The 57,499-nt window shown below is 62.2% G+C and carries 51 protein-coding genes (1 of these 51 cut by a window edge); 20 read left to right on the top strand and 31 right to left on the bottom strand.

Annotated features, from left to right (window positions below; translation table 11 throughout):
• Positions 1-89 precede the first annotated feature (89 nt).
• From EDF71_RS12335 to EDF71_RS12345, 3 genes are all read right to left on the bottom strand, one after another.
• The gene (locus tag EDF71_RS12335; RefSeq protein ID WP_133857024.1) at positions 90-842 is read right to left on the bottom strand and encodes an amino acid ABC transporter ATP-binding protein; all 753 of its coding nucleotides are present in this window, start codon (positions 840-842) and stop codon (positions 90-92) included.
• Positions 843-935: 93 nt separating this feature from the next.
• Positions 936-1,589, bottom strand: a complete 654-nt coding sequence (locus EDF71_RS12340; protein ID WP_021026088.1) for an amino acid ABC transporter permease — start codon at positions 1,587-1,589, stop codon at positions 936-938.
• Positions 1,590-1,780: 191 nt separating this feature from the next.
• On the bottom strand, positions 1,781-2,593 hold the full coding sequence (locus tag EDF71_RS12345) for an amino acid ABC transporter substrate-binding protein (RefSeq protein ID WP_133856884.1): 813 nt from the start codon (positions 2,591-2,593) through the stop codon (positions 1,781-1,783).
• Between the two features lie 257 nt (positions 2,594-2,850).
• Here EDF71_RS12345 and EDF71_RS12350 point away from each other — a divergent pair, with 257 nt between their 5' ends.
• The 3 genes from EDF71_RS12350 to EDF71_RS12360 are packed head-to-tail and all read left to right on the top strand — an operon-like array spanning position 2,851 to position 4,311.
• Entirely contained in the window at positions 2,851-3,288 is a 438-nt protein-coding gene (locus EDF71_RS12350; RefSeq protein WP_166656525.1) for a DUF3293 domain-containing protein, read from the top strand.
• Between the two features lie 30 nt (positions 3,289-3,318).
• Positions 3,319-3,618, top strand: a complete 300-nt coding sequence (locus EDF71_RS12355) for a putative quinol monooxygenase (RefSeq protein WP_133856886.1) — start codon at positions 3,319-3,321, stop codon at positions 3,616-3,618.
• Between the two features lie 60 nt (positions 3,619-3,678).
• Complete coding sequence (locus EDF71_RS12360; protein ID WP_133856887.1) at positions 3,679-4,311, top strand: LysE family translocator; 633 nt, start codon at positions 3,679-3,681, stop codon at positions 4,309-4,311.
• Positions 4,312-4,374: 63 nt separating this feature from the next.
• Here the strand turns inward: EDF71_RS12360 and fghA are convergent, their stop codons facing one another.
• The 8 genes from fghA to EDF71_RS12400 all read right to left on the bottom strand — a co-directional run bounded on the left by fghA (position 4,375) and on the right by EDF71_RS12400 (position 17,880).
• On the bottom strand, positions 4,375-5,241 hold the full coding sequence (gene fghA / locus EDF71_RS12365) for an S-formylglutathione hydrolase (RefSeq protein WP_133856888.1): 867 nt from the start codon (positions 5,239-5,241) through the stop codon (positions 4,375-4,377).
• On the bottom strand, positions 5,234-6,535 hold the full coding sequence (locus EDF71_RS12370; protein WP_133856889.1) for a DEAD/DEAH box helicase: 1,302 nt from the start codon (positions 6,533-6,535) through the stop codon (positions 5,234-5,236). The genes fghA and EDF71_RS12370 overlap by 8 nt, the downstream gene beginning before the upstream one ends.
• 135 nt (positions 6,536-6,670) lie before the next feature.
• On the bottom strand, positions 6,671-7,786 hold the full coding sequence (locus EDF71_RS12375; protein WP_133856890.1) for an S-(hydroxymethyl)glutathione dehydrogenase/class III alcohol dehydrogenase: 1,116 nt from the start codon (positions 7,784-7,786) through the stop codon (positions 6,671-6,673).
• A 60-nt stretch (positions 7,787-7,846) separates the two neighbouring features.
• Positions 7,847-8,113, bottom strand: coding sequence for a metal/formaldehyde-sensitive transcriptional repressor (locus EDF71_RS12380; RefSeq protein ID WP_021026096.1), 267 nt, complete (start codon positions 8,111-8,113; stop codon positions 7,847-7,849).
• Positions 8,114-8,329: 216 nt separating this feature from the next.
• A complete protein-coding gene (locus EDF71_RS12385) occupies positions 8,330-9,805 on the bottom strand; it encodes a glutamate synthase subunit beta (RefSeq protein WP_133856891.1) in 1,476 nt (491 codons plus the stop codon).
• 104 nt (positions 9,806-9,909) lie between these two features.
• Positions 9,910-14,691: a glutamate synthase-related protein gene (locus EDF71_RS12390; protein WP_133856892.1), complete on the bottom strand. Its 4,782-nt coding sequence runs from the start codon at positions 14,689-14,691 to the stop codon at positions 9,910-9,912.
• A 178-nt stretch (positions 14,692-14,869) separates the two neighbouring features.
• Positions 14,870-15,571 (bottom strand): transposase, encoded by a 702-nt coding sequence (locus EDF71_RS12395; protein ID WP_133856893.1) that lies wholly within the window; start codon positions 15,569-15,571, stop codon positions 14,870-14,872.
• A 206-nt stretch (positions 15,572-15,777) separates the two neighbouring features.
• The gene (locus EDF71_RS12400) at positions 15,778-17,880 is read right to left on the bottom strand and encodes a TonB-dependent siderophore receptor (protein WP_133856894.1); all 2,103 of its coding nucleotides are present in this window, start codon (positions 17,878-17,880) and stop codon (positions 15,778-15,780) included.
• On the opposite strand from EDF71_RS12400, the gene EDF71_RS12405 reads away from it, so the two are divergent.
• Positions 17,870-18,094, top strand: a complete 225-nt coding sequence (locus EDF71_RS12405; RefSeq protein WP_133856895.1) for a hypothetical protein — start codon at positions 17,870-17,872, stop codon at positions 18,092-18,094. The genes EDF71_RS12400 and EDF71_RS12405 overlap by 11 nt on opposite strands.
• Before the next feature lie 173 nt (positions 18,095-18,267).
• Here the strand turns inward: EDF71_RS12405 and EDF71_RS12410 are convergent, their stop codons facing one another.
• Entirely contained in the window at positions 18,268-19,089 is an 822-nt protein-coding gene (locus tag EDF71_RS12410; RefSeq protein ID WP_133856896.1) for an IclR family transcriptional regulator C-terminal domain-containing protein, read from the bottom strand.
• A gap of 470 nt (positions 19,090-19,559) precedes the next feature.
• Between EDF71_RS12410 and EDF71_RS12415 the strand changes: the two genes are divergently transcribed.
• The 9 genes from EDF71_RS12415 to EDF71_RS12455 all read left to right on the top strand — a co-directional run bounded on the left by EDF71_RS12415 (position 19,560) and on the right by EDF71_RS12455 (position 27,898).
• Positions 19,560-20,261 carry a 3-oxoacid CoA-transferase subunit A gene (locus tag EDF71_RS12415; protein WP_133856897.1) on the top strand — a complete coding sequence of 234 codons (702 nt, stop codon included), beginning with the start codon at positions 19,560-19,562 and terminating at the stop codon, positions 20,259-20,261.
• Between the two features lie 16 nt (positions 20,262-20,277).
• On the top strand, positions 20,278-20,919 hold the full coding sequence (locus EDF71_RS12420; protein WP_133856898.1) for a 3-oxoacid CoA-transferase subunit B: 642 nt from the start codon (positions 20,278-20,280) through the stop codon (positions 20,917-20,919).
• A 37-nt stretch (positions 20,920-20,956) separates the two neighbouring features.
• Entirely contained in the window at positions 20,957-22,159 is a 1,203-nt protein-coding gene (gene pcaF, locus EDF71_RS12425; protein WP_133856899.1) for a 3-oxoadipyl-CoA thiolase, read from the top strand.
• 161 nt (positions 22,160-22,320) lie between these two features.
• Entirely contained in the window at positions 22,321-23,118 is a 798-nt protein-coding gene (pcaD, locus tag EDF71_RS12430) for a 3-oxoadipate enol-lactonase (protein ID WP_133856900.1), read from the top strand.
• An 81-nt stretch (positions 23,119-23,199) separates the two neighbouring features.
• On the top strand, positions 23,200-24,258 hold the full coding sequence (locus EDF71_RS12435) for a cyclase family protein (RefSeq protein ID WP_133856901.1): 1,059 nt from the start codon (positions 23,200-23,202) through the stop codon (positions 24,256-24,258).
• Positions 24,259-24,332: 74 nt separating this feature from the next.
• A complete protein-coding gene (locus tag EDF71_RS12440) occupies positions 24,333-24,629 on the top strand; it encodes a YciI family protein (RefSeq protein ID WP_133856902.1) in 297 nt (98 codons plus the stop codon).
• 20 nt (positions 24,630-24,649) lie between these two features.
• On the top strand, positions 24,650-25,399 hold the full coding sequence (locus EDF71_RS12445) for an SDR family oxidoreductase (protein ID WP_133856903.1): 750 nt from the start codon (positions 24,650-24,652) through the stop codon (positions 25,397-25,399).
• Positions 25,400-25,466: 67 nt separating this feature from the next.
• Positions 25,467-26,801, top strand: a complete 1,335-nt coding sequence (locus tag EDF71_RS12450; RefSeq protein WP_133856904.1) for a TIGR00366 family protein — start codon at positions 25,467-25,469, stop codon at positions 26,799-26,801.
• Positions 26,802-26,899: 98 nt separating this feature from the next.
• Positions 26,900-27,898, top strand: coding sequence for a tripartite tricarboxylate transporter substrate binding protein (locus tag EDF71_RS12455; protein ID WP_133856905.1), 999 nt, complete (start codon positions 26,900-26,902; stop codon positions 27,896-27,898).
• A gap of 81 nt (positions 27,899-27,979) precedes the next feature.
• Here the strand turns inward: EDF71_RS12455 and EDF71_RS12460 are convergent, their stop codons facing one another.
• From EDF71_RS12460 to EDF71_RS12515, 12 genes are all read right to left on the bottom strand, one after another.
• Positions 27,980-30,013, bottom strand: coding sequence for a PhoX family phosphatase (locus EDF71_RS12460; protein ID WP_133856906.1), 2,034 nt, complete (start codon positions 30,011-30,013; stop codon positions 27,980-27,982).
• 452 nt (positions 30,014-30,465) lie between these two features.
• Complete coding sequence (locus EDF71_RS12465; protein ID WP_133856907.1) at positions 30,466-31,347, bottom strand: SAM-dependent methyltransferase; 882 nt, start codon at positions 31,345-31,347, stop codon at positions 30,466-30,468.
• 5 nt (positions 31,348-31,352) lie between these two features.
• Entirely contained in the window at positions 31,353-31,982 is a 630-nt protein-coding gene (locus tag EDF71_RS12470; protein WP_133856908.1) for a DUF1415 domain-containing protein, read from the bottom strand.
• A gap of 199 nt (positions 31,983-32,181) precedes the next feature.
• Positions 32,182-33,381: a deoxyguanosinetriphosphate triphosphohydrolase gene (locus EDF71_RS12475; protein ID WP_166656528.1), complete on the bottom strand. Its 1,200-nt coding sequence runs from the start codon at positions 33,379-33,381 to the stop codon at positions 32,182-32,184.
• Positions 33,382-33,406: 25 nt separating this feature from the next.
• Positions 33,407-34,516 (bottom strand): 3-dehydroquinate synthase, encoded by a 1,110-nt coding sequence (gene aroB / locus EDF71_RS12480; protein WP_133856909.1) that lies wholly within the window; start codon positions 34,514-34,516, stop codon positions 33,407-33,409.
• 40 nt (positions 34,517-34,556) lie between these two features.
• Positions 34,557-35,114, bottom strand: a complete 558-nt coding sequence (locus tag EDF71_RS25290) for a shikimate kinase (RefSeq protein ID WP_133856910.1) — start codon at positions 35,112-35,114, stop codon at positions 34,557-34,559.
• Positions 35,115-35,231: 117 nt separating this feature from the next.
• Complete coding sequence (locus EDF71_RS12490; protein WP_133856911.1) at positions 35,232-36,800, bottom strand: Ig domain-containing protein; 1,569 nt, start codon at positions 36,798-36,800, stop codon at positions 35,232-35,234.
• Between the two features lie 21 nt (positions 36,801-36,821).
• Positions 36,822-38,945, bottom strand: coding sequence for a type IV pilus secretin PilQ (locus EDF71_RS12495; RefSeq protein WP_133856912.1), 2,124 nt, complete (start codon positions 38,943-38,945; stop codon positions 36,822-36,824).
• Positions 38,942-39,487, bottom strand: a complete 546-nt coding sequence (locus EDF71_RS12500; protein WP_133856913.1) for a pilus assembly protein PilP — start codon at positions 39,485-39,487, stop codon at positions 38,942-38,944. The genes EDF71_RS12495 and EDF71_RS12500 overlap by 4 nt, the downstream gene beginning before the upstream one ends.
• Before the next feature lie 8 nt (positions 39,488-39,495).
• Complete coding sequence (locus EDF71_RS12505) at positions 39,496-40,167, bottom strand: type 4a pilus biogenesis protein PilO (RefSeq protein WP_133856914.1); 672 nt, start codon at positions 40,165-40,167, stop codon at positions 39,496-39,498.
• Between the two features lie 8 nt (positions 40,168-40,175).
• Complete coding sequence (locus EDF71_RS12510; RefSeq protein WP_133856915.1) at positions 40,176-40,778, bottom strand: PilN domain-containing protein; 603 nt, start codon at positions 40,776-40,778, stop codon at positions 40,176-40,178.
• Positions 40,775-41,854: a pilus assembly protein PilM gene (locus EDF71_RS12515; RefSeq protein ID WP_133856916.1), complete on the bottom strand. Its 1,080-nt coding sequence runs from the start codon at positions 41,852-41,854 to the stop codon at positions 40,775-40,777. Before EDF71_RS12515 ends, EDF71_RS12510 begins: the two co-directional genes overlap by 4 nt.
• Before the next feature lie 261 nt (positions 41,855-42,115).
• Here EDF71_RS12515 and EDF71_RS12520 point away from each other — a divergent pair, with 261 nt between their 5' ends.
• Entirely contained in the window at positions 42,116-44,512 is a 2,397-nt protein-coding gene (locus tag EDF71_RS12520) for a penicillin-binding protein 1A (RefSeq protein ID WP_133856917.1), read from the top strand.
• A gap of 72 nt (positions 44,513-44,584) precedes the next feature.
• Here EDF71_RS12520 and cyaY read toward each other — a convergent pair whose 3' ends face one another.
• Positions 44,585-44,914 carry an iron donor protein CyaY gene (gene cyaY, locus EDF71_RS12525; protein WP_133856918.1) on the bottom strand — a complete coding sequence of 110 codons (330 nt, stop codon included), beginning with the start codon at positions 44,912-44,914 and terminating at the stop codon, positions 44,585-44,587.
• Positions 44,915-44,926: 12 nt separating this feature from the next.
• Between cyaY and EDF71_RS12530 the strand changes: the two genes are divergently transcribed.
• Positions 44,927-45,145 carry a lipoprotein gene (locus EDF71_RS12530; RefSeq protein WP_133856919.1) on the top strand — a complete coding sequence of 73 codons (219 nt, stop codon included), beginning with the start codon at positions 44,927-44,929 and terminating at the stop codon, positions 45,143-45,145.
• Positions 45,146-45,262: 117 nt separating this feature from the next.
• Positions 45,263-46,072, top strand: coding sequence for an MBL fold metallo-hydrolase (locus tag EDF71_RS12535; RefSeq protein ID WP_133856920.1), 810 nt, complete (start codon positions 45,263-45,265; stop codon positions 46,070-46,072).
• 16 nt (positions 46,073-46,088) lie between these two features.
• Here the strand turns inward: EDF71_RS12535 and ccsB are convergent, their stop codons facing one another.
• The 3 genes from ccsB to EDF71_RS12550 form a co-directional block, all read right to left on the bottom strand.
• Positions 46,089-47,462, bottom strand: a complete 1,374-nt coding sequence (gene ccsB, locus EDF71_RS12540) for a c-type cytochrome biogenesis protein CcsB (RefSeq protein ID WP_133856921.1) — start codon at positions 47,460-47,462, stop codon at positions 46,089-46,091.
• A complete protein-coding gene (locus tag EDF71_RS12545) occupies positions 47,459-49,594 on the bottom strand; it encodes a cytochrome c biogenesis protein ResB (protein WP_243854282.1) in 2,136 nt (711 codons plus the stop codon). The genes ccsB and EDF71_RS12545 overlap by 4 nt, the downstream gene beginning before the upstream one ends.
• 221 nt (positions 49,595-49,815) lie before the next feature.
• On the bottom strand, positions 49,816-50,448 hold the full coding sequence (locus EDF71_RS12550) for a c-type cytochrome (RefSeq protein ID WP_133856922.1): 633 nt from the start codon (positions 50,446-50,448) through the stop codon (positions 49,816-49,818).
• 83 nt (positions 50,449-50,531) lie between these two features.
• Here EDF71_RS12550 and yihA point away from each other — a divergent pair, with 83 nt between their 5' ends.
• The gene (gene yihA, locus EDF71_RS12555; protein WP_133856923.1) at positions 50,532-51,266 is read left to right on the top strand and encodes a ribosome biogenesis GTP-binding protein YihA/YsxC; all 735 of its coding nucleotides are present in this window, start codon (positions 50,532-50,534) and stop codon (positions 51,264-51,266) included.
• Positions 51,267-51,320: 54 nt separating this feature from the next.
• Here yihA and EDF71_RS12560 read toward each other — a convergent pair whose 3' ends face one another.
• Positions 51,321-52,190: a lipid A biosynthesis acyltransferase gene (locus EDF71_RS12560; protein ID WP_133856924.1), complete on the bottom strand. Its 870-nt coding sequence runs from the start codon at positions 52,188-52,190 to the stop codon at positions 51,321-51,323.
• Positions 52,183-53,043: a lysophospholipid acyltransferase family protein gene (locus EDF71_RS12565; RefSeq protein WP_133856925.1), complete on the bottom strand. Its 861-nt coding sequence runs from the start codon at positions 53,041-53,043 to the stop codon at positions 52,183-52,185. Before EDF71_RS12565 ends, EDF71_RS12560 begins: the two co-directional genes overlap by 8 nt.
• A 132-nt stretch (positions 53,044-53,175) precedes the next feature.
• Here EDF71_RS12565 and metK point away from each other — a divergent pair, with 132 nt between their 5' ends.
• Positions 53,176-54,360: a methionine adenosyltransferase gene (metK, locus tag EDF71_RS12570; protein ID WP_133856926.1), complete on the top strand. Its 1,185-nt coding sequence runs from the start codon at positions 53,176-53,178 to the stop codon at positions 54,358-54,360.
• 218 nt (positions 54,361-54,578) lie between these two features.
• On the opposite strand, the gene EDF71_RS12575 is transcribed toward metK, so the two are convergent.
• Positions 54,579-55,259, bottom strand: a complete 681-nt coding sequence (locus EDF71_RS12575; protein ID WP_243854283.1) for an NUDIX domain-containing protein — start codon at positions 55,257-55,259, stop codon at positions 54,579-54,581.
• 167 nt (positions 55,260-55,426) lie between these two features.
• Between EDF71_RS12575 and EDF71_RS12580 the strand changes: the two genes are divergently transcribed.
• Complete coding sequence (locus tag EDF71_RS12580) at positions 55,427-56,284, top strand: cysteine hydrolase (RefSeq protein WP_133856928.1); 858 nt, start codon at positions 55,427-55,429, stop codon at positions 56,282-56,284.
• A gap of 68 nt (positions 56,285-56,352) precedes the next feature.
• Positions 56,353-57,499, top strand: partial view of a nicotinate phosphoribosyltransferase gene (pncB, locus tag EDF71_RS12585; protein ID WP_133856929.1) — the 5' portion only. The gene runs 41 nt beyond the window's last position; only the first 1,147 of its 1,188 coding nucleotides appear in the window; its start codon is at positions 56,353-56,355; the stop codon falls past the right edge of the window.

Raw genomic sequence — 57,499 nt, forward strand, 5'->3', positions numbered from 1 at the left:
CTGGCGCGATCGGGCAAGCCTGGAGCATCGCACAGGTGGCTTCTCAGACCGTTGACTACAGCGTCAACAAGGGTGAGAAGCGCCCGTGATTAAAGCATATTGTCCAAAAAGGAACGAATGCGCGGATGGCTGCAGTCTTCAAAAAAGGCACGCGCTGGCTTGGCCTCGATCAGGGCGCCCTGGTCCATGAACACCACGGTATTGGCCACCTCACGGGCAAAGCCCATTTCATGGGTGACCACCAGCATGGTCATGTGCTCTTCGGCCAGCTGGCGCATGGTGCGCAGCACTTCGCCGGTCAGCTCCGGGTCCAGCGCCGAGGTGGGCTCGTCAAACAGCATGATGTCCGGCTCCATCGCCAGCGCCCGGGCAATGGCCACGCGCTGCTTTTGGCCGCCTGACAGCCGCGCCGGATAGGCATCGGCCTTCTCCAGCAGGCCCACCTTGCGCAGCAGTTCCTGGGCCTTGGGCATGATCTGCTCGCGCGTCAGACCCTTGACGACCATCGGCGCCTCGGTGATGTTGTCGATCACCGACAGATGCGGGAACAGGTTAAAGCCCTGGAACACCATGCCCATGCGGCGCAGAATGGCGCGCATCTGGGCATCTGGTGCGTACTGGGCCTGGCCCTGTGCATTGGTGCTGACGAGGGTCTGGCCCTCGACCACCACCGAGCCCGAATCGATCACTTCGAGGTGGTTCAAGCAGCGCAGAAAGGTGCTCTTGCCCGAGCCAGACGGGCCGATCACCGCCATCACCTCGCCCTTGTGGATATCCAGCGAGACGCGCTTGAGCACCTCGTTGCCGTTGAAGGCCTTGCAGATATCGCGCGCCTGCACCATCACCGGGGGGGTGCCCATGTCATTGCCTGTCATTGCCATACTCCTGCGCTCTTCGCTGCTACTGCTTCTTGCCGATTCATCGTTGCGCACTGTTTAGGCGTCATATTTGGCATAGCGCTTTTCCAGGCGGTTGAAGCCCCAGGTCAGCACCAGGGTCATCAGCAGGTAGAAGGCGGCCGCCACCACAAAGGGCGTGGTGGTGAAGTCGCGCTGCACAATGCCGCGCGCGGCGCGCAGCAGGTCGTTGAGGGCGAGCACATAGATCAGCGAGGTGTCCTTGACCAGGGTGATGGTCTCGTTGCTCACCGGCGGCAAGATGGTGCGCACCATCTGCGGCAGCACAATGCGGCGCATGGTCTGGCTGTAGGACAGGCCCAGCACCTTGGCGCCTTCGTACTGGCCCCGGTCCACGCTCTGGATACCGGCGCGGAAGATCTCCGCAAAATAGGCCGCGTAGTTGAGCGCGAAGGCCACCACGGCCGATGGGAAATCGGGCAGGCGCACGCCGATCACCGGCACAAAGGGCAGCGCGAAGTAGATGAACAGCAGCTGCAGCATCAGCGGCGTGCCGCGCATCAGCCAGATATAGGCCTCGACAAAGCGCGCCAGCGCCTTGAAGCGAGAAATACGCGCCAAGGCCAAGGCCAGACCCAGTGGCACCGACAGCGCCAGGGTAATGAAGAACAGCTTGAGAGTCACCAGGGCGCCGTTGGACAGCGGCCCCAGCATTGAAATTACATAGTCCATCGATGGCCTTCAGGGTGGCAGCGGCACCGGGTGCCGAGCCGCCACAGGCACGAGCGCCAGTCGTCTGGCACCCCTGTCATAAAAATCCGTTCTGGCCGCCGCACAACGCCCAGCGCTGCGGCGGCCATGGGCTGCGCCCAAAAGCACAAGACCGGCACAGCGTGCCGGCCCGGTGCATGCTTACGCAAAGATCAGTGCTTGATCACGTCGGCGCCAAACCACTTCTTGGCGATTTCTTCAGCCTTGCCGTCCTTCTTCATCTCTGCCAGCACGTCGTTGATCTTGTTGCGGGTGGCTTCGTCGTCCTTGCGGAAGCCCACGCCATAGTCTTCGGTGCCAAAGTCTTCGGCCAGCACGACGTAGTTGTCAGGCTTCTTGGAGACCAGGTAACGGCCCACCACTTCGTCCACCACCACCACGTCCAGGCGGCCGGCTTCCACATCCATCAGTGCAGCGATGTTGTCGCCAAACAGCTTGGTTTCCTTGAACTTGGAGGACAGTTCCTTGTCCTTTTCCATCGCGGTCACGGCGCTGGAGCCTTCCTGGGCGCCAACGATCTTGCCAGCCATGTCGGCCTTGGTCTTGATCGGCGAGCCGGCCTTCACGATGATGATCTGCTTGTTGACCATGTAGGGGTCGGTGAAGAGGATCTTTTCCTTGCGCTCTTCCAGAATGGTCAGGCCATTCCACAGTGCATCGACGCGCTTGCCCAGCAGCTCGGCTTCCTTGGCGTTCCAGTCGATCGGCTTGAATTCCACTTCGATGCCAGCGCGCTTGGCCGCTTCGCGGGCCATGTCGATGTCAAAACCCACGATTTCGTTCTTCTCGTCACGGAAACCCATGGGCGGGAAGTTGTCGTCCAAACCTACCACCAGCTTGGTGGCAGCTGCTGCCACAGGCGCAGGCGCGGGTGCTTCAGCCGCAGGCTTGGGCGCATCATTCTTGCCACAAGCGGTGAGCAAGGCAGTCAGCGCCAGGGTGGCAACGAAAGAACGTTTTTTCATGTGTCTCAACCAAAGAGAAAGACAAAATAGGAGCACCTGGCTTGATTTTTACAAGCATCAGCGTGCAGGCGAATCGCGTATTGTCTCCGATCACACGAAATTCGTGTCATTTGTGTGGAAAACTCTGCCGACCTAGTCGGACGTCAGCAAGCCGCTACGATGGCTGCCCCGGTGGCCATGCCGCTATCGGGGCATATCGCATCCACGGCTTTTACAACCACGCGTGCATGACCGACAACACTCGCGGCCCCTTATCTATGACCACCCTCTCGCCCGAACTGCGCAAGGCCTTTGAAGAAACCCAGTACCACGTGCTGAACCAGGCCCCCTTCATCCTGCAGCTGGGCCAAGCCCAGGCGGCACTCGGCGCCCTCTACCAGCAGCACCAGACCGATTGCAGCTGCTTCATCACCGCCTTCAACCCCATGGGCGAGCTGCTGGACAAGGACGAGAACATCGAGCGCCATGCCCAACTGGGCCGCGCACTGGGCCAAGCCGGCTTTGCCGCGCTGCCCGCCGTTGCCCAGCACCCCGCCAATGGCTGGCCGGCCGAGCCGGGTTTTCTGGTCATTGGCCTGGGCCGCGACGATGCCCAGCGCTGGGCGGCGCAGTGGGAGCAGCTGGCAGTGGTATGGACCAACGCCGACATGGTGCCCCAACTGCTCGAAACCCGGGTGCCCGGCTGGATGCGCTGAGGCCCCATTGACCTATCGAAAGGAAAACCCATGCTGTTGATCGTTGGAACCGTCCGCCTGCCCGCCACCAACCTGAAACGCGCCCTGCCCGCCATGCGGGCCATGGTCGAAGCCTCACGCGCGGAGGTCGGCTGCCTGGAATACGGCTATGCCCAGGATGTGCTGGTGCCCGGGCTGATCCACGTCAAAGAGCTGTGGAGCGACCAGGCCGCGCTGGATGCGCACTTTGCCTCCAGCCATATCCAGGCTTGGCGCGCTGCCTGGCCTGCGCTGGAGATTGGCGACCGCGATCTGCGCGTCTATGATGTGGGCGCGCCGCGCAGCACCTGATGGTCAGCGGGCGCCGCCCTGTCCAACCACCCTCTTGCACCGCCATGTGTGCCCGCGCCCATGCCTGAACTTCACAACTGGCTCGCCTTCGCTCTCATTTCCCTGGGCATGGTCCTGACCCCAGGGCCCAACATGGTCTATCTGATCTCCCGCTCGATATGCCAAGGGCGCGGCGCAGGCTTGATCTCGCTAGGCGGTGTGGCCCTGGGCTTTGTGTTCTACATGCTGTGCGCCGCGCTGGGCATCACCGCGCTGGTGATGGCCATCCCCTACGCCTACGACGCACTGCGCATTGGCGGCGCGTTGTACCTGCTGTACCTGGCCTGGCAGGCGGTCAAGCCCGGAGGACGCTCCCCGTTCGAGCTGCGCCAGTTGCCGCAGGACAGCCCACGCAAACTGTTTGCGATGGGTTTTCTGACCAACCTGCTCAACCCCAAGATTGCCGTGATGTACCTGTCACTGCTGCCGCAGTTCATCGATCCCGCCCACGGCAGCGTTTTTTCACAGTCCCTGGTGCTGGGTTTCACACAGATTGTGGTCAGCGTCAGCGTGAATGCCGCCATTGCGATGCTGGCCGGCTCGATCGCCGTTTTTCTGGCCAGCCGCCCCAGCTGGGTACAGATGCAGCGCTGGCTGATGGGCACCGTGCTCGCGGGCCTGGCGCTGCGCATGTTGACCGAGGCGCGCAAATAAAACAGGCGCCACCGCCCGGGGTGGGCGGCAGCGCCTGGCAGCAATCCGCGTAGCGGGTTCTGTTTACAGCTGGCTCACGTGAAAGCGCAGGTGCTCGTCGATAAAGCTCTGGATGAAGTAGTAGCCGTGGTCATAGCCGCCATGGCGGCGCAGGGTCAGTGGCTGGCCGACCTGGGCGCAGGCGGCTTCAAAGGCTTCGGGCAGCAGCTGCTTTTCCAGCAAGAACTTGTCGGCCAGGCCCTGGTCGACCAGGATGCCGGCCGGGTATGGCGCCTGCTTTTGCGCGGCCATAAGGGCGCTGGCATCGTGCCGCGCCCATTCGGCCTGGTTGTCGCCCAGGTAGCCGGCAAAGGCTTTCTGGCCCCAAGGGCAGTTAATGGGGTTGGCAATCGGCGCAAAGGCCGAGACCGACTTGAACACGCCGGGGTGGCGCAGCGCCAGGGTCAGCGCGCCATGGCCACCCATGCTGTGGCCAAAGATGCCCAGGCGCTGCAGGTCGATCGGCAGCTTGGCGCCCAGCAGAGGCAGCAGGTCTTCGAGGATGTAGCTTTCCATGCGCCAGTGCAGCGCCCAGGGCTTGGCCGTGGCATCCAGGTAAAAACCGGCACCCACGCCAAAATCCCAGCTCTCCGCTTCGCCGGCCAGGCCCGCGCCGCGCGGGCTGGTGTCGCAGCTGACCAGGGCCACGTTCAGCGAAGCCGCCAGGCGCTGGGCGCCGGCCTTGGTCATGAAGGTCTCTTCGGTACAGGTCAGGCCCGACAGGTACAGCAGCGCGGGCACTTTCTCGCCTTCCACTGCCTTGGGCGGCAGAAACACCGAGAACTTCATCGCCAGGCCGATCTGGCTGGAGAAATGCTCATAAAAACGCTGGGCGCCGCCAAAGCAGGCATGGGCCGCCTGCAGCTTGAGGCTGGCTTGGGCATCAGACATCGGAATTTCCTTCGCTAGCGGGTGGCTGTGTGCCGGCCTGTGCGGCCGCTGCACGCAGCTTGTCTTTCTTGCTCATGCGCTTGCCCTTGATGCCGCCATTGCCCGACTCGTCGACCGAGCCCTGCGCCGGCACCGGCTCGGTCACGGGGTACTGCGCAGGGGTCTGCAGCTCCATCTCCAGCGCATTGCGCTTGGCGATCACCTTCCAATGCGCCAGGCTGGCGGGGGTGACCAGGCTGATGGCCAGGCCGCTGGTCCCTGCCCGGCCGGTGCGGCCGATGCGGTGGGTGTAGTCGGTGGGCGAGCGCGGCAGGTCGTAGTTGATGACCAGGGGCAGTGCCTCGACATGGATGCCACGCGCGGCCAGATCGGTGGTGACCAGCACCTGCCACTGGCTGCTGCGGAACTCCTGCAGCACCTGCTGGCGCGCGCCCTGGCTCAGCTCGCCATGGAAGGCGGTGGCGCTGATGCCCTTGTCATAAAGCTTGTTGGCCACATGCTCGGCGCTGTAGCGGCTGGCCACAAACACCAGCATGCGCTGTCCGGTGTACTGGGTGACCAGCTCACGCAGCCAGGCCGTGCGCTTGGCGGCATCGAGGTAGTAGGCCTCCTGCACGATGGTGGCATCCTGCAGGTGGGTCGAGGCGATCTCCACCTTGTCATGCGTGGCACGCAGCAAGCTGGGCACCAGCGCCTGCACCGCCGGTGCAAAGGTGGCCGACAGCAGCAGGGTCTGGCGCTGCTCGCGCGGCGGCACCAAGGCCAGCACGCTTTGCAGCTCCTCGGCAAAGCCCAGGTCCATCAAGCGGTCGGCCTCGTCCAGCACCAGGGTGCTGATGGTGTCCAGCCGCAGCTTGCTGTGCGCCACCACATCGAGCAGGCGCCCGGGCGTGGCAATCACCAGATCCACACCACCGCGCAGGGCCAGCAGCTGGGGATTGATGGAGACACCGCCGGTGAGCACGGCCACCTTGGGGCGGCGGCCCAGGGCCTCGCCGACAAAGTAGACCAGCTCGGCCACCTGGGTGGCCAGCTCGCGCGTGGGCACCAGGATCAAGGCCTGCGTCTCATGGCGGCCCGCCTGGCCTGCTGCATCACTGAGCATCCAGGCCTGCATCAGCGGCAGCACATAGGCCGCCGTCTTGCCCGAGCCGGTCGGCGCGCAGCCCAGCAGGTCACGCCCGTCCAGAATGGCCGGAATGGCTTGGGTCTGGATGGCCGTGGGTGCAATCAGGCCATGGGCCTGGGCAGCGTGGGCCAGCGACGGAGCAAGGCCAAGAGAGGTAAAAGACATGGATTTCAATGGTGCGGGCCGGGCCGCAGGGACAACAAGCCTCGCATTGTCGCCCCTGGCACCGCTGCCAGCGCTGCGCAGGACTATTGCATCGCGTGCTGGCAGCCGGCGCTGGCCAAGTTCGGCCAGCAGCGCTTAGCTGGCGTAATTGACCACCGAGCGGATCGACTTGCCTTCATGCATCAGGTCGAAAGCCTCGTTGATCTTGGCCAGACCCATGGTGTGGGTGACAAAGGGCTCAAGCTTGATCTTGCCGGCCATCGCGTCTTCCACCATGCCGGGCAGCTCGCTGCGGCCCTTGACGCCACCAAAGGCGGTGCCCAGCCATTTGCGGCCGGTCACCAGCTGGAAAGGACGGGTGGAGATTTCCTGGCCCGCGCCCGCCACGCCGATGATCACGCTCTGGCCCCAGCCACGGTGCGCGCATTCCAGCGCTGCACGCATCACCTGGGTGCTGCCAATGCATTCAAAGCTGTGGTCCACGCCCCAGCCGGTCATCTCGACGATCACTTGCTGGATCGGCTTGTCGAAATCCTTGGGGTTGATGCAGTCGGTCGCGCCAAAGGTCTGGGCCAGCTCGAACTTGCCAGGGTTGGTATCGACGGCGATGATGCGGCCGGCCTTGGCCAGCTGCGCGCCCTGGATCACCGCCAGGCCGATGCCGCCCAGACCGAACACGGCCACGGTATCGCCCTCTTGCACCTTGGCGGTGTTCTTGACAGCGCCCAGGCCGGTGGTCACGCCGCAGCCCAGCAGGCAGACCTGCTCGGGGTTGGCATCGGGGTTGACCTTGGCCAGCGACACCGCTGCTACCACGGTGTACTCGGAGAAGGTGGAACAGCCCATGTAGTGGTAGATCGGCTCGCCGTTGTAGCTGAAGCGCGTGGTGCCATCGGGCATCACACCCTTGCCCTGGGTAGCGCGCACCGCCACGCAGAGGTTGGTCTTGCCGCTCTTGCAGAACAGGCATTCGCCGCATTCTGCCGTGTACAGCGGGATCACATGGTCGCCCGGCTTGACGCTGGTAACGCCCTCGCCCACTTCCACCACGATGCCGGCGCCTTCATGGCCCAGCACCGCCGGGAAGATGCCTTCGGGGTCATCACCGCTCAGGGTGAAGGCATCCGTGTGGCACACGCCCGTGTGGGTGATCTTGACCAGCACTTCGCCCTTCTGGGGTGGCGCAACGTCGATCTCGACAATCTGCAAAGGCTCTCCGGCTTTGAAGGCAACAGCGGCGCGGGATTTCATGGGTGGACTCCTTGGGTCAAAAACGGGGGAAAACAGTCAGGCGCGGTCACGACCACAGGCCTATTTGAGGTACGAACGCAGCAGCGACAACATTTCGTCAATGTCCGCCTGCGACGGCGCCGGCTGCTTGGCCATGGTCTCGCGCATATGGCCGTCAAGCAAGTCGGCCATCAGGCCGTGTACGGCCCCGCGCATGGCGGCGAGCTGCTGCAGGATGGGGGCGCAATCACTGCCGGCCTCCACCGCCCGCTCCAGGGCCTCCGCCTGGCCCTTGATGCGGCGCAGGCGGGTGATGGCGCGGTGCTTGTCTTCGGCGTTATGGGGCATGGCAGGCGGTGTTCGCAACGGCGTAAAAGCACGCCAAACTCAGGTACTGGGCCAGAGTATAAATGCAATTTATAAAAATTACATATGAAAAATAGATGAAAACACTAGGTACCCCCTGGGGGTATGCCGGATATCTAGGATGCTCTCAGGCCGAGCAGGCACAAAAAAAGACCGCAGCCTCGGCTGCGGTCTTGGGTCGGTGAGTGGCTACCGGTTTTAGCGCGGCAGATCGCTCCAGCCCATCAGGTACTCGTCGATGGAACGGGCAGCCTGGCGGCCTTCGCGGATGGCCCAGACCACCAGCGACTGGCCACGGCGCATGTCGCCGGCGGCAAACACCTTGTCCACATTGGTGGCGTAGCCGCCGGTGAAGTCGGTGGTGGCACGGGCGTTGCCACGGGCGTCCTTGTCGACGCCAAAGGCTTCCAGCACGGGCGAGACCGGGTTCACAAAGCCCATGGCCAGCAGCACCAGGTCGGCAGGCCATTCCTTTTCGGTACCCTTAACTTCGCTCAGCTTGCCGTCCTTGAACTCGACCTGCACGGTGGTCAGGCTCTTGACCTTACCCTTGTCGCCATTGAAGGTCTTGGTCGAGATCGCGAACTCACGCACAGCACCTTCTTCGTGGCTGGAGCTGGTGCGCAGCTTGATCGGCCAGTAAGGCCAGACCAGGGGCTTGTTTTCCTCTTCGGGCGGCATGGGCATCACCTCGAACTGGGTGACGCTCTTGGCGCCGTGGCGGTTGCTGGTGCCCACGCAGTCGCTGCCGGTGTCGCCACCGCCGATGACGATGACGTCCTTGCCATCCGCACGGATCTGGCCCTTGATCTTGTCGCCGGCATTGATTTTGTTCTGCTGGGGCAGGAACTCCATCGCGTAGTGCACGCCGTCCAGCTCACGGCCGGGCACGGGCAGATCGCGCGACTGCTCGGAGCCACCGGTCAACAGCACCGCGTCAAACTCGGACTTGAGCTGCTCGGGCGAGACCGTTTCCTTGGCCCAGTTGGTGACCTTGCTGTCCTTGCCCAGGCCGTCCTTGCCGGCCACCAGCACGCCGGTGCGGATGGTTACGCCTTCGGCTTCCAGCTGGGCAGCGCGGCGGTCAATGTGCAGCTTGTCGAGCTTGAAGTCAGGGATGCCGTAGCGCAGCAGGCCACCAATGCGGTCGTTCTTTTCGAACAGGGTCACCGCATGGCCTGCACGGGCCAGCTGCTGGGCAGCGGCCATGCCGGCAGGGCCGGAGCCGACCACGGCCACTTTCTTGCCGCTCTGGTGCTTGGCGGGGCGCGCCTGCACCCAGCCTTCTTCCCAGGCGCGGTCAATGATGGCGTGCTCGATGGACTTGATGCCCACCGGGTCGTTGTTGATGTTCAGCACGCAAGCTGCTTCGCAAGGCGCGGGGCAGATGCGGCCGGTGAACTCGGGGAAGTTGTTGGTCGAGTCCAGCACATGAAAGGCTGCCGCCCAATCGGCGCGGTACACCAGATCGTTGAAATCCGGAATGATGTTGTTGACCGGGCAGCCGCTGTTGCAGAACGGCGTGCCGCAGTCCATGCAACGCGCGCCTTGCTGCTTGGCCTGCTGCGAGTTCAGGCCAACAACAAATTCCTTGTAGTGCTTGAGGCGATCTTCAACGGGTGCATAACCCTCGTCGATACGCGCAAATTCCATAAAGCCTGTGACTTTTCCCATGATCGGATCTCTTGCTTGGCTGCTGCCCGCGCCGCGTTGGCGGGGACAGCAATCGTGGTCATTAATAAGGGGCTGGGTGCTTGGCGGCCAGGCCGCCAGGGGCCTCACTTTGCGGCGGCGTCCACACTCTTCTTGGCCGAGGTCTTGGCCTTGGCGACCTGCGCCTTGGCTTCGGCGCGGGCATGGATTTCACCCAGCGCGCGCTTGTACTCGGTTGGGAAGACCTTGACGAACTTGCTGCGCACTTCCGCCCAGTTGTCCAGCAGATCACGGGCACGCTTGCTGCCGGTCCAGCGCAGGTGGTCGGCGAGCAGGCGCTTGAGCTGCGCTTCGTCGGTCTGGCCGTTGTGCCAGATGCCCTTGTCGATGCTGGCCTCTTGCTCGGACTGGCTCAGCACCTTGTCCATGGTCACCATCGTCGTGTTGCAGCGGCTGGCGAACTGGCCGTCCTCGTCATAGACGTAGGCCACGCCACCGCTCATGCCGGCTGCAAAGTTGCGGCCGGTCTTGCCCAGCACCAGCACGGTGCCGCCGGTCATGTATTCGCAACCATGGTCACCCGTGCCTTCGACCACGGCCGTGGCACCCGACAGGCGCACCGCAAAGCGCTCGCCAGCCACGCCGCTCAGGAAGGCCTCACCGGTGGTCGCGCCGTACATCACGGTGTTGCCCACGATGATGTTCTTGTGCGCTTCGCCACGGAAATCCAGGCTCGGACGCACTACCACGCGGCCGCCGGACAGGCCCTTGCCGGTGTAGTCGTTCGCGTCGCCGACCAGGTACAGGGTGATACCGTTGCACAGGAAGGCGCCAAAGGACTGGCCGCCCGTGCCTTCGACACGGATGTGGATGGTGTCGTCAGGCAGGCCTTCGGCATGCACCTTGGTCACCGCGCCCGAGAGCATGGCGCCCACGGTGCGGTTCACATTGCGCACGGTCTCCAGGATCTTGACCCGCTCGCCCTTGTCGATGGCGGGGCGCGACTTCTCGATCAGGATGTTGTCGAAGGCCTTTTCCAGACCATGGTCCTGGTTTTGCGTGTGGTACAGCGGCACATCGTCCGCCACTTCGGCACGGGCCAGCAGACGGTTGAAGTCCAGACCCTTGGCCTTCCAGTGGGTGATACCGGCCTTCATGTCCAGCAGGTCAGCACGGCCCACCAGGTCGTCGAACTTGGAGATACCCAGCTGGGCCATGATCTGGCGCGCTTCTTCGGCGATGAAGAAGAAGAAGTTCACGACATGCTCGGGCTTGCCGCTGAATTTCTTGCGCAGCTCGGGGTCTTGCGTGGCCACGCCCACCGGGCAGGTGTTGAGGTGGCATTTGCGCATCATGATGCAGCCCTCGACCACCAGCGGTGCGGTGGCAAAGCCGAACTCATCAGCGCCCAGCAGCGCACCAATCACCACGTCGCGGCCGGTCTTCATCTGGCCGTCTGCCTGCACACGGATACGGCTGCGCAGGCCGTTGAGCACCAGGGTCTGCTGGGTTTCGGCCAGACCGATTTCCCAAGGCGAGCCTGCATGCTTGATCGACGACCAGGGCGATGCGCCCGTGCCGCCGTCATGGCCGGCGATCACCACATGGTCGGCCTTGCACTTGGCAACGCCGGCGGCAATCGTGCCCACACCCACTTCGGACACCAGCTTGACACTGATGGTCGAATGCGTGGCGACGTTCTTCAGGTCGTGGATCAGCTGGGCCAAGTCCTCGATCGAGTAGATGTCGTGGTGCGGTGGGGGCGAGATCAGGCCCACACCAGGCACCGAGTATCGCTGCTTGCCGATGTACTCGGTCACCTTGCCGCCTGGCAGCTGACCGCCTTCACCGGGCTTGGCACCCTGCGCCATCTTGATCTGGATCTGGTCCGCAGAGGCCAGGTACTCAGCCGTCACACCAAAGCGGCCCGATGCCACTTGCTTGATGCGCGAGCGCAGGCTGTCGCCGTCTTGCAGCACGTAGTCGGATTCGATCTGGTCCTTGCCGATGATCGATGCCAGCGACTCGCCCTGCTTGATTGGGATGCCCTTGAGCTCGTTGCGGTAACGGGCGGGGTCTTCACCGCCTTCGCCGGTGTTGCTCTTGCCGCCAATACGGTTCATCGCCACGGCCAGGGTCACGTGGGCTTCGGTACTGATCGAGCCCAGCGACATGGCGCCGGTGGCAAAGCGCTTGACGATCTCGGCTGCCGATTCGACCTGCTCGACCGGGATGGCCTTGGCAGGGTCGATCTTGAACTCGAACAGGCCACGCAAGGTCATGTGGCGCTTGCTCTGGTCGTTGATCAGCTGCGCGTATTCCTTGTAAGTGTTGAAGCTGTTGGCGCGGGTCGAGTGCTGCAGCTTGGCAATCGCATCGGGGCTCCACATATGCTCTTCACCACGGGCACGCCAGGCGTATTCGCCACCGGTGTCCAGCATGGTGGCCAGCACCGGGTCGTTGCCAAAGGCTGCCTTGTGGCGGCGGATGGCTTCTTCACCGATTTCGAACACGCCCAGGCCTTCGACGCGGCTGGAGGTGCCGGTGAAGTACTTGTCGATGGTTTCGCTGTTGATGCCGACGGCCTCGAACAGCTGCGCACCGCAGTAGGACATATAGGTGGACACACCCATCTTCGACATGATCTTGGACAGACCCTTGCCGATGGCCTTGATGTAGTTGTAGATCGCCTTGTCTGCCGACAGATCGCCAGGCAGGTGCTTGTGGATCGAGGTGATCGTTTCCAGCGCCAGGTAGGGGTGCACGGCTTCGGCACCGTAGCCGGCCAGCACGCCGAAGTGGTGCACTTCGCGGGCGGTGCCGGTTTCCACCACCAGGCCGCAGGCCGTACGCAGGCCTTCGCGGATCAGGTGCTGGTGGATGGCAGACAGCGCCAGCAGTGCCTGGATGGCCACGCGGTCCTTGCTGACACCCTTGTCGCTGATGATCAGGATGTTGTTGCCGGTCTTGATCGCATCAACCGCTTGTGCGCACAGCGATGCCAGGCGCGCTTCCACGCCTTCACTGCCCCATTCCAGCGGGTAGGTGATGTCAAGCACGGCCGAGCTAAATTTGCCAGCGGTGTGCGAGCGGATGTTGCGCAGCTTCACCATGTCGGTGAAGTCCAGCACCGGCTGGGTCACTTCCAGACGCAGCGGCGGGTTCACCTGGTTGATGTCCAGCAGGTTGGGCTTGGGGCCGATGAAGGACACCAGGCTCATCACGATCGCTTCACGGATCGGATCGATCGGCGGGTTGGTCACCTGCGCGAACATCTGGCGGAAGTAGTTGTAGAGCGGCTTGTTCTTGTCCGACAGCACGGCCAGCGGGCTGTCATTGCCCATCGAGCCAATGCCTTCTTCGCCGTTGGCCGCCATCGGGCTCATCAGGAACTTGATGTCTTCCTGGGTGTAGCCAAAGGCTTGCTGCAGGTCCAGCAGCTCAGGCGACTTTTGCTCATCGGCAATCGCGCCGAACTCTTGCGAAGCCTTGGCCTGCTGGTCCACCTGCGATTCGCCAGCCACGGGCTTGACCACATCGTCCAGGCGGATGCGCAGGTCTTCGATCCAGCGCATGTAGGGCTTGGCATTGGTCAGCGAAGACTTGACTTCTTCGTCGTCGATCAGACGGCCCTGGTCCAGATCGATCAGGAACATCTTGCCGGGCTGCAGGCGCCACTTGCGCACGATCTTGTGCTCAGGCACAGGCAGCACGCCCGATTCGGAACCCATGATGACGAAGTCATCGTCGGTCACGCAGTAACGCGCAGGGCGCAGGCCGTTGCGGTCCAGGGTGGCGCCGATCTGGCGGCCATCGGTGAACACGATCGATGCAGGGCCATCCCAGGGCTCGATCATCGCGGCATGGTATTCATAGAATGCGCGGCGGCGCGAATCCATCGTGGCGTGCTGTTCCCATGGCTCGGGAATCATCATCATCACGGCCTGGGCCAGCGGGTAGCCCGCCATGGTCAGCAGCTCCAGGCAGTTGTCGAAGGTGGCCGTGTCGGACTGGTGCGCAAAGCTGATCGGGTAGAGCTTTTGCAGGTCGTTGCCCAGCACCGGCGAGCTCATCACGCCTTCGCGGGCGCGCATCCAGTTGTAGTTGCCCTTGACGGTGTTGATTTCACCGTTGTGCGCCACATAGCGGTAAGGGTGGGCCAGTGGCCACTCGGGGAAGGTGTTGGTCGAGAAGCGCTGGTGCACCAGGCCCAGCGCCGAGACGCAGCGCTCATCTTCCAGATCACGGAAGTAGGTGCCCACCTGGTCGGCCAGCAGCAGACCCTTGTAGATCACGGTGCGGCTGCTCATGCTGGGCACGTAGTACTCTTTGCTGTACTTGAGCTGCAGGTTCTGAATGGCGGCACTGGCGGTCTTGCGGATCACATACAGCTTGCGCTCCAGCGCATCCTGCACAATCACATCGGCGCCACGGCCGATGAACACCTGGCGGATGACCGGCTCTTTCTCGCGCACGGTGGGCGACATCGGCATTTCGCGGTTGACCGGCACATCGCGCCAGCCCAACAGCACCTGGCCTTCGGCCTTGATGGCGCGCTCCAGCTCTTCCTCGCAAGCCAGACGCGATGCATGTTCCTTGGGCAGGAACACCATGCCCACGCCGTATTCGCCAAACGGCGGCAGCTTGACGCCCTGGGCGGCCATCTCGTCGCGGTAGAGCGCGTCAGGCAGCTGGATCAGGATACCGGCGCCATCCCCCATCAGCTTGTCGGCACCCACCGCACCCCGGTGGTCCAGGTTCTCCAGAATCTTCAGAGCCTGGGTCACGATGGCATGGCTCTTCTGGCCCTTGATGTGGGCCACAAAACCGACGCCGCAGGCATCGTGTTCCAGAGTCGGGTCATACAGACCCTGAGCTTGCATGTGCTCGCGTGCAGAAGCCGACATGGCGCAATCCTTCAAATAATCTATCGCGGGAAGGTCAATGTAGAGCAGCTGGCAATACCCGAGCAAGATTTTTATTTAGGGTCAGATACTAATTATTTTCAAATGATTTTTCTCAACAATTAATTAGGGTCATATTTAAATCAGCAAAATTATCGTTGATTTATATGACATTTTTAATTCATTCGTCGGAGGGAGCTACCAAACGAGGACGACCCGCACTCTTTTTGTGCAACCTGCGCACCGTTTTGGACTGCAGGGATTGCACGAAGTCCTCACTACCCATCGCCCAACCGCCTTGCACGGCATCGGTCAGCGCGCCAGACTCGCGCTGCGACAGGCCATAGGCCAGCATTTGGGCGTAGCGGGCCTCCCGCGCAAAGGGGGTGTTGCCCAAGGCCCAGAAAGCGGCCGGATCGCGCAACCAGGCCAGCGGTCTTGCACCCAAATGGTGCGCACAGCTGGACCAGGGGTAGTCTTCCGCCTTGGCAACCAGGCCTGCGCGCTGCGGGTTGGAATCGATATAGATGATGCATTGCAGCAACGGCTCGGCCGGTTCAAGCACCGTCGAGCGGTAGCGCCCTTCCCACAAAGTGCCGCTGCGCCCGTGCCGGGCATTGAAATAACGCACATAGGCCCGGCCCAGCGCCTGCATCAGCAACGGCAGGCCCTGCTCGGTCTGAGGTGTTATCAGCAGGTGAAAGTGGTTGGGCATCAGCACAAAGGCATGCACTGCCACCAGATGGGTCTGCGCCAGCTGGCGCAGAAAATCGCTGAAATGCTGGAAATCCTCGTCATCGACAAAAACCGTCTGCCGGTTGTTGCCCCGGTGCAGCACATGGTGCGGCATGTCAGGAAGACTGAGTCGGGGAAGGCGGGCCATGGTGAAAACGTCGGCAAAGGACGGCAGAGGAGAAGCCGCTCCATTATCAACGCTCTGCCCTCTGCAGCACCCAATCGCAGCACGGAGCCCTCGATTCGCAAGCACCTTGCGCATACAGACTGCCCCAACGCTTCTCAGCACCAACATCAACGACAAAAGGCCATCCGCGCACGGCAGATGGCCTTTTTCCATAACGGCTTTGCAGCTTAGAAGCGGTAACGCGCCACCAGTTGCACTGAGCGCGGCGCGCCCGGCAGGTTCAGGTTGGGCGAGGAGCCGTGGCCGGCCACGATGTAGCGCTTGTCCAGAAGGTTGTTGAGCTTGAGCTGCAGGTCCACGTTGTTCAGGCGGTAGTAGGCCATGGCATCCAGGGTGACGTAGCCTGGCAGCACGACGGTATTGCCGGGGTTGGCAAAACGCGCGCCGACATAGTTGATGCCGCCACCGGCGCCAAAGCCATGGCCCAGGGCCTTGGTTACCCAGATATTGGCGCTGTGCTTGGGCGTCAGGGTGGCGCGCTTGCCTTCCACCGCCTGGCCGGCATCCACCGCTGGCGACGAGGTCATCTCGCTCAGCAGGTAGGCATAGCCCGACCAGATCTGCCAGCCCTGGGACAGGTCACCGGCAAAGCTCAGCTCCAGGCCTCGGGTGCGCTGCACGCCCAGCGGCACCAGGGTGTTGCTGACGGGGTCCACGCTCTTGATATTGGTGCGCTCGATCTCGAACAGCGCAGCATTGGCGCTGGCCTTGCCGTCGAGCAGATCCCACTTCACACCAACCTCGCGGCTGGTGGTCTTCTCAGGCGCCAGCTGGGCATTGTTGGCCGCCAGTGCAAAGGTCTCACCCGAGGGCTGGAACGACTTGCTGAACGACACGTAGTACGACAGTGCATTGCTGGGCTGGTAGACCAGACCGACGCGCGGGCTCCAGGCCACATCGGTGCGGCCCAGGTTGACGCTGCCTGGCGTGTAGTTGTCGGTTTCCTGGCGGAAGCGGTCATAGCGCACGCCGGCCAGCAGCTTCCATTCCGGGGCCAGGGTCACCATGTCCTGCACATAGGCGCTGGCCACGCTGAAGACGCTGTCGTTGTTGGCCGAAGGTGCAGCCGTCAGCACCGGCGAGACGACCGGCAGCACCGGGTTGAACAGCGACACCGTACCCACATTGTTCTGGTTGATGCTCAGCAGGCCCTTGTTCTGGCGGCCCAGCTCCAGCCCGTACAGCACCTGGTGCTGCATGCCCGCCAGGTCCAGCTTCTGCGTCAGTTCCAGCTGGTTGAAAAAGCCATGCTCGTCGCGCTCCAGATGGCCACGGTTGAGGGTCGCCGTCTGCGCCTTCTCATTGACCGAGCCGACCAGGGTGTTGCTGCGGTCCAGCGTGTAATCGTAGTAACGCAGCACATTGCGCAGGCTCAGGCTGTCGTTGAAGCGGTGGCTCAAGGTGGCCGAAGCCGAGTACACCTCCGAGGTGCTCACATCGGTATCACGGGCATTGGCCGCGCCATAGTAGGTGCGGGGCGACACATTCACCGGGCGGCCCTGGAAGGCGGGGATACCAAAGTCGGTCAGGCGGCTGTCCTTGAGGTAGTCGGCCTGCAGCAGCAGCTGCGTGTCCGCGCTGAACTTGAACTGCACCGAGCCAGCCAGCGCCTTGCGGTCCAGAAACTGCTGGTCGCGGTAGCTGTCGGCACGCTCGATGGCGCCGGTCAGGCGGTAGGAGACGATGCTGTCCTGTGGCGCACGTGCCAGGTCAAACTCGCCCCGGCGCTGGTTCCAGCTACCCAGGGTCAGGCCCACTTCGCTGCGGTCAATGCCGGGCTTCTTGGTGATGCGGTTGATCAAACCACCCGAAGAGCCCCGGCCGTACAGCACCGATGCCGGGCCCTTGAGCACTTCGACCTGCTCGACATTGGACAGATCGCGGAAGTACAGCGCGTCATCGCGCACGCCATCGACAAACTGGTCGGCAATGGCAGAGAAGCCACGGATCGTCACCTGGTCGCGCTGGCCATCGCCATGCGACAGGCCAATGCCGGGCACAGCCTTGAGCACGTCCTGCATCGACTGCACTGCCTGGTCGCGCATCAGCTGCTGGGGCACCACGTTCACGGTTTGCGGAATATCGCGCAAAGGCGCTTCAATCTTGGTAGCGCTCTTGGCCGTGGGCGCTGCATAGCCCACATCCGCTGCGGTATCGCCCTGCACGCGCACTTCCTGCAAGGTCGTCTCAGCCGGCGCTTGCTGCGCCGCTGCATAGCCCGCGCACAGCAGCGCCACTGCTGCCACCACGGGTTGGGTTTTGAAAGCCATTCCAGTTCCTTTATTGCCTTGGTATGTGTTCGGTCTGGCTGTACCGCATGGGAAATCCGCACTCTGGTTGGCTACCACCGTGAAAAAGCTCGCACATCTTAAAGAGGAAAATGGTTCTCATTTACATATCTTTAAGAATGGGATACACAGAGGCGACAAAGCCACAGCAAGCGGTTTCTTAAGACTTCTTCAGGTTTTCTTAAGAAATGGCTGAAGTGCAGTACGGATGCAGGCTGCGCGCGATCGCAGCCCGTGCATGGCGCGGCGCAAGGCCATCGAATCCCGCCCTCAGCCAAGGGCTACCCGGGTTGCGACAGGGCGCAGCTCAGCCGGCACCCGGCGGCGCCATGAAGCAAAGAAGAGGAAATAAGGAGCCGCGCCTGCGGCTCAGCGGGGCGCCAGCTTGCCGCCAATGCCCCGGCCCGCCTGGTAGCCCAGCAGGCCCGAGACGCGCCCGGCCGCCTGCAACAGCTGGGGCAGCAGCTCGCCCTGCATGATCTCGGGCGTGGTGCGGTTGGCCTGGCCGCTGATGTTCATCGCAGCAACGACTTGGCCGCTGGCATTGCGGATGGGGGCAGCGACCGAGGTGAGGCCCTCTTCCAGCTCCTGGTTGAGCAGGCACCAGCCTTCCGCGCGCACCTGCGCCAGCTCAGTCAGCAACTGGGCATCGTCCTGAATGGTGAAACGGGTGAACATCGTGCGGTCACGACCATCGAGCAAGGGCTGCAGCTCTTGCTCCGGAAGCTCGGCCAGCAGCACCCGGCCCAGCGACGTCCAGAAACTCGGCAGGCGCGAGCCCATGCCCAGGTTGGTGCTCATGATCTTGTGCGTGTGCACGCGCAACACGTAGACAACGTCCTGGCCATCGAGCACCGCGATGGAGCAGGACTCATGCGTCTGCTCGACCAGTGCATCCATCACCGGCTGGGCCAGGTTCCAGACCGGCATCGACGACAGATAGGCAAAGCCCAGATCCAGGATGCGCGGCGTGAGCGCAAACAAACGGCCCTCCACCCGCACATAGCCCAGGGTCTGCAAGGTCAGCAGAATGCGGCGCGCCCCGGCCCGCGTCATGCCGGTGGCCTCGGCCACTTCCGTCAAGGTCTGGCGCGGCGCTGCCGCGCCAAAGCTGCGGATGACCTCCAGCCCGCGCGCGAAGGACTGCACATAGCTGTCACTGGGGCGGAGGGTCGGGTCTTCTTCTTTCATAGGCCGCAATCGTGGTCGTTGGCGTGGAGCGGATCCCTGGCAATACAAAAGCAAATCGCAGGGACATCGGGTAGCGGATTATCCGGCAGTCTATAATTCTTTTAGCGAACTAATGTTCTATATACGAACATTTCTATTAAGAGCCTCTGGGAGGTTCTGCAAAACCCTCGCCAAGCGGGATGGACGCGGATCGGGATGAGATGCAAGGCGTCTTTTGCAGTCAATAGCCAGCTATTGACAAGAAAGACAACGCAGCAGATCGCCCGAGCCCGCGTGCAGACCACGGCAGGGAGTTTTGCAGGAACGCCCTAAGGGCCGCCGATCCTCTCAAATGCATTCCCAAGTCTCGCGCAGGCAGCCTTGGCATTGCATTTGTCGCACGCGGTACAGGCACTGCCACAGCGCAGCGCGACCATGCCGCAGCGGGATCAGCAGCCTGTTGCGACCCGTGTTCAGAACCAGGAGACAAGATGATCAACAAGATTTCGGACTCGATTGCCGAGTCCCTCAGCCGCGTCCAGGACGGCTCGACCGTGCTCATCGGCGGCTTTGGCACCGCCGGCATTCCGGCGGCCCTGATTGATGGCCTGATTGCACAGGGTGCGCGCGACCTCACGGTGGTCAACAACAACGCCGGCAATGGCGACACGGGCCTGGCGGCCCTGCTCAAGACCGGCGCCGTGCGCAAGATCATTTGCAGCTTTCCGCGCCAGGTCGACAGCTATGTGTTTGACGAGCTCTACCGCAGCGGCAAGATCGAGCTCGAAGTGGTGCCCCAGGGCAATCTGGCCGAGCGCATGCGCGCTGCCGGTGCCGGCATCGGCGCCTTCTTCTGCCCCACCGCCTACGGCACCGAGCTGGCCGCCGGCAAGGAAACGCGTGAGATCAATGGCAAGCACTATGTGCTGGAGTACCCCATCTATGGCGATGTGGCGCTGATCAAGGCCGAGCAAGGCGACCGCTGGGGCAACCTGACCTACCGCAAGTCGGCACGCAACTTTGGCCCGGTGATGGCCACCGCTGCGAAGTACACCATTGCCACCGTGCATGAGATCGTGGAGCTGGGCCAGCTCGACCCCGAGGCCGTGGTCACCCCTGGCATCTATGTCAACCAGGTCATCAAGATCGAGCGCGTTGCCACGCAAGCCGGTGGCTTCAAAAAAACAGCCTGAAGCAGGAGACAAGACCATGAGCAGCTACCAAAAACGCACGAAAGACGAACTGGCCGCCCGCGTGGCGCAGGACATCAATGACGGCGCCTACGTGAACCTGGGCATTGGCCAGCCGACGGCCGTGGCCAACCACATCCCCAAGGACCGCGAAGTCATCCTGCAGTCGGAAAACGGCATCCTGGGCATGGGCCCGGCACCCGCCGCTGGCGAGGAAGACTATGACCTCACCAACGCCGGCAAGCAGCCCGTCACCTTGCTGGCAGGCGGCAGCTTTTTCCACCATGCCGACAGCTTTGCGATGATGCGCGGCGGTCACCTCGACATCTGCGTGCTCGGCGCTTTCCAGGTGGCAGAGAACGGCGACCTGGCCAACTGGAGCACCGGTGAAGCCGGTGCCATTCCCGCCGTGGGCGGCGCGATGGACCTGGCCATTGGTGCCAAGCAGACCTGGGTGATGATGGACCTGCTGACCAAGAAGGGCGAGAGCAAGATCGTCAAGCAATGCAGCTACCCGCTGACCGGCATTGGCTGCGTCAAGCGCATCTACACCGATGTGGCCACCATCGAGGTCACCGACCAGGGCCTCAAGCTCATCGACACCGTTGTAGGTCTGGACAAGGCCGAACTCGAAAAAATGATTGGCCTGCGCCTGCTGTAAGCGCAGCGCCGATCTGTATTCATCCAAGGAGACCAAGATGACCAACGCCTATATCTGCGACGCCGTGCGCACCCCCTTTGGCCGCTACGGCGGCGCACTTGCCGGTGTGCGCACCGATGACCTGGGCGCCGTGCCCATCAAGGCGCTGATGGAGCGCAACCCCGGTGTGGACTGGACGGCAGTGACCGATGTGATCTACGGCTGCGCCAACCAGGCCGGCGAAGACAACCGCAATGTGGCCCGCATGTCCAGTCTGCTCGCGGGCCTGCCCATCGACGTGCCCGGCGCCACCGTCAACCGTCTCTGCGGCTCGGGCCTGGATGCCGTGGGCTCCGCTGCCCGCGCCATCAAGTCCGGCGAAGCACGCCTGATGATCGCCGGTGGTGTGGAATCGATGAGCCGCGCACCCTTTGTGATGCCCAAGGCCGAATCCGCCTTCAGCCGCAACAATGCCGTCTACGACACCACCATTGGCTGGCGCTTTGTCAACAAGCAGATGAAGGCGCTGTACGGCGTGGACTCCATGCCCGAGACGGCTGAGAACGTGGCCGACGACTTCAAGATCGAGCGCGAAGCCCAGGACCGCATGGCTTTAGCCTCGCAGCAAAAGGCCGCAGCGGCCATCGCTGCTGGCCACCTGGCCCGCGAGATCGTGGCCGTGACCATTCCGCAGAAAAAGGGCGATGCACTGGTGATCAGCCAGGACGAGCACCCCCGCGCCACCACGATCGAAGCGCTGGCCAAGCTCAAGGGCGTGGTGCGCGAAGGCGGTACCGTGACGGCCGGCAATGCCTCGGGCGTGAACGACGGCGCCTGCGCCCTGCTGCTGGCCAATGAAGAAGCTGCCCAGCAATACGGCCTGACCCCTCGCGCCCGTGTGGTGGCCATGGCGACTGCCGGTGTGGCACCGCGCATCATGGGCTTTGGCCCGGCACCTGCCGTGCGCAAGGTGCTGGCACTGGCCGGCCTGACCTTGGCCGACATGGATGTCATCGAGCTGAACGAAGCCTTTGCCGCCCAAGGCCTGGCCGTGCTGCGCGACCTGGGCATTGCGGATGACGACCAACGCGTCAACCAATGGGGCGGCGCGATTGCGCTGGGCCACCCGCTAGGCGCATCGGGCGCACGCCTCGCTACCACCGCCGTCAACCAGCTGCATGCACTGGGTGGCCGCTACGCGCTGTGCACCATGTGCATCGGCGTCGGCCAGGGCATTGCCGTGGTTCTCGAAAAAGTCTGACGCTCCACTGCGGCGGCAAGCGCAGGCCTGCAAAGGCCGCGCCTTGCCCCGCATCTCCCGACACCCTCCCCCCTAAAAACACCAGCGCTGCTGCCTAGCCCGCCTTGGCGCAGCCACGCCCGCGCAGCGATGCAGGGGCACTTTTTGAAGGACAGAACGCCATGGCAACACAACAAATCACCACTGCGACCGGCATGTTCAACATCGATCTGCAAGGCCCCGAGGGCGCGCCGGTGCTGGTTTTCTCCAACTCGCTGGGCACCACCTTGGACATGTGGGACGCCCAGGCACGCACCTTCAGCAGCCAGTACCGCGTGCTGCGCTATGACACCCGTGGCCACGGTGCCAGCGTCGTGAGCCCTGGCCCCTACCAGTTCGCCCAACTGGGCGGCGATGTGCTGGCCATTCTCGACAGCCTGGGCATCGACCAGGCCCATTTCTGCGGTATCTCGATGGGCGGCCTCACCGGACTGTGGCTGGGCGTGCATGCCGGCGCACGCATGCGCAGCATCACCGTGGCCAACAGCGCCGCCAAGATTGGCGCCGAAGCCGGCTGGCGCGACCGCGCTGCCCTGGTGCGTGCCAATGGCGCAGCAGCCATGCAGACCCTGGCCGATTCATCGCCCAGCCGCTGGTTCACCGAAGGCTTTATCGCCAGCCAGCCCCAGGTGGTGCAGACCGCCCAGGCCTGGATTGCCGGCATTGCCCCCGAAGGCTATGCCAGCTGCTGCGAGGCCCTGGCCGTGGAAGACCTGCGTGCCGATATCGCCCGCATCCAGACCCCCACCCTGCTGATTGGCGGCAGCGCCGACCCGGTCACCACGGTGGCCGATGCCGAGGCCATGCATGCCGCCATTGCCGGCTCGGAGCTGGCGACGGTGCCGGCCTCGCACCTGTCCAACCTCGAAGTGCCCCAGGCCTTTGACCTGGCACTGGGCAGCTTTTTGCAAAAACACTGAGGCAGCCGCCTTGAACCATGCAGACGGGTACCAAGAACAACAATCGCCCGCTGCAGCCCTTCCTCAACCAAGGAGACAAGCATGTCCGATGCCAATCCACGCTGGAAGCAGCGCCCTGCAGGATCGACCTGGGGCGACTTCGGCCCCGATGACCAACTGGGCCGCCTCAACCTGCTGACGGCCGCCAAGGTGCGCCAAGGCGTTGCCGAGGTGCAGGAAGGCCTGCGCTTTTCGCTCAGCCTGCCGCTCGACTACCCCGGCGGCAGCGCGCTCAACCCCAACCGCAAGCCGCCTGTGCTGCGCCCCTTGCAGCGCAATGGCCTGGTCAATTTCAACTGCCTGCTTGGCGACCTGGAGCCCGGCCGCACCGATGTGCTGTCCGACGACATGGCCGTGCTGTCGCTGCAGTACTCCACCCAGTGGGATGGCCTGGCCCATGCCGGCCAGCTGTTCGATGCCAATGGCGACGGCGTTCCCGAGCCGCTCTACTACAACGGTTTTGCCGCTGGCCGTGATGTGCTGGGGCCGCTGCTGGTCAGCGACACCGGCATGCCCACGGCCGAGAGCAGCGGCAGCACCAGCTGCGCCAAGGCGCTGGGCATTGAGGGCATGGCGCAGAACGGCGTGCAAGGCCGAGGCGTGATGATGGACCTGCATGCGCACTACGGCGATGCCCGCAGCCTGATCGGCTACGACGAGTGGATGCGTGTGATCGAGGCCGACCGCCTGGAGATCGAGCCCGGCGACATGCTCTGCCTGCACACCGGTTTTGCCCAGGCCGTGCTGGCGATGCAGAAGAACCCCGACCCGGTGGTGCTGAACAACAGCTGCGCGGTGCTCAATGGCCGCGACGAGAAGCTGCTGCAGTGGATCAGCGACAGCCAGATCGCCGTGATTGCGGCCGACAACTATGCCGTCGAAGCGCACCCGGCGCAGCCCGGTGCCGATTGCTGCGCGGCGCTGCCGCTGCATGAGCACTGCCTGTTCAAACTGGGCCTACATCTGGGCGAGCTCTGGCACCTGACGCCGCTGGCGCAGTGGCTACGTGCCCATGGCCGCAGCCGCTTTCTGCTGACCGCCCCACCGCTGAACCTGCCCGGCGCCATTGCCTCGCCCGTGACCCCGATTGCCACGGTCTGAGACCGGCCTTCAGAGAACCGCTTTACCGCGGCAGCAGCCCAGGCTCGCCTGCCACACCCTACCCCGGAGCCACCATGCCCTACATCATTGAGACTTTCGACAAGCCCGAACACCAGGCCGTGCGCCAGGCCCACCGCCCGGCGCACCTGGACTTTCTGGCACGCAACGCGGAGCTGCTGCTGGCCTGCGGCGCCAAGCTGCAGGACGACGGCAGCGACATGGGCGGTGGCCTCTATGTGGTGGACCTGGACACGCGCGAAGCCGCCCAGGCCTTTATCGAATCCGATCCCTTCTACCAGGCTGCACTGTTTGCCCAGGTGCGCATCACGCGCTGGCGCAAGGCCTATGTGGCCGGCCAGTGCTGCCTGTGACGCCTTTCTTGGAAACCTCTATGTCCACTCCAACGACTCCATCGACCTCCGCACGCCCCCGCGTGCTCATTACCGGCGGCGGCGCTGGCATTGGTGCAGCCGCTGCGCTGCGCTGCCATGCCGATGGCTATGACCCGGTCATCATCGACCGCCAGATTGACCAGGTGCCGGCCGGCTTTGTCGCGATCCAGGCCGACCTCAGCAGTGCCGAAGACACGGCACGTGCGCTGAACGAAGCGCTCGCTGGCGGCCCCATCACCCGCCTGGTGAACAACGTTGGCATCGTGGTGCCCAACGACGCCGCCAGCCAGACCCTGGCCGAGTTCGACCTCGCCGTATCGCTGAACCTGCGCTGCGCCTTCCAGTGCATGCAGGCCTTGCTGCCGGGCATGCAGGAGGCGCGCTTTGGCCGCATCGTCAACATGTCCTCGCGCGCGGCGCTGGGCAAGGACCTGCGCACGGCTTACGCCGCCACCAAGGCCGGCCTGATCGGCATGACCCGCGTCTGGGCGCTGGAGCTGGGCCAATGGGGCATCACCGCCAATGCGATCGGCCCCGGCCCCATCCGTACCGAGCTGTTCGACAAGGCCAACCCGCCAGGCGCCGAGCGCACGCAAAAGATCATCCAGTCCGTGCCCGTCAAGCGCGTGGGCACGCCCGACGACGTGGCCCATGCCGTGGCCTACATGCTCGACGAGCGCAGCGGTTTTGTCACCGGCCAGGCGCTCTATGTCTGCGGCGGCATGACCGTGGGCGTGGCACCGGTCTAGCCCTTTTGGCCGGGCCTGTCTGTTGCGGGCCCGGCTTTGCTCCTTCCATCGATAACAAGAGACATTGATGTCAAAAATCACCGCTTTTTTCACCGAGCTGATGCGCAAGTATCTGCCCGACCCCTTTGTGTTCGCGATTTTGCTGACCTTGCTGACCATGGTGCTGGCCTTTGCCGTGGAGAGCCGGCCCATCAACCTGGTGGTGCAGGACTGGGGCAAGGGCTTTTGGAGCCTGCTGGCTTTCACCACCCAGATGGCGGTGATCCTGGTGATGGGCTATGTGCTGGCCGCTGCGCCGGTGGTGGACCGCTTCCTCAACCGCATTGCCGGCATGGTGCACACGCCGCGTGGCGCCATCATCATGGCCACCATCGTGGGCTGCGTGGGCAGCTACCTGAACTGGGGTTTTGGTCTGGTGATTGGCGGCATCATGGCCAAGAAGCTGGCCGTGCGCGTCAAGGGTGTGCACTACCCGCTGATCATCGCCTCGGCCTACACCGGCTTCACGATGTACAGCCTGGGGCTGTCGGCCACCATTCCGGTGCTGATCTCCACCAAGGGCCACAGCTTTGAAAAGCAGATGGGCATCATCCCGCTGAGCGAAACCATCTTCTCGCCCCACATCCTGCTGACCGCGTTGGTCGTGCTGATTGTGCTGCCGCTGATCAATGCCGCGATGCACCCCAAAGCCGGTGAAAAAGTCACCGAAATCAGCCCCGAGCTGGCCAGCAACGAAGAAGCCAAGGGCCCATCGGCCGCCAACCTGCTGGGCGATGAAAAGACCTTTGCCGGCCGCCTGAACAACAGCCGCATCCTGAGCTGGCTGATTGGCCTGACCGGCATGGCCTTTGTGGTCATGCACTTTGTGCAGAACGGCAGCCTCGATCTGAACATGATCAATTTCTTCATCCTGTTCCTGGGCATCTTGCTGCTGGGCACGCCGATGAAGTATGTGGAAAAGGTCAATGAAGGCGTCAAGACCATTGGCGGCATCATTCTGCAGTTCCCGTTCTACGCCGGCATCATGGCCATCATGCATGCCTCGGGCCTGGTCGAATCGATCGCCCATGTGTTCGTGAGCTTCTCGACCGCCTACACCCTGCCGCTGTGGGGCCTGGTGAGCTCCTTCTTCATCAACTTCTTTGCGCCCTCGGGCGGCGGCCACTGGGTGCTGCAAGGCCCCTTCATGATCGAAGCGGCCAAGACCCTGGGCGCATCGCAGGCCCATACCGCCATGTCGGTGATGCTGGGCAATGGCTGGAACGACCTGGTGCAGCCTTTCTGGATCCTGCCTGCACTGGCGCTGTCCAAGCTCAAGCTCAAGGACATCATGGGCTACACCGTGGTCTCGATGTTCGTCGTGGGGGCCATCTATATCGGCTCCTCCCTCTTCTGGCCATAAAACACGCCAGACCGTCCCTTCCTCCGGCTGTCACGCGAGACCCAACAAGCATTGACAAAACAAGTGGCAGCCTTTTTCACCTTGCTTTGGAGATACCCATGAACACCATCCGTTTCAACGCCCGCCGCACCGTGCTGCAAGCCATTGCCGCTGCCAGCCTGGGCGCCGCCCTGCAGCCAGCAGCCTTTGCGGCCGAGGCCTTCCCGAACAAGCCCATCACGCTGATCGTGCCCTTTGTGGCTGGTGGCACCACCGACATCCTGGCCCGCATCGTTGGCCAGTCGCTGGGCGAAGAACTGGGCCAGCCGGTGATCATCGACAACCGCGCCGGTGCCGGTGGCAATATCGGCGGCCAGTTTGCTGCACGTGCGCCGGCCGATGGCTACACCATCTTCATGGGCACCGTGGGTACCCATGCGATCAATGAATGGCTCTACAAGAAGATGCCCTTCAACCCCAACAAGGACTTTGTGCCGCTGACCCGCGTGGCCAATGTGCCCAACCTGCTGGTGGCCAACCCTGCGCAGCCTTTCAAGAACGTTAAGGAGCTGATCAGCTATGCCCAGGCCCACCCCGGCCAGGTGAACTTTGGCTCCTCGGGCAGCGGCAGCTCCATCCACCTGTCGGGCGAGCTGTTCAAGATGATGGCCAAGGTCGACATGATCCACATCCCCTACAAGGGCAGCGCACCGGCCGTGACCGACCTGCTGGGCAACCAGATTGCGATCATGTTTGACAACATGCCCTCTGCGATCCAGCACGTGCGTTCTGGCAAGCTGCGCCCCCTGGCGGTGACCACCGCCAAGCGCTCGCCCGAGCTGCCCGATGTGCCAACCGTTGCTGAAGCAGGCGTGCCCGGCTACGAAGCCACCTCCTGGTTTGGCCTGTTCGCCCCCACCAAGACGCCCGCCGATGTGCAGGCCAAGTTGCATGCCGCCATCATCAAGGTGTTGCAAAAGCCTGACGTGATCAAAAAAATTGGCGACCAGGGCGGCGAAGTGGTGACCGAATCGCAGGCCGAATTTGGCAAGTTTATCGCTGCTGAAAACGAAAAGTGGAAGCAAGTGGTGAAGACCTCGGGCGCGACCGCAGGCTAATCCACCCAAGCGTACACAGCAAAGCCGCCGATCCTGGACGCCCAGGGTCGGCGGCTTTTTCTATGCAGCGCGGCTAGCGGATCACACGCCGATCGGGCCGCCGTCCACCTTCTGGATCACCACCGTCGACGAGCGCGGGCGCACCGTGCCCTCAGGCGCGCGGGTGGCATCGGCCGTGCCATAGGCGGGCCAGTTCACCGGGTGCTGGATGTTGAGGAAGATGCTGGTGTGGTCGGGCGTATAGGCAAAGCCGGTGATCTCGGCCTCGTTCGGGCCGACAAAGAAGCGGCGCAGCTCGGCCTGGTTGGCGGCGTTGATGACCGGGCCTGTGCCCTTGGCATCCTTCAGCGCGCCCGGCACCACGGCCAGCATCTGGTCGTTGGTGGCCTTGGCAACCGCATTGTTGCGGCCACCATCGATGCCGTTGTCGGTCTGGATCCACAGAATGCCGCGGTCATCGAAAGCAATGCCATCGGGGCTGGCGAGCTGGTTCAGCTCGGTCAGACCCGAGCGGTTGGTGTCGGCGTTGGAGGCGGCATCAGAGCCAAAGACAAAGATGTCCCAGCGGAAGGTGTTGGCACCGGCGTCGTCGTGCCAGCGCACGATATGGCCGTTCACATTGTTCAGGCGCGGGTTGGCGGCATTGGTGCCGCGCTCGGCATTGCGGCTGGTGTTGTTGGTCAGGGTCAGGTAGACATCGCCATTGCTGGGGTGCACGGCTGTCCACTCGGGGCGGTCCATCGGTGTGGCACCGACAAAGTCTGCCGCGCCACGGGTGTTGATCAGGATGGCATCGATATTGCCAAAGGCCTCGCCCAGGCTGCGGCCGTCCTTGCCCTTGGTGGCAGGGGTCAGCGCCAGCCATTCGCCCTTGCCTTCGGCATCAAAGCGCGCCACGTACAGGGTGCCCTTGTCCAGGTACTTGTTGCCCACGGCAATGCGGTCGCTGCGCGCGGCATCCTTGGGGTCCCACAGCGCTTCGGACACAAAGCGGTAGATGTACTCAAAGCGCGAATCATCGCCGCTGTAGAAGGCCAGCGGCTTGCCGGCTACCGGGATACCGTAGGCAGCGCCTTCGTGAGCAAAGCGGCCCATCGCGGTGCGCTTGGTGGCCGTGCTGCCGGGGTCATAGGGATCAATCTCGACCAGGTAGCCAAAACCGTTGACCTCGTTGCGCCAGTCCTGCAGGCCATCCGCGCCAGTAGCGGTGATGTTGAAGCGGGCAAATTCGCCTTGCTGCTCCGTCGCATCGCCGGCGGCTGTTTCCCACTGGTAGCGGCCCAGCTTGGCCTGCACGCCCACCCGCTTTTGCGCGGCGGTTTGCTCGCCGGTGTTGACAAAGCAGGCGGCCCAGTTTTCTTCGGCGGTGATGTAGGTTCCCCAAGGGGTGGTGCCATTGCCGCAGTTGTTGTTGGTGCCGCGCACCTGGGTGCCTGCGGTGGAAAACGGCGTCTTGACCCAGTCCGTGCCCGCCACAGGGCCGGACAGGTTCATCGGCGTGGCCGAAGTGAAGCGGCGGTTGTAGCGCGAGTTCTGGATGATCTCCCACTGGCTGCCCTGCTTGCGCACATGCATCACGGCAACGCCATGGGCATTGACCTCTTTGCGCACCTCTTCTGCCGGGCGCTTGCCGTCCACCGAAGTGGGGCCGTTCGGGTGCAAGGCTTTTTCGTCGATGTACTCGTGGTTGACGACCAGCAGGCCCTCGCTTGAGCTGCCGGCCAGCGGGAAGTAGTGCATGCCGTCATGGTGCATGCCGGTGGAGTGCAGCAGATCCTGCGAGGTGTTGCGGCCTTCATTGCTCCAGGGCGCTGCCTGGTCGTTGAGCGGCGTGCCCCAGGCACCGATGGCCGAGGCCACGTAGCCGGCGGGGACCACGCAGGCATCCGTCATCGAGTTGGGCAGCGACGCAAAGCCGAGCTTGACGGCCTTGTCATCATCGCCATCACTGCCGCCACCGCAGGCGGAAATGCTGGCACCGGCAAACAGCGCCAGGGCCGAGCCCAGGCTGCCGCGCATCACCAGACGGCGCGACATGTTCGCTTCGAGAATGGTGCTGAAAGGGGTGTTGCCGTCCGTGTTGCGGACGACCTTGTCGGAAATGGATTTGCTCATCGCTTCGACTCTCCAGATTATTGAACCACCGTAGGGAAGGCCCAGTCTAGAAAGCGGCACAGCGACTTTTGTGAATCTCCGATGACGTCACAGCACTGTCATCGATGCGATAAGTTTGTGCGTTATAAGTCCCTGTTCAAAGTCTCTACGCAGCCGCGTTGGAGTGCAATCGGGATGAGTTCGAAGCGATGGTCCGCCGCTTGCACCGGGGTGCAAGCAAGGGCCAGCGCGCAGAAATCGCCCGATTTCACTCCAACCCGTAGGGACAGTGGCTTTGCGCTGCCCGGGTAGGGAGCGGTCTGCGTCGTTGCAAATCCTCGCAATAGCGCGGCTATTGCTGCGGTGTTGCGCGGCTGGGCGCCCCCTCGCATCCCATCTCGCAAAGACACTGTCGCGGCGCGAGGAGACTTTGAACAGGGTCCAAGCCGCGCCACGCCCGCACAAACTGCCAATTAATCCAGGCGGTACCGATGCTGCAGGGACTGGTCCAGACCGAACTCGACCAAGAGCTGTTGCAAGCGTTCAGCCGCTGCTCGCTTTTTCTGGCCGGTGTATTTGGCCAAGATCAGCTCGTTCTTCATGCTGTGTTCCCAACCAACCAGCTCGGTCACGGTGACCTGGTAGCCCTGGCTTTCCAGGTAGAGGCAGCGCAGCACATTGGTGATCTGGCTGCCCATCTCGCGGGTGTGGATGGGGTGGCGCCAGAGTTCGGCCAGGGGCGTGCGCGACAGGCTCATGGCCTTGTTCTGGCGCAGGCATGCGGCTACTTCGGCCTGGCAGCAAGGCACCAGTACCATGGCGCGGGCATGCTTTTCCAGGCCAAAGGCGATGGCGTCATCGGTGGCGGTATCGCAGGCATGCAGCGCGGTGACCACATCAAAGCGCTCGGGCACCGCATCGGTACGGGTCGAATCGGCGACCGACATGTTCAGGAACGACATGCGGTCAAAACCCAGATCGGCCGCCAGCTGCTGCGAGGCCTCGACCAGCGGCGCACGGGTTTCGATGCCGTAGATATGGCCACGGCCCAGGTTCTTGAAGAACAGGTCGTAGAGGATAAAACCCAGGTAGGACTTGCCGGCGCCATGGTCGGCCAGGCTGACCGGGTGGTCTTGCGCCGACAGCTCGGTCAGCAAAGGCTCGATGAACTGGTAGAGGTGATAGACCTGCTTGAGCTTGCGGCGCGAATCCTGGTTCAGCTTGCCATCGCGCGTGAGGATGTGCAGCGCCTTGAGCAGCTCAATCGACTGGCCGGGCTTGAGCTCCAGCTGCTGGGCGACATCGGGGGCGGCGGGCTTGGGGGTGCTACGGCCTGCGGCGCGCGGTGCTTTCATCGTTTTCATTCCTTGGCCTTATCGCTGGGCGCATCCTGGTGCGGGAAGGGGCAGCGCGGGCCGACGCCCAGATCCAGCCAGCCTTCCAGACCCAGCGCATCGAGCGTGTCCATGTTCTTTTCGTAAATCGCATCGGCTTCGGGGAAGGCTTCGACGGCCTTGTCGATGCTCTCCTCGCGCAGCAGGTGCAGGATGGGGTATGGCGAGCGATTCGTGCAGTTGGTCACGTCATCGACCGTCGTGCCCTCGAACTGGAACAGAGGGTGGAACGAGGCCACCTGCAGAATGCCGCCCAGATCCAGCTCTTCGATCATTTCGTCAGCGATTTCCAGGAAATCGTTGAAATCCAGAAAATCATGCAAGGCCAGTGGCAGGATCAGCAGGGTGGTATCGCGCTTGTCCGGATTGGCTTCGGCCAGCGCTTCGAGCTCGCGGTGCAGATCATGCGCTACCGCTTCGGCATCCTGCGCATCGCTCACCACATAGTGGATCTGGTCCTTGACATGCACGCCCTTGGCAAAGGGGCAGAGGTTCAGGCCGATGACGGCTTTTTCCAGCCAGTTCACGGTGTCGGCCATCACCACCTGGTGCAAGGCCTCATCCGCAGGCGCGGGCGCAGCATGGGTATCGGTCATCGTGGGGCTTTCTGGTGGAGTTATAGGTGGCCAGCGGGGGCCGTCTGCGCGCCATCACCCTGCAAAGGGGTGGGCGCCAGGCGCAAGGGCGGCGCAGGGCCGCAGGCAGGCAGAGGCTGACGCTGGGCCTGCCATTGTAGCGAGGGGCGCTTTGCCACTTGCAGCGCTAAGCCATGCCCGGCGTGCAGGCGTCCGGCTGTCAGGGCACCAGCACGCGCTGGCCGGTCAGGCGCTCATGCTCGCGCAGGGCATAGCGGTCGGTCATGCCGGCGATGAAATCGGCCACCACGCGGGCGCAAGCGATCGGGTCCAGACCGGCGGCACGGGCGGCAAAGCGCGGCTTCATTTGGGCGGGGTCGGCCAGGTAGATGTCAAACAGCTCGCGCACCACGACCTTGGCCTGGCCGGTGGTCTGCACCACCTGCGGGTGGCGGTACAGGTTCTTGAACAAAAAGCGCTTGAGCTCGGCCGACTCGGCCGCCATCGTGCTGCTGAAACCGACCAGGGCGGGCAGCTGGCGCACGGCATCCACATCGGCCGGCTGCGCAGCCTGCAGGCCTGCGCTGGTGTGGCGGATCACGTCGTAGATCTGCTCGCTGAGCATGCGGCGCGTGGCCTCGTACAGCCATTTGCGCTGCCAGCGCGGCTCCTGCAACTGTGGGTACTCGGCCAGTGCCTCTTGGGCATAGCGGGCAAACAGCGGCACGCCCATCAACTGCTCCAGGCTGATCAGGCCGGAGCGCACGCCGTCGTCGGCATCATGGGCGTTGTAGGCGATCTCATCGGCCAGATTGGCCAGTTGGGCTTCCAGACCAGGCCGCTGGCCAAGCAGGAAACGCTGGCCTACGCCACCGGGTTCACGGGCCTCCAGCTGCCGCGCATGCTTGGCGGAGCAGTGCTTCAGAATCCCTTCCCGGGTTTCAAAGCAGAGGTTCAGACCGCTGTAATCGGGGTAGCGCTCTTCCAGCGTATCGACCACGCGCAGGCTCTGCATATTGTGCTCAAAGCCGCCAAAGTCCTGCATGCAGTCATTGAGCACATCCTGGCCCGCATGGCCAAAAGGCGTGTGGCCCAGGTCATGGGCCAGGCAGATGGCTTCGGTCAGGTCTTCATTGATGCGTAGCGCCCGCGCCACCGAGCGACCCAGTTGCGCCACCTCGATCGAGTGCGTGAGGCGGGTGCGAAACAGGTCGCCTTCATGGTTCAAAAAAACCTGGGTCTTGTAGACCAGACGGCGGAACGCGGTGGAGTGGACGATGCGGTCGCGGTCGCGCTGGAAGGCGCTGCGCGTGGGCGCCGCCTCTTGCGCATGCAGACGGCCCTGGCTGTGGTGGGAGAAGCAGGCATAAGGCGCCAGGCCCAGCTCGGTCCAGACTTGCTGGGGCTCGGCTGGCTGCATCAGCGGCGCTGGGCGGTCCATCCGCTCAGGCCTGTGCTGCCTCGGTGCAGCAGAGGTCGATGACTTCGCGCACCAGCGCATCGGGCGCTTCGCGTACCACCGCCTTACCTGGGCCATCGATCAGCACAAAGCGGATCGCACCAGCCTGGGATTTCTTGTCGTGGCGCATCAGTTCGAGATAGCGGCCCGCATTGTCATCAGCATCCAGAATGGCACCGCGCACCGGCAAGCCCGCACGTGCAATCAAGGCGCGCAGGCGCTGTACAAAGGCCGCATCGACCAGGCCCAGACGCTGGGACAGCTCGGCGGCCATCACCATGCCGGCGCCGACGCCTTCGCCATGCAGCCAGACGCCATAGCCCATGCCAGCTTCGATGGCGTGGCCAAAGGTGTGGCCAAAGTTCAGAATAGCGCGCAGGTCCGCCTCGCGCTCGTCCTTCGAGACCACATCGGCCTTGATCTCGCAGCTGCGGCGCACGGCATGGGCCAGCGCGCGCTTGTCGCCAGCGATCAGCGCAGGCATCTCGGCCTCCAGCCAATCCATGAAGGCCATGTCCGCAATCGGGCCGTATTTGATGACTTCGGCCAGACCGGCGCTCAGTTCGCGCGCGGGCAAGGTGTCAAAGGTGTCCAGGTCGCAGACCACCAGTTGGGGCTGGTAGAAGGCGCCGATCATGTTCTTGCCCAGCGGATGGTTGATGCCGGTCTTGCCGCCGACAGACGAATCCACCTGGGACAGCAAGGTGGTGGGCACCTGCACAAAAGGCACGCCGCGCATAAAGCTGGCCGCAGCAAAGCCGGTCATATCGCCCACGACACCGCCCCCCAAAGCAAAAAGCACCGTCTTGCGATCGGCGCCGTTTTGCATCAGGGCATCAAAGATGCCTTGCAGGGTTGTCCAGTTCTTGTGCGCTTCGCCATCGGGCAGCACTACCAGTTCGACCTTGGGGTAGTGGGGCGCCAACGCAGCCTGCAGTTGGCGGGCATAGAGCGGGGCAACCGTGTCATTGCTGACGATCAGCGCCTGCGAGGCTTTGGGGCAGTGCGCAAAGGTGTCCGCCTGGGCAAGCAAGCCAGAAGCAATCAGGATGGGGTAGGAGCGGTCGCCCAGGTCAATATGAACAGTGTCGGTCACAGGTGTTTGCGTCGGGAAGTTGTACGGTTTCGCCCGCCCATTATCGGGGAGTTGCCAGATTCGCGCCCAGCTGCGGCACCAAGCCGGCAAGCTCGGCCTGCATGCTGACCTTGCGCATGACCTGGCCGGTACCACAACGCAAGGTGTCGATGGTGTAGTGCGCCGTCTCTTCGTACAGGGCGGCACGCACAGCCAGCAGGTCCTTGAGGCGCTTGAGCGTGTCATCGCCCTGCAGCAGCGGCCGGCCGGTATCGTTGCGCAGGCGCCGGGCAATGTCTTCGGGGCTGGAATGCAGGTAGAACACCGTCGTGTGGGCATGCAGCACGGTGCGGTTCTCGGGCCGTAGCACGGCGCCACCGCCAGTAGACAGAATGCAGGCCCGCTCCCGTGTCGCCAACGCGGCAATCACCTGGGCCTCGACATCGCGAAAAGCCTGCTCGCCCTGGGCTGAGAAGTACTCCTTGATCGTGCAGCCCAGCTGCGCCTCGATCACATGGTCGGAATCGACAAAATCCACACCCCAAAGGCGTGCCAGCTGCCGGCCGATGGTGGATTTACCACTGCCGGGCAGCCCAATCAAACACACGGAAGGTGCCATCGCGCTACATCCTGAAAACGGACTGCACATGATAGGGCAATGGCGGGCATAAAAAAACCTCCGGCGGGCCGGAGGTTTCTTGGGCTAGACCCGTTGGAAGGGTCTACAACAACGCTATCACGGTGTCGTGGGTGTCGTGGGTGTCGTTGGTTCTTCCTCCGTACAGGTCTTGGCCGTGTCCGTGATCCGGAAGGTTACTTCACGGGTCACCGAGTTAGCGGAGTTCTTTGCCGTCACAAACATGCGGTAGGTACCGACTTGCGCACAGGTCAACAATGAACCCGAGCCGATGCGGCCAGTCGAGCCTTGACCCACCACCTGCATCCAACCTGGCGCACCTTCCAGAACCCAGGTCACATTGTCACCCGTCGCCGTGAAGGCGTAGGTGTAAGAGGTTCCCACATCCATCGATGCAATTTCGCAAGGCGTGGTCGAAGAGCCGGTGCAACCATTGATGGTGAAAGCTACAGGGGTGTCTGGCAGGTTACCCACCACGGTCAGCACCAAGGTGTTGCGTGCAACTGCGCCATTGGCATCACGCACATTCAGCACAATGGTGTACGCACCGGGGGTCTTGACATTAGGCGTACCCGAGATCAAGCCATCGGAACTCAGACTCAAACCGGCAGGCAGGGTCGAACTGGTGGACCACAGGAAGGGGGCCACACCGCCTTCGGCAATCAAGGCATGGGCATAAGGAGCAGCATTCTGCACAGTCTGGGTCAATTCCGAATCAGGAATGCTCAGCGCGCTGGTTGCAATCGCATGCACCACGGGAATCACGGCGTATTGCGTGATGGGATCCTGGATACCGTTGGAGACATCATTGTCAGCGCGGTCCACGGTCAGACGCAGCAACAGGGAGCCCGATGCTGGGCCGCTAGCCACCGAGAACTGACCCACACCATTGACGGTGTTGATCTGCATGGAACCACCGTTGGACTGGCCGTTGGCCAGCAGCTTGGCGCCATCCGAGGCAGCATTGGGCACAATGCTGACCTGCAGATTGGCATTGCCCGCGCTGCTCACTGGCTGGTCATTGTCGTTCTTGAGGATTGCCTGCACCACCACGCTGTTGGGGATATTGTTCAGGTTGTCACGCGAACCAACGTAGGCGGTCTGCTTGGTCAGGGTGACCGTTGCAGGGGTTGCGGTGCTACCACCGCCTACCTTTACCGTTGCACGGTCGCTGTACACCTTGCTATCACGTGGATCGGTCACGCTGCACTGTACGGTAACTTCTCCGGCAATGTCGTGCGAGATGATATGGAACGACGCACCACCGGCGTTGGAGCCCAGGGTGATATTGCGATACGCGCCTGGAACCTTGGCAGTGGTAGTTCCGGATGGGATCTCCACGGTATGCTCATCCTTACCATCCAGGTAATAAAGCGCGCCGGAGTCCAGACCCGAGGTGATATTGCAGGAGAAAGCACCATCTTCCTGGTTAGGAATTGGGTTATTGCCTGCGCTGGCCTGGATGTAGAGTGTAGACATGTAGGGGTAGTAGTCCCCGTTTCCATAGCCTGGCAAACTACCACCAACATTCACGGGCACTGTAGCCTTGGAGGCCGTCAGCTTGATGCTGTACTGCTGCTGCGATTCACCACCACTGCCACCACCGCCGCCACATGCGGCCAACAGCAGCGGGGCGACCAGCACCAAGGGTTTCAACAAATTTCTCATAACTCTCCCTGTCTATCTTAATTAACGCATTTCACCGCGGTCTGAAATCATCTTTGGGGTGATGAATACCAGCATTTCGCGCTTTTCCGATTCACGAACATTGTTCTTGAACAGATTTCCCACCACGGGAATATCTCCCAACAAAGGGATCTTGTTGGTGGTCGATGTCTCGGACAGCTCGAAAATACCGCCAATCACCACGGTTCCGCCATTTTCCACCAGCACCTGGGTCTTGATATGCTTGGTATCGATTGCGGGGCCTGCCGTGGTATTCGCACCCTGGGAATCCTTGGAGACATCCAAGTCCAAGATGATGCTCCCTTCAGGTGTGATCTGAGGCACCACTTCTAGCTTCAACACCGCTTTTTTGAATTCCACCGTCGTCGCACCATTCTGGGCCGAGTTCTGGTATGGAATTTCCGTACCTTGCTCGATCAGAGCCTTGGTTTGATCCGCAGTGATCAAACGTGGACTGGAGACAATCTTGCCCTTGCCATCTGCTTCCATCGCTGACAATTCCAGCGACAAAAAGCGGTTAGCGGCTGAGTTGAAAATGGACAGCGCAAATGTACCACTGCTAGCCCCGGTGGACAGAGCGGCTGCGGGCAGATTGACGAAGTTACCAGTGGATGTATTGGTTCCGCCCATCCCTGTGGTCCCCACCGCATTGTCATAGCTGGTGCCAAAGCCCACGCGGTTTCCGCCACCAATGCTGTAGCCGCCATCACCGCCACTGGCGGCGCGCATATCGCCGCCGCCCAGGCGGACGCCCAACGCTCGGCCAAAGGTGTCACGCGCTTCCACAATGCGCGCTTCGATCAGCACTTGGCGAACAGGAATATCCAGGCTGACCAGCAGACGGCGGAACTCTTCGAGCTTGGCGGGGATATCGGTGATGAACAGCTGGTTGGTACGAGGCTCTGCAATGGCCGAACCGCGCGCCGTCAGAAAACGACTTTGGGTGCCGCCGGTACCACCACCACCGCCGCCAGTATTGCTGGTGATTTGCTTGAGCAACTCAGTCGCTTTGGCGTAGTTCAGTTGGAAGGCCTGGGTCTGCAGCGGCACCTTGTCTTCCAGCTTGGCAACGGCATCAAAGTCTTTCTGGATGCGTTCATCGATTTCGTCCTTAGGTGCAATCCACAGCACCGTACCGGACTTGCGCATGCCCAGGCCCTTGGCATCCAGAATGATCTGCAAGGCCTGGTCCCAGGGAACATCCTTCAGGCGCAGGGTCAGTGCGCCATTGACGGTGTCCGAAGTGACGATATTGAAGTTGGTGAAGTCGGCAATCACCTGCAGCAGCGAACGCACTTCAATGTTCTGGAAGCTCAACGACAGCTTTTCGCCGGTGAAAGTGCCCGAAGAACCCAGCTTGTTTGGATCGGTCTTGCGCTGGCGCACTTCGACGACAAACTGGTTGTCGCTTTGGTACGCGCTGTGCTCCCACTCGCCAGAATTTTTCAGCTGCACAAACACGGTGCTGCCCGCTTGGCGTGCCGAGATCATGCCGACAGGCGTGCCAAAGTCAGCCACATCGAGCTTGCGGCGCAGGGCTTCGGGCAGCAGGGTGTGCTGCAGCTCCAAGGTCAGGCCATCGCCTTGCTTGGAAATATTCACGCCCACCTTGTTGTTGGGCAAGGAGATCACCAGACGACCCGCACCATCGGTACCACGGCGGAAATCCAGGTCCGACAGTGGCTGCGAGTAGTTGTTGCCATCTTCGGCAAACTGGGTGTTTTGCGTATTGGCGCTGGCGACTGCCTTCGCAGCAGGCTCCAGAGCCACCAGCAGGTCATTGCCGCTGACTTCCGTCTTGTAGTTGGTGCTTTCCTTCAGGTTCAGTACCACGCGGGCCTTGGTGTCCGTCTCCACGACATTCAAGGAACGCAGATTGCCCTGGTTGAGCTCCAAGCGGTTGTTGGGCATCGCACTCTTAAACCCTGGCAAGTCCAATACCACGCGCGCGGGCGATTGGATGCTAAAGGTTTCCGGCATGACCAGCGGCGCGCCGTCGGTCTCGATCTTGACCATTTCCACGCCGTCACGCACCAGGGTCGAGACTTTGTTGATGCGTCCCTGCGCCAGCGCCCAGGATGGCAGCAGCATGGCCATCAAAGGAATAAGTACGCTGAATTTCTTCATTTTTTGGCCTCCTGCAGCTCAAGCACTGCATCTCTCTCTATCCATTCACCCACACCATCTTGCACAATCTCCCGCAGGGTGATTGCGCTCTCGTTGATGCTTTTTATCTTTCCGTAATTCTGGCCCATGTACATGCCCTTGCTGACCTGGTAGATCAGGCTATCGGCCTTGACCAGGGCCACATCCTGGCTGCCCTTTTTCAAAAAGCCCACCATCGAAATGGTGTCGAGCGGAAACGACTCGAGCTGCTCTTTGCGTCGCGCGCGCTCCGGCGCCACCAGGGCATCCGAGATGGTTGCAGGTGCATTGGCGCTCGCACCCAGCAAAGCTGCCAGCCGCTCCTTGCTGAAAGGGTCCAGGGTCGCACTGGCCAAATAGCCCTGGGGAACAAATTCCTTAGGCGCCGTGATGGGCTTGACCGAAGGCCGGGTGCTCGCCTGTTCCTGCTGCATCCATTGCTGCAGGTCATCACTCTCATCACTACAAGCTGCCAGCAGCGATACCGCCAGCGCAGCTCCAATCCATTTAGACAAAGTATGCATATCCCACCCTACTTCTTCCCATTCTGTTTGGACTTCGCAGCTTGCTGCTCTTGGAGTTCTTGCGGATCCAAATAACGGAAGGTTCTTGCGGTTGCATTCAACACCAAGGTCGCACTGTCCTTATTCGTTGGTGCCAACGCAATATTGTTCAAGGTCACAATACGCGAGAGATTGGCCACGTCTGCAGCGAAGAAACCGATATCGTGGTACCTGCCATTTACCTGCAACGTAATAGGCAGTTCGGCATAGTAGTCACGAACCACCGTCTGCCCAGGCTTGAACAAGTCAAACTGCAGGCTGCGGCCAATGCCCGCCTGGTTGATGTCCGACAGCAGGGCTGCCATTTCTGCCTTGCTCGGCAGTTGCTTTTCCAGCTGGGTCACGTACTGCAAGACCTGCTCACGCTGTTTGCGCAGCGCATCAAGATTGACAGCTTTGCGCAAGCGGGTCTTGTAGTCTTCCTTGAGTTGGAGTTCCTGCGCTTGTGAGGCGGTCAGCTCGTCTTCAAAACTGCTCAGGTAGGCATACCAGCCCAGGCCAATCACTACGGCGGCAATAAATACCAACAGCACCGCACGTGGTGCGGCCGGCCAAACGGAAGGGTCCTTGGGGTCGAGGTTTTGAAACTGGCGCTGAAAGTTCTTCAGCGCATCACCCATTTGAATATTTTTCGTTGCCATGGCCGCCCTTACTTTTTCAGCGCCTGCGCGTTGTTGGCCTGCTCCACATCACTGGAGCGCACCAAGCCAAAACGAAGGTTGAAGCCAGCCACTCGCTTACGCTCACGGGCATTGATCTGGGTGGTCGTACCGACGACCTCCACCAATTCGGGCTTGGACAGCCAAGGCGTCTTGGTCGCCAGACTGTTGAGCAATTCGGACACCCGCTCATTGGATTGAGCAATGCCCTGAATCTGCACAGTCTGGTCCTGCTGCTTGAGGCTTTCGATGTAGACGCCATCAGGCAGTTGCAGTACCAGTTCATTGAGCAAATGCACTGGCAGATTGCGGTCGGATTGCAGATCCTCCACCGCTTTCTGCCGCGCCTTCAGCGCAGCAATTTCCGCATCAATCTTGGCCACATCGGCGATCTTGATATCCAGCGCCTTGATCTCGCGCGTCAGCAGTGCATTGCGCTCCGCTTGCTGATCGATCTGGTACTGGTAAAACATGTAGACAGCACCGCAAGCCAGCGCACCCACCAGGGCGGCGGCCACCATCGATGCCTGAAAACTTTCTTTGCGCTTTTTGCGCGCAACTTCGCGGTGCGGTAGCAGATTGATCAAAATCATGCTGCATACCTCCGCAGCGCCAGGCCACAGGCAGTGAGATAGGTGGTGAAATCCTTGCTTTTGGCACGCGAACGTACGGCGGCATCCATCACCATGTCTTCAAACGGGTTGGCAGCAGACGCCGCAAAACCCGTGGCATCGATCACCGCATCCGTCAGCCCGCTGAGAACGGCGGAACCGCCTGCCAACAAGATGTGGTCAATGCGGTTGTGCGGGGTGCTGGTGAAGAAGAATTGCAGAGCGCGGTTGATCTCTTGACCGACACTTTCTACAAAAGGCTTGAGCACGACTTGCTTGTAGTCAGCGGGCAAATCACCACCGCGCTTTTTCTGCTCAGCTTCTTCTTGCGAGAAGCCATACTGGCGCATGATCATCTGCGTGAGCTGCCCCCCATTGAAGGACTGGTCACGCTCATAGATCACCTGATTGTTGTGGATGATCTGCAGGAAGGAGGCATTACCGCCAATTTCGAAAATGGCGATGAAGGCGTCCTTGCCCTTGCTGGGCATATTGCCGATCAGGCGCCGGGCCGCCAGGGCAGTGGCATTGGATTCAATCTCCAACACCACGGGCTTCAGGCCTGCCGCTTCTGCCAGACCTTGCCGGTCTTGAACTGTTTCTTTGCGCGCAGCCGCGATCAGTACGTCGACATCGCCCACCGAGTTGGAAGACGGGCCAATCACGTAGAAATCCAGGTTCACCTCGTCGAGGGAAAATGGTATGTATTGGTTAGCTTCTGATTCAACTTGAAACTCCATCTCCAGCTCCGAGAGCCCCGATGGCAGCACAATCTTCTTTTGAATCACGGCAGAAAGCGGCAACGCCAAGGCAGCTTGCTTGGTACGTGTGCCGCTTTTCTTGACCAGGCGCCGCAAGGAATCGGCCACCTCGTCAAAGCGCTCGATGCCTGACTCGGTGACCCAGCCTGGCTCCAGCAGCTCCTGTGCACAGCGCTCAACAATGTATTGACCGCTGCCATTCCTCCCCAGTTCAACCAACTTGATGCTCGACGCGCTCACGTCTATCCCCAAGAGGCTAGACGGCTGGCGTCGGAACAAAGATCCCATTGAGACCAAGATGGGCTCCTCCCTAATTTGCTCTATGTTGAGCTACAAAACTTAACACCCCCTATGAATGCTATCAGCAAGATAGTCGTGCAGCAAAGAACCACCTGCGCTCAGACCCAATTCGTTGTCAAAACAATACGATACAAGGGATACATTGGACGCAGCATGACATTTGTCACAAGCTAATTCAAAACCGGCGCGCACCCCAGCCAAAGCAGCCGCGTGATAGCATTCCCTGCTTATGCAAGCTCCTCTCGACGGTCTGACCCCATGAATCCAGACGCTCCGATCTCGCGCAGAACGCCTGAAAAGCCTCCCGCCAAATCCCCCAAGCAAGCCAAGCCCTCCAGCTTCGCCACCAAGACGCTGAAGTTCTTTGGCTGGCTGCTGGCCTTGCTGGTGGCTGGCGCCATCGCCGGTGCGGCGGTCGTCGCCGTGGGCCTGGCCATGGCCTACCCCAACCTGCCCGATGTCTCCGAGCTGGCCGACTACCGCCCCAAGCTGCCGATGCGCGTCTACTCCTCCGAAGGCGCCTTGCTGGGCGAGTTCGGCGAAGAACGCCGCAATTTGACGCCGATTGGCGAAATTCCCAAGGTGATGGTGGACGCCGTGCTGGCCATCGAAGACACGCGCTTCTTCGAGCACAGCGGTGTGGACTACAAGGGCATGGCGCGCGCCTTGCTCGCCAACCTGGGGCGCGAGAAGGCCCAGGGCGCGTCCACGATCACGATGCAGGTGGCCCGCAATGTCTATCTGTCGTCTGAAAAAACCTATACCCGCAAGATATATGAGATCCTGCTGACCCTGAAGCTAGAGCACACCTTGAGCAAGAATCAGATTCTGGAAATCTATATGAACCAGATCTATTTAGGCAACCGTGCCTATGGCTTTTCGGCCGCATCCGAGACCTATTTCGGCAAGCCGCTCAAGGATGTGACCGTCGCCGAGGCAGCCATGCTCGCCGGCCTGCCCAAGGCCCCTTCGGCCTACAACCCGATCAGCAACCCCAAGCGCGCCCGCATCCGCCAGCTCTACATCATTGACCGGATGGAAGAGAACCACTTCATCACGCCCGCCCAGGCCAGCCAGGCACGTGAGGAATCACTCAAGATCCGCTCCAGCTATGCAGACAACCGCGTGCATGCCGAGTATGTGGCCGAAATGGCACGCCAGTTGATCTTTGCCCAGTACGGCAGCGAGGCCTACACCCGTGGCCTCAACGTCTACACTACCCTGATCGCCAGCGACCAGGAAAAAGCCTATGAGTCGCTGCGCAAGGGCATCATGGACTACGAAAAGCGCCAGCACTATCGCGGCCCGGAGAAATTCATCAACCTGCCGGCCGCCGGCCAGGAGCGAGACGAGGCCATCGACGAGGTGCTGGCCCAGCACCCGGACAACGGCAATATCCTCTCTGCCGTGGTTTTGGAGGCAGCACCACGCAAGGTCGTGGTCATCCGCGCCGATGGCGATCCGATCGAGATCACCGGTGAAGGCCTCAAGCCCGTGCAATCGGGCCTGAGCGACAAGGCGCCGCCTAACACCAAGCTGCGCCCTGGCGCCGTGGTGCGCATCATGGAAACCGCCAAGAAGACCTTTGAGCTGACCCAACTGCCCGAGGTGGAAGGCGCCTTTGTCTCACTCGATCCGCGCAGCGGTGCCATCAAGGCGCTGGTCGGTGGTTTTGATTTCGACAAGAACAAGTTCAACCATGTGACCCAGGCTTGGCGCCAGCCCGGCTCCAGCTTCAAGCCCTTTATCTACTCGGCGGCGCTGGAAAAAGGCTTCTCGCCCACCACCGTGATCAATGATGCACCGCTGAGCTTCCCTGGATCTGCCGGCCAACAGCCTTGGGAGCCGAAGAACTCCGACGGCCGCTTTGATGGCCCGATGACCATGCGCCAGGCGCTGGCACGCTCCAAGAACCTGGTGACCATCCGCGTGATGCAGTCGGTGGGCCCCAAAAAGGCCCAGGAATGGGTGACCAAGTTCGGCTTTGATGCCGACAAGCAGCCGCCCTACCTGCCCATGGCCTTAGGCGCCGGCTCGGTCACGCCCATGCAGATGGTGTCCGCCTATTCGGTGTTCGCCAACGGTGGCCACCGGGTCAATCCTTATCTGATTGCCAAGATCACCGACCATCGCGGCAATGTGCTGTCGGAGTTCGCACCGCCAGCCACCGAAGACCTGCCGCGCGCCATCGATGCCCGCAATGCCTTTGTGATGGACTCGCTGCTGCAGGATGTCGCCCGCTACGGCACCGCTGCCAAGGCCCAGGCCCAGCTCAAGCGCCCGGACATCTATGGCAAGACCGGTACCACCAATGACTCGGTGGACGCCTGGTTCGCCGGCTTCCAGCCCACCAACGCGGCCGTGGTCTGGATGGGTTATGACAACCCCCGCAGCCTGGGTGCCCGCGAATACGGCGGTGGCCTGAGCCTGCCGATCTGGATCAACTACATGCAGCATGCACTCAAGGATGTGCCTGTGGCCAAGATGACGCCGCCCAGCGGCCTGGTCAATGTGGGCGGTGACTGGCTCTACGAAGAGTACGCACGCAGCGCCCCCAACCTGGGCCTGGACTCTCCCGCGTCGACCGCTGGCACCATGGTGCCGCCGCCCAACTCGGAAGAGCGCAACAAGATCCTGGATCTGTTCCGCAACTGACCTAGCGCCAACACCCAAAGCAAAGGCCAGCCCGTATCGCTACGGGCTGGCCTTTTTATTGGGGGTATCGCGTCAGGCCTTGAAAACCAGCGCCAGACCCGACTGCACGCCGGCATCCCGGGTCAGATCGGCAAAGAAATCATTGCCGGTCTTGGTGTCACGCCACACGCTGCCATCGAACTTGTAGTGGTAGCCACCGGACTTGGCCGCCAGCCACACCTCATGCAGCGGCGGCTGCAGGTTGATGATGATCTGGCTGCGGTTGGCAAAAACCAGGGTCAGCAGACCACCGACGCGCTGGGCATCGATATCGGCATCGGTTTCATCGTTGATGCGGTCGCAGGTCTGTTCAACCGCCAGCAAGAGTTTTTCGGCCGCATCCAGGTATTCGAGTTCGTTCATTACAATGCTTCAATGTGGAGTATTTACCAAATTGTATGCAGGACCATTGTCCTTGCCACCGGTGCGGCACTATTGGCGGCTTGCGGCCAGCGCGGGCCGCTGTATCTGCCGACGGAGCCTGCAGCAGCCAACCGCGCAACATTGCCGCAAACGCTGGATCCCAGCGCACCAGATCGGCCTGAGCCCCAGCTGCAGCCCTCCACCGTGATGCAGCCGGCCGCCAAGCCCTGATTCAGCGCGGGCTGCTGTGCGCAAGTGTGCAGCCCGCATCCTTGATCCACCTCAAGGCCCAACCCACTACACCCCGTTACAGTCACGCCCGTTGCAATTGATAACTGGGCGGAAGAGATGGCGTTGGAACCTGTGGAACTGTACCGTGACGAGCAGCACGCTTGCCTGATGTTCACCGATCTGGTGGAAGAGGATGCGCAGGCCGTGCAGGCCAACCAGTTCCTGATTGTCGACCATGGCACCGGCGCCATCATCGATCCGGGCGGCAACCTCGCCTTCAATGAGCTCTACATGGGCATGGTGCGCTATTTCTCGCCGCACAAGCTGTCCTACCTGATCGCCTCGCATGCGGACCCGGACATCATCGCCTCGCTGGACCGCTGGCTCACCTCCACCCGCGCATCCTTGGTGATCTCCCGCGTCTGGGAACGCTTTGTGCCGCATTTCACCAAGGTTGGCAAGACGGAAAACCGGGTCATTCCCGTGCAGGACCCCGGTGGTATTCTGCCGCTGGGCCAAAGCCAGCTGCACATCCTGCCGGCGCATTTTCTGCATGCGGAAGGCAACTTCCATTTCTACGACCCGATCAGCCGCATCCTGTTCACCGGGGACCTGGGCGTTTCGATGACCGATGGCTATATTGCACGCACGCCGGTGACCGACCTGGCGCCGCATATTCCGCGCATGGAAGGCTTTCACCGGCGCTACATGGTGTCCAACAAGGTGCTGCGCCTGTGGGTGGCCATGGCGCGCCAGTTGGATATCTCATTGATCGTGCCCCAGCACGGCGCGCCCATCATGGGCCCGGCCATTGCCCAGTTCTTTGACTGGCTCGACCACCTGATGTGCGGGGTCGATCTGATGGACAACCAGAACTACACCCTGCCCCAACAGCCTATCTCGCCGCAGCCGCAACGCCCCCAGTAAGCCTGTTCCGCAGCGCTTACAGCGTGCCGTAGCTGTGCAAGCCCGACAGGAACATGTTCACACCGAGGAAAGCAAAGGTGGTGACCACCAGGCCCACCAGCGCCCACCAGGCCGAGACCGCACCGCGCAGGCCCTTGACAAGGCGCATGTGCAGCCAGGCGGCATAGTTCAGCCAAACGATCAGCGCCCAGGTCTCCTTGGGGTCCCAGCTCCAGTAGCCGCCCCAGGCCTCGGCCGCCCAGAGTGCGCCCAGCACGGTGGCAATGGTGAAAAACGCAAAGCCCACGGCGATGGCCTTGTACATCAGGTCATCCATGATCTGCAGGCGCGGCGTGCCCCGGTTGATCCAGCTGCGCAGCAGAATCATCAGGCCGAAGAACAGCTCCAGCGGCAAGGCCATGCGCAAGGTCTTGTCAAGCGAGGGGTAGAGGCTCTCATCGCCCCAGATGCGGAAGGCCACCAGCGGCAGCACCAGCACCAGCATGGGCACCAGCACCAGGCCGATCCACAGCGCACGCTGCGTGGCGGCCTTCAGCAGGTAGGCCAGCGCCACCATGGCCGCCAGCGCAAAGGTGCCGTAGCCGACAAAGTTGGCCGGCACATGCAGCTTCATCCACCAGCTTTGCAGCGCGGGCACCAGCGGTTGGATCTCATGGGCCTGGCGGGCGACGGTGTACCACAGCAGAAAACCGACCGAGGCACTGACCACCAGCATCACAAAGCCGCCCAGCGCCCGGGTCTGGTAGTGCGCTTCAAAGTAGAGGTAGAAAAGTGCCGTCATCCAGGCAAACAGCACAAACACTTCATAGAGATTGCTGACGGGGATATGGCCGATGTCCGGCCCCATCAGGTAGCTCTCATACCAGCGCGCCATCGTGCCCACCAGCGCCATCACAATGGCCAGCCAGGTCAGGCGGCTGCCCACCGCCGTCAGCGCCGATCCCTCGCCCTTGGACAGCAGGCCGATCCAGTAAAACACCGTGCTCATGAAGAACAGCACGCTCATCCACAGGATGGCCGACTGGCTGGACAGAAAGTACTTGAGGCCAAACACCGTTTCCGAGCGGGCGATCTGCCCTGCGCCATCGACTCGGTACAGGCCAATGGCCAGCAGCGACAGCGCAGCCACCACCAGCATCAACAGCTGCAAGGGCCGCCAGAACCAGCCCAGCCAGATGAAAAACGGCACCGATGCAATCAGGATGCCTTTTTCATAGCCATCCATATGGTGGCCATACAGAAACAGCGCAAAACCGCCGCCAATGGCCAAGGCCAACGCAAACAGCCAGTCCCAGACCGAGCGGCTGCTGAAATAGCCGGGGTTGAGTTGCACCGTTTGAACCACGGTGCCCGCCTGGGCGGGCGGCAGGTTGGTGGAAGCAGTATTCATCGTTGTTCTCCGCTGGGGCTCGTACCCAGAAGCTTTTGACTCAGGCCCTCAAAATCGCGGTCCACATCCAGGGTTCGGCGGTTGGTAGACAAGGCCATGCGCGCATCGGCGCTGCCATCGGCGCGCGGCGCCAGCCAGACCCAGAGGCGCCGGTCGCGCACATACAGCATCGCAAATACCCCCAGAATCAGGAACAGGCAACCCAGGTACACAACCAGCTTGCCCGGTGCCTTGGCCACCTGGAAGACGCTGGCCTGTACCTGGTCAAACTGGGTCAGCTCAAACACCAGCGGCTCCGGGTAGAGCAGCGCATCGCTGAGCGACAGCACCGACTGGGTCATGAAGCGCTGTGTCTGCTCATTGGGCTCCAGCGGTGCCAGGCCCTCGTCGGCCCGCGCCACCTGCATCAGCTCAAACAGCACACCGTTCAAGATGCGCACCAGCACTTCGCCCGCCTTGGCGCGTTCGCCTTCGGGCACATTTTGCTCCATGAAGGCCGAAATCGCCTGCAAGCCGGTGACGCTGCTCGCGCCCGCCTGGCCGTCACCTGCAAAAATCACCAAGGCCTTGAGCGCCGAGGCATAAAGCTGCTCGCGCAGCGCAGGGCGGCTCGCCTCCACGGCTCCTGCCACATACTGCTGCACGGCCCGCTCGCGCATCGCCGGCGTCTGCAGCGCCGCCTTCAAACGCAAGAAGCCCCGGTAGCTGGATTGATCATCCGCCGGAATGCGCAGGTAGCGGAACTGGTCGGCCAGGGTCTCGCGCACACCCCAGAGGTAGACCGGCTGGCCGTCGCCCATGTCGACGGGCAGCATGTAGTTGTTGAACTCGCGCGCCTGGCCCGAGGCGTCGCGCAGCTTGTAGCTGACGCTGGGGCCCACATTGCGCAGATCGCGCGGCGTGGTCACCTTGTTGCCGGCGCCCAGGTGGTTGTCCAGGCTGGATCTCAAATCCACCTTGCGCACATCGGTGCCGCCTTGTGCCGCATCGCCCGGGTTGGCGCCCATGTTTTCCACATTGATGGTGCGCAGGCCGGTGAACTCCATCTCCAGCGGTGGCTGACCCTCGCCCATCGTGATCTGGGTGGAGGCACCCACTTCGCCCTTCACCTCAAAGCTCTTCATACCCGGTACCAGCGGCACCGCGCGCAGCTGCAGGCGCGATCCGCCGTCTTCAAAGCTCGATTGGTAGATTTCGATGCCCTGGTAGCTGGCGGGATGGTTCACCTCGATGCGCTTTTCCAGCGAGGCACCGGTTTTCTTGTCGTGCAGTACCACCTCGCTGGCAAACAGCCGGGGCATGCCGGTGGAGTAGTACTCGACGATGAATTTCTTCAGTTCCACCGAAAACGGCAAATCCTGCAGCAGGATGCCGTCCGACTGGTTGAGGATGGCCGTGCCCGACTGTGCGCCTTCGGCCACGATCAGGTTGCCACGGAAGGTCGGGTTGCTGGCGGACAGCCGGTGCTGCTCGGGCACATCGGCAATCATGCCGCCGCCGCTGAAGGTGGTCTTGCCGCCCAGCAGCATTTGCGCGCGCACAATCAAATCACCATCCAGCAGACCACCCAGGCAGATCAGCACGATGGCGCTGTGCGCTGCCAGGTAGCCAATCTTGTGGGCGGCACCGGCCTTGGCCGCCACCATCCAGCCATCGCTGCGCTCTTGCAGGCGCACCTTCCAGCCGCTACCGGCCAGTTGCGATCCCACCCGCTGCGCCGCCTGCGCCGGGGTCTCTGCCAAATGGGCACTGGCCTGGTGGTGGAAGGCCTGCAGGCTTTGCACGCGCAGATTCTCTTTGTACTGGCGCAAATCCGCCAGGTACTTGGGCGCATGCTTGGCAATGCACAGGCTGGTGCTGGTCACCAGGAAGGCCAGGATCAGCAGAAACCACCAGGCGCTGTAGACCGCATTGAGCTTGAGCGACAGAAACAGCTGCGCCCAGAAGGGGCCAAACTGGTTAACGTAGTTGACGGCCGGCTCATGCTGGCGCAGCACGGTGCCGATGACCGAGGCAATGCAGATGATGGACAGCAGCGCAATCGCAAAGCGCATCGACGACAGCATCTCATAGACGGCACGGGTGCCCAACTGAGGCTGTAACTGCGGTTGCGGGGGAGAGGATTCAGACATGGGTACGACGCTATCGGTGAAAAGCAGGAGCAGGACCGCTGCTGCGCTGCCAGTCCGCACCCCATGGAGTCGCCACCAGAGTACAAGTTCGCAGAACGCCGAGTTTAGTCTGCAACCCTAGGGATAGCCCTGAGGCCCGGAAAATGCCCAGCAACGCGCTCAATGTCTTGGCGCGGGGGCTTATCCCCTGGCAGCACAGGCCCAACGCACAAGGCGCCGGCCTAGCGCAGGCCCGCAATATAGTCCGACACCGCCTTGATTTCCTTGTCGTTCATCTTCGCGGTGACGCCTGTCATCTGCAGGCTGTTGCCGCGCTTGCCGTCGCGGAAATCATGCAAGGTCTTGCTGACGTAATCAGCGTTCTGGCCAGACAGTCGGGGGTACTGCGCGGGAATGCCCGCGCCATTGGGGCTGTGGCAGCCCGCGCAGGCGGCAATCTGGCGGTCAGGCAGGCCGCCGCGGTAGATGCGCTCGCCCAGGGCAACGCTGTCCTTGTCCTTGGCAAAGCCCAGCTTGCCGGGCTTGCTGGCCAGCCAGGCCGAGATATTGAGCATGTCCGCATCCGAAAGGCCTGCGACCATGCCCTGCATCACCGGGTCCTTGCGCTTGCCGGATTTGAACTCCTGCAGCTGCTTGAGCAGGTACTCGGGGTGCTGCTGCGACAGTTTGGGGTTGATGGCGATGGAGGCATTGCCGTCGGCATTGTGGCAGGCCACGCAGACGGCGGTGTAACTGGCCTCCCCCTTGGCCAGGTCCGGCTTGGGCGACCGGTTGGGCGTCTCCGACGCCGAATACACAGAAACGGAAGAAAAAGCCAGTACAGCCGTTGTCAGCAAAGGGGCGATCAACTTCATATCGTGGGTCTTTGTCTGGTTTATGGGTATAAGGCCAAAGCGGCCAGATTCTACAATGATGCCTTAGATAGACTCGAACGCACATGACGACAACACCTAGTACCCCCCAAGCCGTTGCAGACACGCCAAGCCCAGGAATCGATGGCAAGGCGGCTTTGGGCTGGATGCACACCGCCCGCTTCTTCACCACCGCTGCGCAGCTGCACCAATTGCCTGTCGTCGATGTGCCAGAGTTCGCCTTTGTGGGCCGCTCCAATGCGGGCAAGTCCACATCGATCAACACCCTGACCCAGCAGAACCAGTTGGCCTTTGCCTCGAAAAAGCCCGGCCGCACCCAGCACATCAACCTGTTTTCGCTGGGCAAGAAGGGCGTGACCGATGCCGTGCTGGCCGACCTGCCCGGTTACGGCTATGCCGCCGTCTCGCGCGAGGACAAGAAACGCTGGCAGCAGGTCATGGTGAACTACCTGGTCAGCCGCCCCAGCCTGACCGGCATTGTGCTGCTCTGCGATCCGCGCCTGGGCCTGACCGAGCTGGACGAAGCCCTGCTGGACATCATCCGCCCCCGCGTGGAGCAAGGCCTCAAGTTCTTGATTTTGCTGACCAAGGCCGACAAGCTGACCCGCGTCGAGCAGGCCAAGATCCTGTCCATCACCAAGCTCAATGCCGGTGGTGGTGAGGTGATGCTGTTCAGCGCGCTGAAAAAGCAGAATGTGGACAAGGTCGCCCAGCTGCTGTGGCAGTGGTCGCATCCGGAAGGGCTGGTCAGCCCCGAGGCCGCGCCTGCAGCGCCAGAAGCCCCTGCGGACGGTCAATAAGCCGCGCGCCAGCCAAGGCACAGAACAACAAAGGCCCGAAAGGGCCTTTGTTGTTTATGCATAGAGCGAAGGCTCGCCTTCCGGCCGGGTCTTGAAGCGCTTGTGCACCCAGTAGTACTGGGGCACCATGCTGCGGATCTGGGCTTCGAGCTCGCGGTTCTGGCGTGTGGTGTCGGCCACCACATCCTCACTCGGAAAATCCTGCCAGGCCGGCGAGATGGTCACCTCATAGCCCTGGGGTGTCAGCCGCGTATACATGCCAATCACCTTGGCCTTGCCCAGCCGCGCAAAGCGCGACAGCGAGGGAATGGTCGCGACCACCTGACCAAAGTAAGGCACAAACAGCGAGTCGCTCGGGCCAAAGTCCATGTCCGGCAGCAGGTACAACAGCCCATGGTCCTTGCGCAGGCTGGCAATGATGGGCTTGATGCCATCGTCGCGGTTGAGCATGCGCACATCGCCAAAGCGCTGGCGGCCCTTGCGGATCCAGGCATCGACATCGGCATTGGGCTGGGTCGAGAAGATGCTGGTGAAGGGCCGGCTGCAGTGGATGGTGAGCGCCGTGCCCCCGGCATCCATGCTGTAGAAGTGCGGTGCAAAGATGATGGTTGGCGTATCGCCTTCCAGCTCCTCCAGCGCACCCGTCATGCGGGTGCGTTTCTCCAAGGTCTTTTGCGGCGCAAACCACAGCCAGCTGCGATCCAGCCAGGTTTGGCAGAACACCACAAAGCTTTCCTTGGCCCAGGCCAAGCGCTGCGCCTCACTCGCTTCGGGAAAGCACAGCTCCAGATTGCGCAGCGCAATGCGGCGGCGCGAGGGCACCAGATAGAACAGCACGCGGCCCATCAACCAGCCCAGGCCGCGCAATACCGACAAAGGCAGGTGCGACATCAGCCACATCCACCCGATAAACAACTTACCCATGCTTTTGACCTTCCGAAGGAGCGGCAGCCTGATTGCGTGGCTGCTTGTAGCGCGCATAGCCCCAGAGGTATTGCTCAGGGCTCTCGCGGATCAAACGCTCCATTTCCTGGTTGATCTGCAGCACGGCGGCTTCGGCCTCCTGGGCCAGCGGGGCCTGCAGGCCGCGCACATACAGATCAAAGCCCCGGCCCAGTGGCCGGCGCACACAGCGCGCCAATATAACAGCCGCACCGGTCTGCTGGGCCAACTTGGCGGCCAAGGTCATCGAGTAGGCAGGCTTGCCAAAAAACGGCACCCACATGCCCTGGCCATCGGGCGGCACCTGGTCGGGCAGCAGCCCCACGCTATGGCCTTGGCGCAAGGCCTTGATCATCTGCCGCACCCCCGCCATCGTCGTCGGTGCCGAAGCCAGACCGGGCCGGGCCCGTGCCGTCTCCATCAGCTTGGCCAGCCAGGCCTGGCGTGCCGGGCGGTAGAGCACGGTGATGGGACCATGCACCACGCCCCAGCGCCGCGCCATGTACTGGGCCGAGAGCTCGAAGCAGCCCATGTGCGGGGTCAAAAACACAATCCCCTTGCCATCGGCCAGCGCCTGCTCGATCACCTCGGCGCCATGGATATCGCAGGGCAGCGGCGCGCCAAACCACAGGCGCGGCACCTCGGCCACCATGCGGCCGGCATGGGCCACGGCTTTTTTCACATCGGCAAAGCGGTAACCCGCCTGCTGGGCATTGGCCAGAAAGCGCCGGCGGTAGGTAGGCGAGGCGGCAAAGGTGAGCCAGCCCAGGACAGCGCCCAGGCCATGCAATAGCCACAACGGCAGCGCAGCAAATAGTCGAAACAAGAAAGGCATTAGAATGTGTCGGTCGCTGAGTTAAAGAGCAACTTGCAGGGCGACGTTAAAAACAAACTGCTAAAGCGTTCGCCAGGCTCCTTTAAGGCTCGGGCAACGCAATTGCCCAAGCTTTGAAGGAGTTTTTTGTTTATGGCAAACAGCGATTTTCTGTTTACCTCGGAATCAGTTTCCGAAGGCCATCCCGATAAAGTGGCCGACCAGATCTCTGATGCGATTTTGGACGCTATTTTCACCCAAGATCCACACAGCCGCGTGGCTGCAGAGACACTGACCAACACTGGTTTGGTGGTATTGGCTGGTGAGATCACCACCGGCGCCAACGTGGACTACATCCAGGTGGCCCGCGACACCATCAAGCGCATCGGCTACGACAACACCGACTACGGCATCGACTACAAGGGCTGCGCCGTGCTCGTGGCCTACGACAAGCAAAGCCAGGACATCGCCCAGGGCGTGGACAAGGCCAGCGACGACGAGCTGAACACCGGTGCCGGCGACCAGGGCCTGATGTTTGGCTATGCCTGCGACGAAACGCCCGAGCTGATGCCCGCGCCGATCTACTACGCACACCGTCTGGTCGAGCGCCAGGCCCAGCTGCGCAAGGATGGCCGTCTGCCTTTCCTGCGCCCTGACGCCAAGAGCCAGGTCACCATGCGCTATGTGGATGGCAAGCCCCACAGCATCGACACCGTGGTGCTGTCCACCCAGCACAGCCCCGACCAGTCGGAAACCGCCACCAAGATGAAGGCCAGCTTCACCGAAGCCATCATCGAAGAGATCATCAAGCCCGTGCTGCCATCGGAATGGCTGCAGGACACCAAGTACCTGATCAACCCCACCGGCCGCTTCGTCGTGGGCGGCCCCCAGGGCGACTGTGGCCTCACCGGCCGCAAGATCATTGTGGACACCTACGGCGGTGCCTGCCCCCACGGCGGCGGTGCCTTCTCCGGCAAGGACCCAACGAAGGTGGACCGCTCTGCCGCCTACGCAGCCCGCTACGTCGCCAAGAACGTGGTCGCTGCCGGTCTGGCGCGCCAGTGCCAGGTGCAGGTGGCCTATGCGATCGGCGTGGCCCGCCCGATGAACATCACCGTCTACACCGAAGGCACCGGCGTGATCCCCGACGCCGAGATCGCCAAGCTGGTGGCCGCGCACTTTGACCTGCGCCCCAAGGGCATCATCCAGATGCTGGACCTGCTGCGCCCGATCTACAGCAAGACGGCGGCTTATGGCCACTTTGGCCGTGAGGAACCTGAGTTTACTTGGGAAAGAACCGACAAGGCAGCAGTGCTGCGCGCTGCTGCGGGCCTGTAAGGCCCTGAGCGGAGCGAGTTTGTCGGTTCTTCGGCAAAGGCTCACATCGCTTGCGATGTGAAGGGCCGCAAGGCCCGGCCGAAGCCAACGTACCGACAAGGCAGCGCTGCTTCGTGCTGCTGCCGGTCTGAAGTAATTCAGGTCTGTCTTCACAAGAAATCCGCTCGGAGTGATCCAGCGGATTTTTTCATGGGTGCTCGTCAGTCCAGGCAACGCAGTCACAATCCCCGGGCACTCAGCGCCAGCTGCTGCCTGAACTCCGGCCGCACCCGGTACAGTTGCGCCGGCCGATGCGCGCCACCGGCCTGCATTTCGCCGGGCACGGGCTCGAGCATGCCCAGCTCGTCCATCTTGCGGCGAAAGCTCACCTTGTTCAGCGGCTCGCCCAGAATGCTTTCATAGACCTGCTGCAGCTGCGGCAGGGTAAAGCTCTCGCCAAAAAAATGCACTGGCAGCGAGGAGTACTGGCTCTTGCTGCGCACCCGCGCCAGCGCTGCCTGCAGGATCTGTGCATGGTCAAACGGCAGCTGGCCGGTGGCAGCGACGGGCACCAGCTTCAGCCCCGGCCTTTGCGTGGGCAGCTTTTGCTGCGGGATCAGCGCGCAATAGCTGATGGCGACCGACCAGCCGCGCGGGTCCCGCGCCGGGCCGGTAAACGTGGCCAGCTGCTCCAGGTAGGCCTCTTCAATCCCCGCCTTGCTGCGCAGTACGCGGGCGGCACTGGCATGGGCGTCGGCGTCTTCTTGCGCATGGATATAGCCGCCCGGCAAAGCCCAGACCCCGGCAAACGGCGCGCGCTCGCGCTGCACCAGCACCACATTCAGCACCCCGTCCACCAAGGTCAGCACCACCACGTCCACGGTGGTCAGCACCTGGCCCAAGGCGGTTTCACTTTGCATCATTTCTGTACCAAGTCTTTCTCATGACAGGCAGTATGCCGCTGCAGCTACCCAGAATCAATAAAAACACAGGCTTCAGGCAAAAGATTTGTTGCAAGTCCTCTTCATTAGTTAGTTGCAAAAATATTTTAACAAGCGTAGACTGCCTCACATCGAAGGAGAAAGACATGCGCCAACGCACACAGCTGCTTATCATCGACCCGCAAAACGACTTTTGCGATCTGCCGCCAGCCTGGCGCCCCAGCAGCGCGGCAAGCCCCGCGCCATTTGCCCCCAGCCTGCCGGTGGCCGGCGCCCATGCCGACATGCAACGCCTGGCGCAATGGCTGCTGCAGCATGCTGCGCAACTCGATGGCATCACCGTCACGCTCGACTCCCACCAGGCCTATGACATTGCCCACCCTGCCTTCTGGCAGCAAGGCGATGGCCGCGCAGTGCCACCCTTTACCGCCATCACGGCTGCCCAGATGCGCGACGGCCGCTTCCGGCCCCGCAACCCGGACGAGCAGGACCGGACCCTCGCCTACCTGGATGCGCTGGAAGCCCAGGGCCGCTACACCTTGATGATCTGGCCGCTGCACTGCGAGATCGGCAGCATCGGCCAAGGCGTGCATGCCGACATTCTGAACGCCTGCCGCCAATGGCAAAACCAACGCCAGCGTGCAGTCAAGCATGTGTTCAAGGGCATGAACCCCTACACCGAGCACTACAGCGCCATCTGCGCCGAGGTGCCCGATGCGCAGGATGCGGAAACTGGCCTCAACACCGCCCTGCTCCAGCAGCTGGCGCAGGCCGATACCCTGGTGATTGCCGGTGAGGCGGGCAGCCACTGCGTGCGCGCCACCACCGAACACATCGTGCAGCATATTGTGCCGCTTTGGGGCGCCGAGGATTTCTCGCGCATCGTCCTGCTGACCGACTGCATGAGCCCGGTCGCCGGCTTTGAGGCAGAGCAAGAAACCTTTTTGCAGCAGATACGCGCCATCGGTGTACGCTGCTGCTCCAGCACAGCTTTCCATTTATAAATACTTCCGCGCCAGCACGGACTGAACTGGCGCTGGCAGCTCTCATTTTTGACAGAGAAAGACGCGGTATGCAGCCCATCATCACCAGCCTGCTCGACACCGATTTGTACAAGTTCACGATGTGGCAGGCCATGCTCCATCGCCATCCACAGACCCAGTCCACTTACCGCTTTGTCTGCCGCTCGCAGACCGAGTTTCCGCTGGTGGATCTGCTGGGCGAAGTGCGCGCCGAGATCGATGCGCTGTGCAGCCTGAAGTTCAAGAAGGACGAGCTCGACTACCTGGCCAGCCTGCGCTTCATGAAGAGCGACTTCATCGACTTTCTGCGCATCTTCCAGTTCCAACGTGATTTCATCGAGGTCGAACCCGATGGCGACGGCCTGCATATCGTTGCCCACGGCCCCCAGGTGCATGTGATGGGCTTCGAGATCTTTGTGCTGTCCATCGTCAACGAGCTGTACTTCCGACGCTTTGACCAGGCCAGCGCGCTGGCCGAAGGGCGCAAGCGCCTGGGTGCCAAGATCGTGCGACTGCAGGAGCTGGCGCAAGAGGCCAAGCACCGCCACCCCTTCGAGCTGTTTGACTTTGGCGTGCGCCGGCGCTTTTCGGCCCCCTGGCAGCGCGAGGTGGTGCAGGCCTTCGCCACGCAGACGGCGCAGTGGTTCAAAGGCACCTCCAACGTGCTGCTGGCGCGCGACCTGAACCTGGTGCCCATCGGCACCATGGCCCATGAGTATCTGCAAAGCTACCAGGCCCATGGCGTGCGCCTGCGTGATTTCCAGATCGCCGCGCTGGAAGACTGGGTGCAGGAGTACCGAGGCGACCTGGGTATTGCGCTGACCGACACCGTCGGCATGGATGCCTTCCTCGCCGATTTCGACATGTACTTTGCCAAGCTTTTCGACGGCTTGCGCCATGACTCGGGCGACCCCTATGAATGGGGCGAGAAAGCGCTGGCCCACTACGCCAAGCTGCGCATCAATGCGCATGCCAAGCGCCTGGTGTTCTCCGATGGCCTGACCCTGGACAGCGCGCTGGCGCTCTACCAGCACTTTGCCGATCGCATCCAGTGCGGCTTTGGGATTGGCACCCAGCTGGCCAATGACATGGGTCTCAAGCAGCTCAACATCGTGATGAAGCTCACCCATGCCAACGGCCAGCCGGTGGCCAAGCTCAGCGACAGCCCGGGCAAGACCCTGTGCGATGACGAGACCT

The sequence above is a fragment of the Comamonas sp. JUb58 genome (genome assembly GCF_004364775.1).
Classification (GTDB): domain Bacteria; phylum Pseudomonadota; class Gammaproteobacteria; order Burkholderiales; family Burkholderiaceae_C; genus Comamonas.

Bases quoted from the DNA above. Each gene is read 5' to 3' on its own strand.
- EDF71_RS12535 (WP_133856920.1), top strand. From the start codon at position 45,263: ATGGCGTTGGAACCTGTGGAACTGTACCGTGACGAGCAGCACGCTTGC.
- EDF71_RS12580 (WP_133856928.1), top strand. From the start codon at position 55,427: ATGCGCCAACGCACACAGCTGCTTATCATCGACCCGCAAAACGACTTT.
- EDF71_RS12370 (WP_133856889.1), bottom strand. From the start codon at position 6,535: ATGTCTTTTACCTCTCTTGGCCTTGCTCCGTCGCTGGCCCACGCTGCC.
- EDF71_RS12550 (WP_133856922.1), bottom strand. From the start codon at position 50,448: ATGAAGTTGATCGCCCCTTTGCTGACAACGGCTGTACTGGCTTTTTCT.
- EDF71_RS12410 (WP_133856896.1), bottom strand. From the start codon at position 19,089: ATGAAAGAAGAAGACCCGACCCTCCGCCCCAGTGACAGCTATGTGCAG.
- EDF71_RS12415 (WP_133856897.1), top strand. From the start codon at position 19,560: ATGATCAACAAGATTTCGGACTCGATTGCCGAGTCCCTCAGCCGCGTC.
- ccsB (WP_133856921.1), bottom strand. From the start codon at position 47,462: ATGAATACTGCTTCCACCAACCTGCCGCCCGCCCAGGCGGGCACCGTG.
- pcaD (WP_133856900.1), top strand. From the start codon at position 22,321: ATGGCAACACAACAAATCACCACTGCGACCGGCATGTTCAACATCGAT.
- EDF71_RS12335 (WP_133857024.1), bottom strand. From the start codon at position 842: ATGGTGCAGGCGCGCGATATCTGCAAGGCCTTCAACGGCAACGAGGTG.
- EDF71_RS12445 (WP_133856903.1), top strand. From the start codon at position 24,650: ATGTCCACTCCAACGACTCCATCGACCTCCGCACGCCCCCGCGTGCTC.
- EDF71_RS12400 (WP_133856894.1), bottom strand. From the start codon at position 17,880: ATGGCTTTCAAAACCCAACCCGTGGTGGCAGCAGTGGCGCTGCTGTGC.
- EDF71_RS12465 (WP_133856907.1), bottom strand. From the start codon at position 31,347: ATGAAAGCACCGCGCGCCGCAGGCCGTAGCACCCCCAAGCCCGCCGCC.
- EDF71_RS12360 (WP_133856887.1), top strand. From the start codon at position 3,679: ATGCCTGAACTTCACAACTGGCTCGCCTTCGCTCTCATTTCCCTGGGC.
- EDF71_RS12375 (WP_133856890.1), bottom strand. From the start codon at position 7,786: ATGAAATCCCGCGCCGCTGTTGCCTTCAAAGCCGGAGAGCCTTTGCAG.
- EDF71_RS12350 (WP_166656525.1), top strand. From the start codon at position 2,851: ATGACCACCCTCTCGCCCGAACTGCGCAAGGCCTTTGAAGAAACCCAG.
- EDF71_RS12560 (WP_133856924.1), bottom strand. From the start codon at position 52,190: ATGGGTAAGTTGTTTATCGGGTGGATGTGGCTGATGTCGCACCTGCCT.
- EDF71_RS12345 (WP_133856884.1), bottom strand. From the start codon at position 2,593: ATGAAAAAACGTTCTTTCGTTGCCACCCTGGCGCTGACTGCCTTGCTC.
- EDF71_RS12460 (WP_133856906.1), bottom strand. From the start codon at position 30,013: ATGAGCAAATCCATTTCCGACAAGGTCGTCCGCAACACGGACGGCAAC.
- EDF71_RS12470 (WP_133856908.1), bottom strand. From the start codon at position 31,982: ATGACCGATACCCATGCTGCGCCCGCGCCTGCGGATGAGGCCTTGCAC.
- EDF71_RS12385 (WP_133856891.1), bottom strand. From the start codon at position 9,805: ATGGGAAAAGTCACAGGCTTTATGGAATTTGCGCGTATCGACGAGGGT.
- EDF71_RS12575 (WP_243854283.1), bottom strand. From the start codon at position 55,259: ATGCAAAGTGAAACCGCCTTGGGCCAGGTGCTGACCACCGTGGACGTG.
- EDF71_RS12475 (WP_166656528.1), bottom strand. From the start codon at position 33,381: ATGCAGCCAGCCGAGCCCCAGCAAGTCTGGACCGAGCTGGGCCTGGCG.
- EDF71_RS12380 (WP_021026096.1), bottom strand. From the start codon at position 8,113: ATGCCCCATAACGCCGAAGACAAGCACCGCGCCATCACCCGCCTGCGC.
- EDF71_RS12340 (WP_021026088.1), bottom strand. From the start codon at position 1,589: ATGGACTATGTAATTTCAATGCTGGGGCCGCTGTCCAACGGCGCCCTG.
- EDF71_RS12495 (WP_133856912.1), bottom strand. From the start codon at position 38,945: ATGAAGAAATTCAGCGTACTTATTCCTTTGATGGCCATGCTGCTGCCA.
- pcaF (WP_133856899.1), top strand. From the start codon at position 20,957: ATGACCAACGCCTATATCTGCGACGCCGTGCGCACCCCCTTTGGCCGC.
- yihA (WP_133856923.1), top strand. From the start codon at position 50,532: ATGACGACAACACCTAGTACCCCCCAAGCCGTTGCAGACACGCCAAGC.
- EDF71_RS12355 (WP_133856886.1), top strand. From the start codon at position 3,319: ATGCTGTTGATCGTTGGAACCGTCCGCCTGCCCGCCACCAACCTGAAA.
- EDF71_RS12440 (WP_133856902.1), top strand. From the start codon at position 24,333: ATGCCCTACATCATTGAGACTTTCGACAAGCCCGAACACCAGGCCGTG.
- EDF71_RS12455 (WP_133856905.1), top strand. From the start codon at position 26,900: ATGAACACCATCCGTTTCAACGCCCGCCGCACCGTGCTGCAAGCCATT.
- EDF71_RS12435 (WP_133856901.1), top strand. From the start codon at position 23,200: ATGTCCGATGCCAATCCACGCTGGAAGCAGCGCCCTGCAGGATCGACC.
- cyaY (WP_133856918.1), bottom strand. From the start codon at position 44,914: ATGAACGAACTCGAATACCTGGATGCGGCCGAAAAACTCTTGCTGGCG.
- EDF71_RS25290 (WP_133856910.1), bottom strand. From the start codon at position 35,114: ATGGCACCTTCCGTGTGTTTGATTGGGCTGCCCGGCAGTGGTAAATCC.
- EDF71_RS12530 (WP_133856919.1), top strand. From the start codon at position 44,927: ATGTGGAGTATTTACCAAATTGTATGCAGGACCATTGTCCTTGCCACC.
- metK (WP_133856926.1), top strand. From the start codon at position 53,176: ATGGCAAACAGCGATTTTCTGTTTACCTCGGAATCAGTTTCCGAAGGC.
- EDF71_RS12420 (WP_133856898.1), top strand. From the start codon at position 20,278: ATGAGCAGCTACCAAAAACGCACGAAAGACGAACTGGCCGCCCGCGTG.
- EDF71_RS12505 (WP_133856914.1), bottom strand. From the start codon at position 40,167: ATGGCAACGAAAAATATTCAAATGGGTGATGCGCTGAAGAACTTTCAG.
- EDF71_RS12510 (WP_133856915.1), bottom strand. From the start codon at position 40,778: ATGATTTTGATCAATCTGCTACCGCACCGCGAAGTTGCGCGCAAAAAG.
- EDF71_RS12390 (WP_133856892.1), bottom strand. From the start codon at position 14,691: ATGTCGGCTTCTGCACGCGAGCACATGCAAGCTCAGGGTCTGTATGAC.
- fghA (WP_133856888.1), bottom strand. From the start codon at position 5,241: ATGTCTGATGCCCAAGCCAGCCTCAAGCTGCAGGCGGCCCATGCCTGC.
- EDF71_RS12500 (WP_133856913.1), bottom strand. From the start codon at position 39,487: ATGCATACTTTGTCTAAATGGATTGGAGCTGCGCTGGCGGTATCGCTG.
- EDF71_RS12490 (WP_133856911.1), bottom strand. From the start codon at position 36,800: ATGAGAAATTTGTTGAAACCCTTGGTGCTGGTCGCCCCGCTGCTGTTG.
- EDF71_RS12395 (WP_133856893.1), bottom strand. From the start codon at position 15,571: ATGGCCCGCCTTCCCCGACTCAGTCTTCCTGACATGCCGCACCATGTG.
- EDF71_RS12565 (WP_133856925.1), bottom strand. From the start codon at position 53,043: ATGCCTTTCTTGTTTCGACTATTTGCTGCGCTGCCGTTGTGGCTATTG.
- EDF71_RS12545 (WP_243854282.1), bottom strand. From the start codon at position 49,594: ATGTCTGAATCCTCTCCCCCGCAACCGCAGTTACAGCCTCAGTTGGGC.
- EDF71_RS12520 (WP_133856917.1), top strand. From the start codon at position 42,116: ATGAATCCAGACGCTCCGATCTCGCGCAGAACGCCTGAAAAGCCTCCC.
- EDF71_RS12450 (WP_133856904.1), top strand. From the start codon at position 25,467: ATGTCAAAAATCACCGCTTTTTTCACCGAGCTGATGCGCAAGTATCTG.